The following is a 56,751-nucleotide window of genomic DNA, read 5'->3' as shown; positions in this document are numbered from 1 at the left end:
ACTCGCCTTCCAGCTCGGCCTGACCATCAAGCAGGTCGGCGCCGCCGTGAAGACGATCATGAGCGCCTACCGGGCGTTCCGCGATTGCGACGCGGTCATGCTGGAGATCAACCCGCTGGTCGTGACCCGCGACGACCGGGTGCTGGCGCTCGACGCCAAGATGTCGTTCGACGACAACGCGCTGTTCCGGCGCCGCAACATCGCCGACATGCACGACCCGTCGCAGAGCGACCCGCGCGAGGCCCAGGCCGCCGAGCACAACCTGAACTACATTGGTCTCGACGGCGAGATCGGCTGCATCGTCAACGGCGCCGGCCTCGCCATGGCGACCATGGACATGATCAAGCATGCCGGCGGCGAGCCGGCGAACTTCCTCGATGTCGGCGGCGGCGCCTCGCCGCAGCGTGTGGCCACCGCCTTCCGCCTCGTCCTGTCCGATCCGAACGTGCGGGCGATCCTGGTCAACATCTTCGCCGGCATCAACCGCTGCGACTGGATCGCCGAGGGCGTCGTCCAGGCCGCCCGCGAGGTGAAGATCGGCGTGCCCCTCGTGGTCCGGCTCGCCGGCACCAACGTCGAGGCCGGCAAGGCGATCCTGGAGAAGAGCGGCCTCGACCTCATCACCGCCGACACCCTGACGGAGGCCGCCGAGAAGGCGGTGGCCGCCATCCGCACCAAGAACTGAGCCGAGAGCCGAGGAGAAGCGTCCGATGAGCATCCTGATCGACGAGAAGACCCGGATCCTGGTCCAGGGCATCACCGGGGACAAGGGCAGCTTCCACGCCCGCGAGATGATCGAGTACGGCTCCAACGTCGTCGGCGGCGTCACCCCGGGTAAGGGCGGCCGCACCGAGCACGGCGTGCCGGTCTTCGATACCGTGCGCCAGGCGGTGCAGGAGACGGGCGCGGAGGCGAGCATCACCTTCGTGGCGCCGCCCTTCGCCGCCGACGCCATCATGGAGGCGGCGGATGCCGGCATCCGTCTGATCTGCTCGATCACCGACGGCATCCCGGCCCAGGACATGATGCGGGTGAAGCGCTACCTGCGCCGCTACCCGAAGGAGCGCCGGCCGATGGTGGTCGGGCCGAACTGCGCCGGCATCATCTCGCCCGGCAAGTCGATGCTCGGCATCATGCCCGGTCACATCTACCTCAAGGGCAATATCGGTGTGATCTCCCGCTCCGGGACCCTCGGCTACGAGGCCGCCGCGCAGATGAAGGCGGTGGGCCTTGGCATCTCGACCTCGGTCGGTATCGGCGGCGACCCGATCAACGGCTCGTCGTTCCTCGACCACCTCGCCCTGTTCGAGGAGGACCCGGACACCGATGCGGTGCTGATGATCGGCGAGATCGGCGGCCCGCAGGAGGCCGAGGCCGCGGCCTGGATCCAGCAGAACATGAAGAAGCCGGTGGTCGGCTTCGTCGCCGGGCTCACGGCGCCCAAGGGCCGCAAGATGGGGCATGCCGGCGCCATCATCTCGGCGGCCGGCGACAGCGCCGGGGAGAAGGCCGAGATCATGCGCTCCTACGGCCTCACCGTCGCCCCGAGCCCGGGCGCGTTCGGGACGACCATGGCGCAGGTGATGTCCGGGCACCGCAAGGCGGCGTGATGCTCCCTCCCTCCCCCTTGTGGGGAGGAGCCGGAGGTGGGGGTGGTGCCGGATAGACCGCGCGCTCTACGCGGCACCACCCCCACGCGGGATCTTCGATCCCCATGACCCCTCCCTACAAGGGGGAGGGGAAACTCCCTCGACCCCCACGGGGAGCCCCCCAGATGATCCACACTCCCGTTCCCGACACGCCGTTCGTCCCGCCGCTGATCACCGGCACCGAGGACCGCGTCGCCCTCGACGTGCTCTTTCGCTCGCTGGTGGATGTCTGCCGGCGCCACCAGCCGGAGCTGGAAGCGGTGCTCCGCGGGCAGGCGGACATTGCCGGGCTGTCGCCGGAGCTGACCGCGCGGGCGTTGCAGGTCCAGGGCATTTGGTTCCAGCTGATCGCGATCGCCGAGCAGAACACCGCGATGCGCCGGCGCCGCCATGTCGAGCGCAATGCCGGCCGCGACCGGCTCAAGAATTCGTTCAGCGCCGTGCTGGCCCGGGCCGCCGCCCAGGGCGTGCCGGCCGAGACCGTTCACGCCCTGCTGACCGGCTTGCGCGTGCGCCCGACCCTGACGGCGCACCCGACCGAGGCCAAGCGCGTCACGGTGCTGGAGAAGTTCCGCCGCATCTACCTGATCCTGAAGGAGCTGGAGATGCCGCGCTGGACCGAGCGCGAGCGCCAGGCCCTGATGGACGACCTGCGCGACGAGGTCGAGCTGGTCTGGATGACCGGCGAACTGCACCTCGAGAAGCCGACCGTCGACCGGGAGGTGGCCTGGGGCCTGCACTTCTTCGACGAGACCCTGTTCGAGATGCTGCCCGAGACCCTGGGCTCGCTCGAGGAGGCGCTGCAGGCGGCCTATCCGGGCACGCGGTTCGAGGTGCCGGCCTTCTTCCAGTTCGGCTCGTGGATCGGCGGCGACCGCGACGGCAACCCCTTCGTCACCGCCGAGGTGACCCGGCGTACGCTCAGGCGCAACGCGCTGGCGAGCCTGCGGCGCTACCGCGACGGCGTCGCCGGCCTCGCCCGTACCCTGTCGATCAGCGCCCGCGCCCTGCCGGTGCCGGAAAGCTTCGCGGCGGCGCTGGCCGACCAGCTGGCAGCCCAGCCCGACGGCGAGGAGATCGCGCGGCGCAATCCGGGCGAGCCCTACCGCCAGTTCCTCACCTGCCTGAGCCGGCGCATCGCGGCGACGGTGGCCGGGCTCGACGACGAGCCGAGCGACCAGGACGCCAAAGACCGGAACATCAAGGGCCCCGGCTATGGCGATGCCGACGTTCTGATCGCCGACCTGCGCGCCCTCGAGCAGGGGCTGTCCGAGGCCGGTTGCCCGTCGCTCGCCGCCAACCGGGTGCGGCCGGTGCGCCGGATGGTCGAGATCTTCCGCTTTTCGACCGTGCGGCTCGACATCCGCGAGAACACCACCCGCACCACCCGGGCGCTCCAGGCCCTGTGGCGCCAGGAGCATGACGGCGAGCCGCCGGACGTCGATGCCCCGGACTGGACCGCCTGGCTCGAGGCCGAGCTGGCGCGCCCGCTCGACGGCGCGCCCGACTTCGCCGGCCTGCCCGAGGAGGTGCAGGAGACGCTCGCCACCTTCCGGCTGGTGGCCGAGATGCGCGGCAGCCTCGACCGCGAGGCGTTCGGGTCCTTCGTCCTGTCGATGACCCATTCGGTCCCCGACATCCTGGGCGTCTACCTGCTGGCGAAGAAAGCCGGCGTCTTCCTCGACGCGGCCGGCATCGAGATCTGCCCGCTGCCGATCGTGCCGCTGTTCGAGACCATCGACGACCTGCGCGCCGCCCCCGCCATCATGCGGGCCCTGCTCAAGATCCCGGTCGTGCGCCGCTCCGCCCGCCAGCAGGGCGGGGTGCAGGAGGTGATGATCGGCTACTCGGATTCGAACAAGGACGGCGGCTTCGTCGCCTCGAACTGGGAACTGGCCAAGGCGCAGCGCCTGCTGACCCAGGTCGGCGAGCAGGCGGGGATCGGCATCGCCTTCTTCCACGGCCGCGGCGGCTCGGTCAGCCGCGGCGGCGCGCCGACGGCCCGGGCCATCGCGGCCCAGCCGCCGGGCTCTATCCGGGGCCGGTTCCGCACCACCGAGCAGGGCGAGGTCGTCTCGTTCAAGTATGCCAACCGCGGCACCGCCGCCTACCAGATGGAGCTGCTCGCCTCCGCGGTGCTGGCCCACGCCCTCGACGGGGCGGCTGACGGGATCCCGGCGGCGAACCCGGAATTCGACGACGTGATGGAGGCCCTGTCGGGGGCCTCGCGGGCGGCCTACGCGCAGCTCCTGACGCATCCGGACCTCGTGACCTATTTCGGCGCCGCGAGCCCGCTCGACGAGATCGCGCTCCTCAACATCGGCTCGCGCCCGGCCCGCCGCTTCGGTGCCCGGAGCCTCGCCGACCTGCGGGCGATCCCCTGGGTCTTCGCCTGGAGCCAGAACCGGCACGGCATCACCGGCTGGTACGGGGTCGGCAGCGGGTTGAAGAGCCTGCTCGACGTGCGCGGGGAGGGGGCCGGGCGCTGCTGCGGCGGATGTTCGAGCATTCCCCACTCTTCCGCCTGGTCATGGACGAGGTGGAAAAGACCCTGCTCACCGTCGACCTCGACATCGCCCGCGACTTCGCCGGCCTGTGCCCGGACGAGGGCGCGCGCGAGGCGGTCTTCGCGATGATCGGGGCCGAGTACCGGCTCACCTGCGCGATGGCGCTGGACGTGAGCGGGGCGCGCAGCCTCGCCGAGCGGTTCCCGCTCTATCGCGGGAGGCTGACCGAGCGGCTGCCGGTGCTCAACCAGGTCAGCCGCGAGCAGGTGGATCTTCTCCGCCGCTTCCGGGCCGAGACCGACGAGGGCAAGCGGGAGACGCTGAAATCGGCGCTGCTCTTGTCGATCAACTGCGTCGCCACCGGGTTCGGGGCGACGGGGTGAGGTCTTGCCGCCCGGTTGCCGGGTGAAGTGCGGGACATCCCCTCCCCCCTCTGCGGGGGAGGGTGGCCCCCGAAGGGGGCCGGGAGAGGGGAACCACGCTTCCGGACACGACTGAACCGTTCTGACGGGCGCTCGCTGGATCAGCGTCGCGCTGCCCCTCTCCCGCAGAGGGGGGAGGGATTTCCCGCGCCTCTTCTTTATCTCCGCGGGGCCCCCGCCCCCCACCTTCCGCCACGTTGCGTCCGTCCGCGACGGAACGCCAAATGATCCCCAGGAGGAAACACGAATGAGCTTCACCCTCGTCCAGCAAGCCACGCCCCGCCTGCACCGTTCCGAGTTGGCGGTGCCGGGCTCGAACCCGACCTTCATGGAGAAGTCGGCGAAATCCACCGCCGACGTGATCTTCCTCGACCTCGAGGATGCGGTCGCGCCCGACGACAAGGAGCAGGCGCGCAAGAACATCGTCCAGGCCCTCAACGAGATCGATTGGGGCACGAAGACGATGATGATCCGCATCAACGGCCTCGACACCCACTACATGTACCGGGACGTGGTAGACATCGTCGAGGCCTGCCCGCGCCTCGACATGATCCTGATCCCGAAGGTCGGCGTGCCGCAGGACGTCTACGCCATCGACGTGCTGGTGACGCAGATCGAGCAGGCCAAGCGCCGCGAGAAGAAGCTCGGCTTCGAGGTGCTGATCGAGACCGCGCTCGGCATGGCCAATGTCGAGGCGATCGCCCAGTCCTCGAAGCGACTCGAGGCGATGTCCTTCGGCGTCGCCGACTACGCCGCCTCGCTGCGGGCCCGCTCGACCGTGATCGGCGGCGTGAACCCGGATTACTCGGTGCTGACCGACAAGGACGAGGCGGGTGCGCGCCAGACCCACTGGCAGGATCCGTGGCTGTTCGCGCAGAACCGCATGCTGGTCGCCTGCCGGGCCTACGGCCTCCGCCCGATCGACGGGCCGTTCGGCGACTTCTCCGATCCGGACGGCTACACCTCGGCGGCGCGGCGCTGCGCGGCGCTCGGCTTCGAGGGCAAGTGGGCGATCCACCCGTCGCAGATCGACCTTGCCAACGACGTCTTCACCCCGAGCGAGGCCGAGGTGACCAAGGCCCGCCGCATCCTGGCGGCGATGGAGGAGGCGGCCAAGGCCGGCCGCGGCGCCGTCTCCCTCGATGGGCGGCTCATCGACATCGCGTCGATCCGCATGGCCGAGGCGCTGATCGGCAAGGCCGACGCCATGGCGCGGGCGTAAGAAGCGGCGCGGACGCAAGGACGCAACGGGGCCGGCCTTCGGGCCGGTCTTTTCATGGGAGGATGCCGCGTCGCCCTGCACCGGCCGGTGACCGGACATGTCCACCGCGCGGACGCGCCGCACGGATCTCGCACACGCTAGAAACAGTCCACCGGCATACGTTCGACAGATGTTGGCTCGCGCGGCCGCTCAAGGCGGCTGGTCACCCGTGTCTCGTCCAAGTCCCGCTACGCCGGAGTGAACGGCGCAGGGTCGTCGGGACTTGTGGGCGAGACGCGGGGACGCCTCGCGATCCGGCCCCGGACTGGAGATGCGCCGGTCGCCCGACCACCCTGCGCCGCTCCCGGTCTTCGACGTTGCCGCATGGCCCGACGACGCGGCTTCCGCACCGTCGGACGATGCCCCAGTGGAAGCGTGCGAGCGATGAGATCAGAACAGGGCGCCGACCCGACGAGACGCCGGCGCGGCGGATGGCTCCTGGCCCTCGCGATCATGGCCGGTGCCGGCGGCGCCTATGCCTGGCACCACCGCGAGCAGGCGACTGCCGCAAAGCCCGCCGCCCGCGCCCCGGCGCCCGTGCCGGTGACCCTGGCCCAGGTGGAGCAGGGCCCGCTCGCCAAGGTGCTCGGTGGGCTCGGCACGGTCCAGGCCTACAACACCGTGCAGGTGCGCACCCGGGTCGACGGTGAGATCCTGAAGATCGGCTTTCGCGAGGGCCAGGTGGTGAGGAAGGGCGAGCTCCTCGCCCAGATCGATCCGCGGCCCTTCCAGGCCGCCCTCGACCAGGCCAGGGCGAAGAAGGCCCAGGACGAGGCGAACGTGAAGAACGCCAGGGCGGATCTCGAGCGCTACACCAAGCTCGGCGACTACGCCTCGCGCCAGCAGACCGAGACGCAAGGCGCCACGGTCAACCAGCTCACCGCCCAGATCGCCGGGGACCAGGCGGCGATCGACAACGCGGCGACGCAGCTCTCCTACGCGACGATCCAGGCGCCGATCGACGGCGTCACCGGCTTCCGGCTGATCGATGTCGGCAACATCGTCAACGCCGCGCAACAGACCGCGATCGTCACCATCACCCAGGTCGAGCCGATCTTCGTGGTCTATACCGCGCCCGAGGAGCAGCTCGGCGAGGTGATGCGGGCGCTCGCCGCCGGCCCGGTCCCGGTCGAGGCCTGGAGCAGCGACGGGATGGCCAAGCTCTCCGAGGGGCGCCTCGACCTCGTCAACAACCAGGTCGACACCGCCACCGGCACGATCCGGCTCAAGGCCTCCTTCGCCAACAAGGACCATGCCCTGTGGCCGGGCGTCTCGGTCTCGACGAAGATGCGCACCGGCACGATTCCCGACGCCGTCACGGTGCCGGACGATGCCGTGCAGCACGGGCCGAAGGGCCTCTACGCCTTCGTGGTCGACGACCAGAGCCGCGCCCACATGCAGCCGATCACCGTCGGCCGCTCCACCGACGGCCGCACCCAGGTGACCGCGGGCCTGTCGCCGGGCCAGACGGTGGTCTGGCGCGGCCAGTCGCGGGTGCAGGAGGGGGCGTCGGTCGCCGAGGCGAAGCCCGCGGGCGCGGCCCATTCGGCGGACAACGCCGCCCTGGCGTCGAGCGAGGCGCGCTGACATGCAGCTCGGCACCGGGCAGGAGGAGACCGCGCGCGGCGGCATCTCCGGCTACTTCATCCGCTTTCCGATCGCGACCTCGCTGATCATGGCCGGGATCCTGTTCATCGGGATCGTGGCCTATCCGCTGCTGGGCGTCGCGCCCCTGCCGCAGGTCGACTTCCCGACGATCCAGGTCACCGCGCAGCTGCCCGGCGGCAGCCCGGAGACCATGGCCTCGACGGTGGCGCAGCCGCTGGAACGGCAATTCGCGCAGGTGCCCGGCGTCAGCCAGATGACCTCGACGAGCGCTTTAGGCATCTCGTCGATCACCGTGCAGTTCGACCTCTCGCGCAACATCGACGGGGCGGCGAACGACATCCAGGCGGCGATCAACGCCGCCGGCGGGCAGCTCCCGAAGAATTTGCCGAGCCCGCCGACCTACCGCAAGGTGAACCCGGCCGATTCCCCGATCCTGCTGCTCTCGGTCACCTCCGACACCCTGCCGCTGATCGAGGTCGACGACGCCGCCGACGTGCAGCTGGCGCAGCGCATCAGCCAGGTCTCCGGCGTCGGCCAGGTGCTGATCGGCGGCCAGCAGAAGCCGGCGGTGCGGGTGCAGATCGACCCGGCCAAGCTCGTCGCCAAGGACCTGTCGCTGGAGGACGTCCGCACCCAGCTCTCGATCACCACGGTCAACAGCCCGAAGGGCAGCTTCGACGGCCCGACCCGCAGCTACACGGTCTATGCCAACGACCAGCTCACCCGGGCCAAGGACTGGAACGACGTCATCGTCGCCTACCGCAACGGGGCGCCGTTGCGGGTGCGCGACATCGGCCAGGCGGTGGCGGGGCCGGAGGACGTCAAGCAGGCGGCCTGGGCCAACGGCCAGCGCGGCGTGTTCCTGGTCATCTTCAAGCAGCCCGGCGCCAACGTCATCGACACGGTGGACCGGATCAAGGCCGAATTGCCGCGCATCACCGCCTCGCTGCCGGCGGGCGTGAAGGTCCAGACGCTGAGCGACCGGACCCAGACCATCCGGGCCTCGGTCGAGGACGTGCAGTTCACGCTCCTCATCACCATCGCCCTGGTGGTGCTGGTGATCTTCGTCTTCCTGCGCTCGCTCTGGGCCACCATCATCCCGAGCGTGACGGTGCCGCTGGCGCTGCTCGGCGCCTGCGCGCTGATGTGGATGGCCGGCTACACCCTCGACAACCTGTCCTTGATGGCGCTCACCATCGCGGTCGGTTTCGTCGTCGACGACGCGATCGTGGTGCTGGAGAACATCGCCCGCTACGTCGAGGAGGGCATGAAGCCGATGCAGGCCGCGCTCAAGGGCGCCGGCGAGATCGGCTTCACCATCGTGTCGATCTCGGTCTCGCTGATCGCGGTGCTGATCCCGCTCCTGCTCATGGGCGGCATCATCGGACGGCTGTTTCGCGAATTCGCCGTCGTGCTGTCGATGACGATCGGCGTCTCCGCCTTCGTGTCGCTGTCGCTGACCCCGATGATGGCTTCGCGCTTCCTGAAGGAACACAGAGCCGAGCATCACGGACGCCTCTACCGCTGGAGCGAGCGCGTCTTCGACGGGATGTTGCACGCGTACGAATCCGCCCTCGACGTGGCGCTCCGCCACCACGTCGTGACCTTCCTCACCTTCCTCGGCACGCTGGCGCTCACCGGCTACCTGTTCGTGGTGATCCCGAAGGGCTTCTTCCCGCAGCAGGATACCGGCCTCATCGTCGGCATCACCGAGGGCGGGCAGGACATCTCGTTTGCCGCCATGGAGGACCGGCAGCGGGCGGTCGGCGCGGTGATCCAGGCCGATCCGGATGTCGCCAGCATCGCGATGTCGATCGGCGGCAGCGGCCAGGCGCTCAATTCCGGCCGGATGTTCATCACCCTCAAACCCCGGGACGATCGCGAGGCGAATGCCTTCCAGATCATCGACCGGCTGCGGCCGAAGCTCGCCCGGTTGGAGGGCGTGAAGGTCTTCCTCCAGGCCTCGCAGGACGTGCGCACCGGCGGGCGCGCCTCGCGCACCCAGTTCGAGTACACGTTGCAGGATCCGAACCTCGACGAGCTCAACACCTGGTCGCCGCGGCTGCTCGAGAAGCTGAAGACCCTGCCGGAGCTGCGCGACGTCGCCACCGACCAGCAGACCGACGGCACCACGCTGACGCTCACGATCAACCGCGACGCCGCCTCGCGATACGGCATCACCCCGCAGGTCATCGACGACACGCTCTACGACGCGATCGGCCAGCGCCAGGTGGCGCAGTACTTCACCCAGCTCAACAGCTATCACGTCGTCATGGAGATCCTGCCGGCGCTCCAGGGCAACCCGGATTCCCTGCACAACATCTACGTGAAGTCGCCGACCACCGGGGGCCAGGTACCGCTCGCCGCCTTCGCGACCTGGACCACCGTGCCGGTGCGCCCGCTCTCGATCAGCCACCAGGGCCAGTTCCCCGCGGTGACGATCAGCTTCAACCTCGCGCCGAACGTCGCGCTCGGCCAGGCGACGGCGGCGATCGACAAGGCGGCGAAGGATCTCGGCATCCCGGCGACGCTGGCGACCGGCTTCCAGGGCACCGCGCAGGCCTTCCAGCAATCGCTCTCGACGGTGCCGCTCCTCATCGTCGCCGCCCTGGTGGTGGTCTACCTGATCCTCGGCATCCTCTACGAGAGCTACATCCACCCGCTGACCATCCTCTCGACCCTGCCCTCGGCCGGCGTCGGGGCGCTGGCGATGCTCTTGTGGTTCGGCTACGATTTCAGCCTGATCGCGCTGATCGGCATCATCCTGCTGATCGGCATCGTGAAGAAGAACGGCATCATGCTGGTCGATTTCGCGATCGTCGCCGAGCGCCAGGAGGGGATCGGCCCTAAGGAGGCGATCCGCAAGGCGGCGCTGCTGCGCTTCCGACCGATCCTGATGACCACGATGGCGGCGTTGCTCGGCGGCATCCCGCTGATGTTCGGCACCGGCACCGGTTCCGAGATCCGCCAGCCGCTCGGCTACGCGATGGTCGGCGGCCTCGCCGTGAGCCAGGTGCTGACGCTGTTCACCACGCCGGTGATCTACATCTACCTCGACACGCTCGCGACCTGGCTGTCCGGCGGCTCGCACGGGCCGGAGGCGAAGGATGAGGCGTCGGAGGACGGGGAGGCGCCGTCGCGGTTGCGCGAGGCGGCGGAGTAGGGCTCACGGCACCATCTCGATGAACTCCCGCAGGACGGCGAGGGCCCGCTCCGGCTCGTCGCCGAACAGGTCGTGGCCGCTCTCCGCGAAACCCGCGAACCGGACCCGGTCGGGCGGCAGGGCGGCGACGAGCGCCTCGCTGACGGAGGGCGGCACCAGCGGGTCGTGCGCGCCGGCCATGACCAGGACGGGGCAGCGTACACGCTCGAGCACGGGGCGGAAATCCAGGCGGCCCTGCTCGTTGCCGGGCCCGTTGAAGTGGAGCGCGGTGCCGTCGCGCACCAGCACGCGCCGCAGCTTGCCGGGATCGACGGGCTTGCGGCGGTAGAAGGGGATGCAGGTGCGAAAATACGCCGCCCGCCTCTCGGCGGTCGGGGCCGTCCAGTAGGTTTCGGCGACCCGGGCGACCTCGGGGCCGCCCAGTTCTCCGAACCGCGCAAAGATCGCCGGAAAGTCGACCTTGGCGGCCGTGCTGGCGAGGACGAGCTTGCCCGGATGATCGGGATAGCGCGAGGCGTAAGCCTGGGCGACGTAGCCGCCGAAGGACATCCCGAGCACGACCGGCCGGACGAGGCCGAGGGCGTCGCACAGGCCCTTCACGTCGTCGCCCCATTGCGTCAGCGTCCAGCCGGCGCGGTCGCCGTCCTCGCTGCGGCCGTTGCCGCGATGGTCGTAGTAGACCACCTGGGCCACGTCGCTCAGCCCGGAAAAGAACGGCTTGAAGGCGCTGTGATCGAAGCCCGGACCGCCATGCAGGAGCAGCAGGGTCGGCTTCTCCCGCATCGTGTCGCCGGCTGGAACGAGCCCGGCATTCTCGACGTCGACGAAGAGGCGAATGCCGTTGACGGCGACGAACATGCTGCCTTCCTCGCTGCCGGTGAGCCCCGGCCGCGTCCGGCCCGGGCGGCGCCGGCTCAGGCCACCGCGGCGTGCTGCCTCTGCAGGCTCAGCAGGATGTTGGCGATCTGACGCACCTGCAGCTCGCTGTCCTGCAATTCCTTCTTGCGGGCGCCGCCATAGGCGAACTCGTCGTGGTCGATGCCCGGAACCGGCAGGCCGCTCTCCTCGAAGTGGCGCTCGAGGCGGACGAGAAGCTGCTCCCAGACGCCGAGGCGGGACCAGCGGATGAAGGTCTGGGCCGCCATCCACCACGGACCGTACTGGGCCGGGACGGCACGCCAGTTGGTATCGTGCCAGTGCCGCCAGAGGATCGCGTCGATGGTTCGCTTGAGATCATGGGGCTGCGTCTTGCCGCGAGGCCGGCAGCCTTCGAGCAACGGCACGAGTACAGCCCACTGCGCCTCCGTCAACATCAACATCCCCTCGCTCACGCATCCGCCTGGAATCATATTACCAAGGGTAATCTGCTTCTTCAATCGGGGTGCCCACCGCCGGTTGAAGTTTGTTGACTCGTTGCAACAGGGGAAGGGGGCGAGATCGTTTGTGTTCGAACATAATGCCAAACGGATTAATCCGTTTGATGCTTAAAAGATTAGGTGTTTCAGTTTGTAAATACTTGGAGATAGGTGCGTTCAAAGCGGCAGTCTACGCTATGATAATATTCCTATTTTTAATGTATGTAAAACTGCAACGTTCACCGCCACAGCGTTATGGTCCGTGGTAACAATAATATAAAGCGTATAAAAAATTTTCCAAACGACTTGAATACGTGAAATGCAGTCACGGACCGTGCCGTAGCTCTTCCGCGCCATTGTCGTTGCGTCGCACCCATGATGCAGCCAGCCCGCAACAAGAGCCGGTGTGGGAGTGGCTCGGCCGGTTCGGGGTTGGGCGCGTGTTTCGCGGGCGCCCGCCGCATCCCCTGCTTCGCCTCGCGCAACGTCACCTTTCGTCGAAGGCGGCCTGGGCTTGCCGGCGAGGGAGTGGCGACGACTCGATCGTCCGAGACGGCATTTCGAGGAAGGTCCGGCCGCGCTCGGGATCGTGGGCAGCAGCACCGCCGAGGCGATTGGCGCAACGAAAAAAGGCCGCCTATGCGACCACCCGAGACATCAAATCTGAGAAAGAGAGAGGATGGTGGTGGAGCTTAGCGGGATCGAACCGCTGACCTCCTGCATGCCATGCAGGCGCTCTCCCAGCTGAGCTAAAGCCCCATCCGTCAACCGCGGCACCGGGAATGCCAACGGGTCTCGTCGTCCTTCGATCGCTCGGTGCGATCGGATCCCCCCGGCCTGGGCCTCAGGAGGATTTGGTGGAGCTTAGCGGGATCGAACCGCTGACCTCCTGCATGCCATGCAGGCGCTCTCCCAGCTGAGCTAAAGCCCCATCAATCAACCGCGGCACCGGGAATGCCGACGGGTCTCGTCCTCCTTCGATCGCTCGGCGCGATCCGATCCTCCCCGGCCTGGACCTCAGGAGGATTTGGTGGAGCTTAGCGGGATCGAACCGCTGACCTCCTGCATGCCATGCAGGCGCTCTCCCAGCTGAGCTAAAGCCCCACGCTACGGGACGTATGGGGTCCGTCCCGGAACCGTCCGTGCCCTCGGGGAGGGCCGCGTCCGGTGAGCGGCGGTATATGAGGGTGTGGCGCCGGACACAAGCCCTCGGGGCGGGTCTTCGCGAAGTTTTCGTGACTGTCGCGAATTCCACAACGTGACCAGGGGCTTGCGACGGCAGCGGTACTGCGCCGCCGTCATCGTCCCCTTGAGAGGATCAGGATTCCTCGTCGTTCTCGATGTCGCCGTCGATCAGGTCGGAGACGTCGTCGCCGCCTTCCTCGTCCTCTTCTAGGAAGGTGTCGTCGTCGCCGCCGGCATCGGCCACGTCGGCATCGTCGTCGTCGACAGAGACGTCGGCGCTGTCCTCGGCGGCCTCGACCTCGTCGAGGGAGACCATCTCGGGGGCGCCGGACTCTTCCTCGGTCTCCTCCTCGCGCGGGGCGCGGTTGGCGATCGCCGGCGTGGGGACGCGGCTGCTGGACAGCGCGGCGACCTGGTAGACGGTGCCGCATTTCGGGCACACGGCGGGGTCCCTGCTGAGGTCGTAGAATTTCGCGCCGCAGCTCATGCACTGGCGCTTCAAGCCGAGTTCCGGTCTGGCCACGGTCGTTTCATTCCTGTCGATGTCGGTGAGAGTGGGTCCGGTTAGTCGCGCCCGCCAGCCCTGTCAAATACCTGGAGGGCCGGCGGATGACGGCGCGGCGCCCGCGTGGTAACGACCCGGCCGTTTTCCCGCGCATCCCACGCGATTCTCGAAGAACCAGGCCGTCTGCCCGTGTCGCACGATTCCACTCCGTCCCCGATCACCGCCCAGGCCGGGACGGCCCTGCGGGGCCGGCTGCGGCCGCCCGGCGACAAGTCGATCTCGCACCGGGCGATCATCCTCGGCCTGCTCAGCCTCGGCGAGACCCGGATCGAGGGCCTGCTGGAGGGCGACGACGTGCTGCGCACCGCCGCCGCCGCCAAGGCGCTCGGCGCCGGGATCGACCGCGACGGGGAGGGGCGCTGGCGGGTGCGCGGCGTCGGCGTCGGCGGCCTGTCCGATCCGGCCGGCGTGCTCGATTTCGGCAATGCCGGCACCGGCTCGCGGCTGATGATGGGCGTGGTCGGCGGCCATCCGGTCACCGCGACCTTCGACGGCGACGCCTCGCTGCGCAAGCGCCCGATGCGCCGGATCCTCGATCCGCTGGTGCAGATGGGCGTGACCGTCGTCGAGCAGGCCGAGGGCGGCCGGGTGCCGCTGACCCTGCGCGGTCCGCGCGAGGCGGTGCCGATCACCTATGACAGCCCGGTCGCCTCGGCGCAGGTGAAGTCGGCGGTGCTGCTCGCCGGCCTCAACGCGCCCGGAATCACCACGGTGGTGGAGGCCGCGGCGACCCGCGACCATACCGAGCGGATGCTGCGCCTGTTCGGCGCCACCGTCGAGGTCGAGGCGATCGGCCCCGGCGGCCATGGCCGGCGCATCGCGCTGACCGGCCAGCCGACCCTCACCGCCACCGACGTGGTGGTGCCGGCCGATCCGTCCTCGGCCGCCTTCGCGCTGGTGGCCGGCTTGATCGTCCCCGGTTCCGAGGTGGTGATCGAGGGGGTGATGATGAATCCCCTCCGCACCGGCCTCCTCGCCACGCTCCTGGAGATGGGCGGCGACATCGAGCGGCTGAACGAGCGCGAGGAGGGCGGCGAGACCGTCGCCGACCTGCGGGTGCGCCACAGCCGCCTCAAGGGCGTCACGGTGCCGCCCGAGCGGGCTCCGGCGATGATCGACGAGTACCCGGTGCTGGCTGTGGCGGCGGCCTGCGCCGAGGGCACCACCCGGATGCAGGGCCTGCACGAACTCCGGGTCAAGGAATCCGACCGCCTCGCCGCGGTGGCGGCGGGCCTCAAGGCCAACGGCGTCTCCCACGTGGTCGAGGGCGACGACCTGATCGTCCACGGCGACGGGTCGGCGCCCGCGGGCGGCGGCACGGTCGAGACCCATCTCGACCATCGCATCGCCATGGCGTTCCTGGTGCTCGGCATGGCCGCAGGCCGGCCGGTGACGGTCGATGACGGCGCGATGATCGCCACGAGCTACCCGGGCTTCCTCTCCGACATGCGGGCGCTCGGCGCCGCCTTACCGGCATGAGAGGCCCGATGGTCATCGCGATCGACGGGCCGGCGGCCTCCGGCAAGGGGACGCTCGCCAAGCGCCTGGCGGCGCATTATCGCCTGCCGCACCTCGATACCGGCCTGCTCTACCGGGCGGTGGCGCTGACGCTCCTCGATGCGGATCGCGACCTGGCGGACAGGGACGCGGCGGCGGCCGCGGCGCGGGGGCTCGAACCGGCCTTCCTCGCCGATCCGCGCCTGCGCGGGGCCGCGATGGGCGAGGCGGCCTCGATCGTCTCGGCGCAAGCGGCGGTGCGCGCCGCGCTCCTCGACTGGCAGCGCCGCTTCGCCGGTGCGCCGGAGGGCGCTGTGCTCGACGGCCGCGACATCGGCACCGTGGTCTGCCCGGACGCCGCCGTGAAGCTGTTCGTGACCGCCTCGGCGCAAGAGCGCGCCCGCCGCCGCCACCGCGAACTCGACGGACGGGGCGAGGCGGTTCCTTACGAGGCGGTGCTCGCCGACATCCAGCGCCGCGACGCCCGCGACGCCGACCGCGACGCGGCGCCCCTGCGGGTGGCCGAGGATGCGGTGGTGCTCGACACCACGGCCCTCGACGCCGACGCCGCCTTCCGCGCCGCCATCGACGTGGTCGACGGGCGGGGCGGCCGGGGGGACTGACGTCAGACCCTCGACGTTTGCCCTCGACATGTGCGCGCCACGAAGCCGTGGCACGATTCTGAAAGCTTCCCAGCGCGCGGTCCGGTCCCGGTCCGGCGCGCTCCTCATTTTCGGACTCTCGATTCCATGATCCGCCTCGACAAGATCGGCAAGCAGAACGGCAACCAGCTCCTCTTCATCGAGGCCTCGGCGGCGTTGCAGCGCGGCGAGAAGGTCGGGCTCGTCGGTCCGAACGGCGCCGGCAAGACCACCCTGTTCCGGATGATCACCGGCGAGGAGCAGCCCGACGAGGGCCAGGTCTCGTCCGATCGCGGCATCACCATCGGGTATTTCAGCCAGGATGTCGGCGAGATGGCCGGGCGCTCCGTCCTGTCCGAGGTGATGGACGGGGCAGGCCCGGTGAGCGAGATCGCCGCCGAGCTGCGCGAGATCGAGACCGCGCTCGCCGATCCCGACCGGGCCGACGAGATGGAGGCCTTGGTCGAGCGCTACGGCGAGGTGCAGGGCCGGTTCGAGGAGCTCGGCGGCTATGCGCTGGAGGGCCGGGCGCACGAGGTGCTGGCGGGCCTGAGCTTTTCCCCGGAGATGGTCGAGGGCGATGTCGGCGCCCTGTCGGGCGGCTGGAAGATGCGCGTCGCGCTCGCCCGCATCCTGCTGATGAATCCCGACGTGATGCTGCTCGACGAGCCGAGCAACCACCTCGACCTCGAGAGCCTGATCTGGCTCGAGGACTTCCTCAGGGGCTTCGACGGCGCCCTCCTGATGACCTCGCACGACCGGGCCTTCATGAACCGGATCGTCGGCAAGATCATCGAGATCGATGCCGGCTCGCTCACCACCTATTCGGGCGACTACGCCTTCTACGAGCAGCAGCGGGCGCAGAACGAGGCGCAGCAGCAGGCGCAGTTCGAGCGCCAGCAGGCGATGCTGGCCAAGGAGATCAAGTTCATCGAGCGCTTCAAGGCGCGCGCCTCGCACGCCGCCCAGGTGCAGAGCCGGGTCAAGAAGCTCGACAAGATCGAGCGCGTCGAGCCGCCCCGGCGGCGCCAGAGCGTGGCCTTCGACTTCCCGGCGGCACCCCGCTCGGGCGATGACGTGATCAGCCTGAAATCCGTGCACAAAAGCTACGGCAGCCGCACGATCTACGAAGGCCTCGATTTCGGCATCCGGCGCAAGGAGCGCTGGTGCGTGATGGGCGTCAACGGCGCCGGCAAGTCGACGCTGCTCAAGCTCGCCACCGGCACCACCGCGCCGGATTCGGGCATCGTGACGATCGGCGCCAGCGTCAAGCTCGGCTACTTCGCCCAGCACGCCATGGACACGCTCGACGGCGAGCGCACGGTGTTCGAGTTCCTGGAGGAATCCTTCCCGCAGGCGGGGCAGGGATCGCTGCGCACGCTGGCCGGCTGCTTCGGCTTCTCGGGCGACGACGTCGAGAAGCGCTGCCGGGTGCTGTCGGGCGGCGAGAAGGCGCGGCTCGCCATGGCCCGCATGCTCTACGATCCGCCGAACTTCCTCGTCCTCGACGAGCCGACCAACCACCTCGACGTCGGTACCAAGGACATGCTGATCGCAGCCCTGGCCCAGTACGAGGGCACGATGCTGTTCGTCTCGCACGACCGGCACTTCCTCGCCGCCCTGTCGAACCGGGTGCTGGAGCTGACGCCGGACGGCATCCAGAAATATGGCGGCGGGTATTCGGAATACGTCGAGAAGACCGGGCGCGAGGCCCCGGGACTGCGGCATTGAGGATCCCGACCAGCCGCCCGCGACGGCCCTGAAACCCACGGGACATTCCGGAGTCGCGCAGCGGGGCTCGGAATCCCGCTCCAACCGAGGTTCCGGATCAAGGCTCCGCTTACGCGGCCCCGAAACGACGCCGGTGGGTCGAGGCCTGAAGAGATCGATCAAGCAAGCTTGAGGACGTCTGGAGCCCTGTTCGAGACGTCAGTGGATGTTCGATCGACTGACTTCTCATATCAATGGCCCACGATGCTGACGCATCGGGCCATTGAGCCATCTCGAATTGTCTATGCCAAGCCAGAGGCTTGACGAAAATTCGAGAACGGAACCAAAGGTCGTTTCCAACGACCGTTGGTATCAGGATGAGGTTGCGAGGGGGAGGAGTGACCTCAGACACCCTCGCCCATGGCCGATTGCATCATCCGGTCCCCGGTCAAATCGTCGTCGCCATACCCCAAAAGTTCGGCCAGGCGGTTGCGGGCGCGGTTGACGCGGCTCTTGATCGTGCCGATCGCCACGCCGCAGATGCCCGCCACCTCCTCGTAGGACAGGCCCTCGGCGCCGACGAGGATCAAGGCCTCGCGCTGGTCCGGCGGCAGCTTGGCGAGGCCGGCGCGCAGGTCCTGCACGTCGAGGCGGTGGCCCTGGTCGGGGGCGGTGAACAGGCGCGCGGCGTAGGAGCCGTCCTCGTCCTGCACCTCGCGCATCCGCTTGCGCTGCTCGGAATAGAAGGCGTTGCGCAGGATCGTGAACAGCCAGGCGTTCAGGTTGGTGCCGGGCTGGAAGCGGTGCTGGTTCTGCCAGGCGCGCAGGATCGTGTCCTGCACGAGGTCGTCGGCCCGGGCGGCGTTGTTGGTGAGCGAGAGCGCGAAGGCGCGCAGCGACGACAGGGCGGCCAGCATCCCTTCGCGGAATTCCGGCTCGGTGGCGCGGCCTTGCGCGGCGAGCGCCGCCTCGAGCTTCTCGATCAGCGCGAGGAAGATGTCGGGGGTCGCCGCGGTCTCGATCGGGGCATAGGCCGCGCGCAGCTGGCGGCCGAGATGGACCTGGACGGTCGGAGGCAGGCCGGGCTTGGATTCGGTGTTGAGGATCGGGTTCTCGGTGGACGCCATGCGACTCTCACGTTCTGAAGCGGGGAGGCGGGGCGGCGGCGCTCTGACGGGCCGCTCGCGTGAATACCCCGCCGGAGCTTCCTGAGGGGGAAAGTGGGGCGCGCCGCGCGCCTGTCGACACGCGCGCATCGCCGCGGGTGACGGCAGGGCTCAGCAGCGCCGCATCCGTCCCCGCATCGCAGCGTCTCTCCGCGCCTCGTCGCACCGCATCGCCGTCGCTCCCGTCGCCTCGCCGGCCGCCACGGCCATGCGGCGCCCGCGCCGACGGCACGGGTCGCGAGGGGCAACGGCTTCGTACTGCCCAGGTTCCCAAGATCGACTTCTCGAGATCGACGTGTCCCGCGATCGGGGTCCCGTGATCGTCGCGCGCCTACCAGCTGCGGGCGCCGGGCTGGCTCCGGTATTCCGCCGCGCGGATCCGTGTCATCAGGCGGTCGAGCTCGGCCAGAAGTGCGGCCTCCGCGTCCGCCGCTGCGGCGACGGCGGCGGGATCGGCGAGGTAGAGCCGCTCCTGCTCCGCCCGGGCGAGGCGCTGTTCCATCTCGGCCCGCTCGGCGTGGAGGGCCATCAGTTCCCGGCGCCGGGGATCGTCGGGAGAACCCTCCTCGCGATCGTCCTCGATCCGGCTCCCGTCGGTCCGGTCGCGTCCTGTCGTCGTGTCGAGGTTGTGCATAACGGCTCGCCGTGTCGGTGTGGGTCGCGGCGCAAGTGCCTGCGGTGGTTCACCGTCTCAACGCGCAAGGGGGCCGGAACGTCGCATCCGGCCGGCCCTTGTCATCGAGATGTCATGGGATCGTCATAGGGCGGCGTCGCACCGACCTTATCCCTCGCGGCGCGGTGGACGCCCCGGCTTCGGCCGGGGCGACATCCGACGCAGTCCGGGGAGACCGGTCGCGTCCTCACCGGCCGTCGACGCGCAGGATAGGGGGCGGACAAGCCGCTCCCGCATCGTGCCGGACCGATCCGAATACGGAGAGAACACAGTGAAGCCCTTCTCCTACGCGCTCGCCATCGGTCTCGCGACCGCCCAGATCGCCACCTCGGCGATGGCCCTCGACATCACCGGCGCCGGCGCCACCTTCCCGTTCCCGGTCTATTCCAAGTGGGCCGAGGCCTACCGCAAGGAGACCGGCAACGGCCTGAACTACCAGTCGATCGGCTCGGGCGGCGGCATCAAGCAGATCCAGGCCAAGACCGTCGATTTCGGCGCCACCGACGCCCCGCTGAAGGGCGAGGCCCTGACCAAGGGCGATCTGGTCCAGTTCCCGACCGTGATGGGCGGCGTGGTCCCGGTGGTCAACATCGCCGACATCAAGCCCGGCGAGATCAAGCTGACCGGCGAGGTCCTGGCCGAGATCTACCAGGGCAAGATCCGCAAGTGGTCGGACCCGAAGATCGCCAAGCTCAACGAGGGCGTGAAGCTCCCCGACGCCCCGATCACCCCGGTCTACCGCTCGGACGCCTCCGGCACGACCAACATCTTCACCACCTACCTGTCGGACGTGTCGCCGGCCTGGAAGTCGGAACTCGGCGCCTCGACCACGGTGAGCTGGCCGGCCGGCCAGGGCGGCAAGGGCAACGAGGGCGTCACCGCCGTCGTCAAGCAGGTTCCGAACGCCATCGGCTACGTCGAGTACGCCTACGCCAAGCAGAACAACCTGCCGGTCGCCCTGATTCAGAACAAGGACGGCCAGTATCCGCTGCCGGGCGACGAGTCGTTCCAGGCCGCCGCCGCCGGCGCCGACTGGAAGTCCGCCCCGGGCTTCGGCATCTCGCTGACCAACCAGCCCGGCGCGAAGGCCTGGCCGATCACCGCCGCGACCTTCATCCTGGTCCACAAGAACCCGGCCGACGCGGCCCGCACCGCCGAGGTGCTGAAGTTCTTCCGCTGGGCCTACAAGAGCGGCGGCCAGATGGCGACCGCCCTCGACTACGTGCCGCTGCCCGCCAAGGTCGTCACCCAGGTCGAGGACGAGTGGAAGACGATCACCAAGGACGGCAAGCCCGTCCTGAGCAACTGATCGCCTGAACCCGAGGAGGGCGGGGTGGTCCCGTCCTCCTCGCCTCCGCCGGTCCGCCTGCGGGCCTGCGCGGCGCTTGAGGAAAGCCGAGATCCCGCCGCCCGAGGGCCGCAGGATCGCGTCCGACTCGCCTCGATCCGCCGAGCGCGCTAGAGGCCGCTCACTCCAAGGGAAACCCGGATGGTCGCGTTGTCTGAGAACGTTGCAATGGCGGCAAGGCCCCCAGTCGCCCGCCGCGCCCCGAGCCCCGTGGGCGACCGCATCTTCCGCAGCGCCGCCTTCGTCTCGGCGCTGCTGGTCCTGGCGGTGCTCGCCGGCATCCTCGGCTCGATCGCCTACGGCGCCGGGCCGGCCTTCCAGGAATTCGGCTTCGGCTTCCTGACCTCGAGCGCCTGGAACGTCGGGCGCGAGCAGTACGGTGCGCTGGTCGCCGTCATCGGGACCCTGGTCTCGGCCCTTCTCGCCCTCCTCATCGGCGTGCCGATCTCGCTCGGCATCGCGATCTACCTGACGCAGCTCTGCCCCGGCTGGGCCCGCCGCCCGGTCTCGATGACGATCGAGCTGCTCGCCGCCGTGCCGAGCATCATCTACGGCATGTGGGGCCTGTTCGTGTTCGCGCCGCTCTTCGCGCGCTTCGTGCAGATCCCGGTCTCGAACGTGGTCGAGGGCATGCCGATCGTCGGCACCCTGTTCTACGCCCAGGTGCCGTCCGGCGTCGGCGTGCTCACCGCCGGCATCATCCTGGCGATCATGATCGTGCCCTTTGTCGCCTCGATCACCCGCGACATGCTCGACCAGATCCCGACCGTGCTGCGCGAGAGCGCCTACGGCATCGGCTGCACCACCTGGGAGGTCGTGCGCCACGTGCTGATCCCGCAGGCCTCGGTCTCGATCATCGGCGCGATCATGCTGGGCCTGGGCCGGGCGCTCGGCGAGACGATGGCGGTCACCTTCGTGATCGGCAACGCCAACCGCCTGTCGGCCTCGATCTTCGATCCGGGCTCGACCATCGCCTCGCGCATCGCCAACGAGTTCAACGAGGCCGACGGCCTGCAGCTCAGCTCGCTGATGGCGCTCGGCTGCATCCTGTTCGTCGTCACCTTCATCGTGCTCATCATCGCCCGGCTGCTGGTGCGCCGCGCGAAGGTGGCCTGACCCCGTACCCGCAGGACGCTCCCCGATGAACGCCTCTCCCGCCGCGGTGCCGGCCCCGACCGCCCCGCAATGGGGCCGGGTCCGCGCCGGCCGCCGCTCCGCCGACAAGCTCCTGATCGTCGCCTGCACCGCGGCGACGGCGCTCGGCGCGATCGTGCTCGGCTCGATCCTCCTGATGCTCATCATCCAGGGCGTGCAGGGCTTCTCGCCGGCCCTGTTCACCCAGGTCACCCCCGGCCCCGGCTCCGCGGGCGGCGGCATCGCCAACGCGATCCTCGGCAGCCTAGTGATGACGGCGCTGGGCATCGTCGTGGCGACCCCCATCGGCGTGCTCGCCGGCACCTACCTCGCCGAGTACGGCCGCGGCTCGCCGCTCGCCAACCTGATCCGCTTCCTCAACGACATCCTGCTCTCGGCGCCCTCGATCCTGATCGGCCTGTTCGTCTACACCCTGATGGTGCGGCCGATGGGCGGCTATTCGGGCTGGGCCGGCGGCGTGGCGCTCGCCATCATCGCCACCCCGGTGATCGTGCGCACCACCGAGGACATGCTGCGGCTGGTGCCCGGCACCCTGCGCGAGGCCGGCGCGGCACTCGGCGCGCCGCTCTCCATCGTGATCCGCTCCGTCACCTGGCGGGCGGCGCAATCGGGCATCGTCACCGGCGTGCTGCTGGCGCTCGCCCGCATCGCCGGCGAGACCGCGCCGCTGCTCTTCACCGCGCTCAACAACAATTCCTGGTTCAGCCCCAACCTGATGGGCGGCGTCGCGAACCTGCCGGTGATGATCTACCAGTTCGCCCTGTCTCCTTACGAGAACTGGCGCCAGCTGGCCTGGGCCGGCGCGCTCCTCATCACCGTCACCATCCTGGGCCTGTCGATCGTGGCCCGCCTCGTCCTGAGCGGCCCGAAGGGGCGCTGACCCGGACGTCGGCAGCACCCGATCGCTCCGCGACCGGGTGCTGCTCCCCACATCTGATTGTGACGTATTTTCTTCGAAAATACTCCTGCCCGGAGATACACCGATGAGCGCCACCGCCACCGCCGCGCCGGTCGTGGGCCAGAGCCAGGCCGACGAATCCGCCGCGATCCGCCTCGCCGTGAAGGACCTGAACTTCTACTACGGCGACTTCCGCGGCCTGAAGAACATCAACCTCAACTTCCTCGATCGCCAGGTCACGGCGCTGATCGGGCCGTCGGGCTGCGGCAAGTCGACGTTGCTGCGCACCTTCAACCGGATCTACAGCCTGTACCCGGAGCAGCGCGCGGAAGGCGAGATCCTGCTCGACGGCCGCAACATCCTCGACCCGTCGATCGACCTCAACGAGCTGCGCGCCCGGGTCGGCATGGTGTTCCAGAAGCCGACCCCGTTCCCGATGTCGATCTACGACAACATCGCGTTCGGCATCCGGCTCTACGAGCGCCTCGGCAAGGCCGATCTCGACATCCGCGTCGAGGAGGCCCTGCGCCGGGCCGCCCTGTGGGACGAGGTGAAGGACAAGCTCAAGCAGTCCGGCATGGGCCTGTCGGGCGGCCAGCAGCAGCGCCTGTGCATCGCCCGCACGGTGGCGCAGCGCCCGGAGGTGATCCTGTTCGACGAGCCGACCTCGGCCCTCGACCCGATCTCGACCGGCCGCATCGAGGAACTGATCGAGCAGCTGCGCTCCGAGTTCACCATCGCCATCGTCACCCACAACATGCAGCAGGCGGCGCGCATCTCGCAGTTCACCGCCTTCATGTATCTCGGCGAGCTGGTCGAGTTCGGGCCAACCAACCGGCTGTTCATGAACCCGTCGAAGCGCCAGACCCAGGACTACATCACCGGCCGGTTCGGCTGAGGTCCAAAGTCGTCATTGCGTCGGTCCGGCTGCCGGACCGGCGCACGTCGTAGGCCCCACCTCTTCCGCGGGGAGTCTCCCATGTCGAGCCACATCGTCACCTCCTACGATCAGGAGCTGCAGAACCTGCGGCGCAGCATCGCCGAGATGGGCGGCATCGCCGAGAAGATGGTGGCCGATTCCGGCCAGGCGCTCCTGCGCCGCGATTCCGCCCTCGCCCAGGCGGTGATCGCCACCGACCAGCGCCTCGACGGGCTGCAGCGCGAGATCGAGGAGAAGGCCATCCTCCTCATCGCCCGCCGCCAGCCGATGGCGATCGACCTGCGCGAGACGATCTCGGCGATCCGCGTCTCCGGCGACCTCGAGCGCATCGGCGATCTGGCCAAGAACGTCGCCAAGCGCGTCGTCGCCATCGCCGACCAGGTCCAGCTCCAGAAGATCGTCGTCGGCGTGGAGCACATGAACGAGCTGGTCCAGGGCCAGCTCAAGGACGTGCTCGACGCCTACGCCACCCAGGACACCGTCGCGGCCCTCGACGTCTGGGCCCGGGACGGCGGCATCGACGCGCTCTACACCTCGCTGTTCCGCGAGCTCCTGACCTACATGATGGAGGATCCGCGCAACATCACGTTCTGCACGCATCTCCTGTTCTGCGCCAAGAACGTCGAGCGCATCGGCGACCACACCACCAACATCGCCGAGACCATCCACTACCTCGCCACCGGCGAAACCCTGTCGACCGAGCGTCCGAAGAACGACCATTCGAGCTTCGCCACCCTCGACACCCCGCCCGCGGCCTGAGGATCGACGCCCGTCCGGGCCCTCAAGGCCCGGCGGGCGCCTTCGGCCCCGCCTGAAGTGCCCCCCGAAGTGCCCCGATGAGTACCCGCATCCTGATCGTCGAGGACGAGGAGGCCCTCACCCTCCTCCTGCGCTACAACCTCGAGGCCGAGGGCTTCGAGGTCGACGCCGTCGCCCGGGGCGACGAGGCGGATATCCGCCTGCGCGAGCAGATCCCCGACCTCGTCATCCTGGACTGGATGATGCCGGGCCTGTCCGGCATCGAATTGTGCCGGCGCATCCGCGCCCGCCGCGAGACCGAGCGGCTGCCGGTCATCATGCTGACGGCGCGGGGCGAGGAGGGCGACAGGGTGCGGGGGCTCGCCACCGGCGCCGACGACTACATCGTCAAGCCGTTCTCGGTGCCGGAACTGCTGGCCCGGGTGCGGGCGCTGCTGCGGCGGGCCAAGCCCGCCCACGTCGCCGACCTGCTCGTCGCCGGCGACATCGAGCTCGACCGGGTCAGCCACCGCGTCCGCCGCGACGGCCGCGAGCTGCATCTCGGCCCGACCGAGTTCAAGCTGCTCGAATTCCTGATGCAGAGCCCCGGCCGGGTCTTCTCCCGCGAGCAGCTGCTCGACGGCGTCTGGGGCCACGACGTCTACATCGACGAGCGCACCGTCGACGTGCATATCGGCCGCCTGCGCAAGGCGATCAACCGCGGCCGCGACAGCGACCCGATCCGCACCGTGCGGGGTTCCGGATATTCGTTCGACGAGATGTTCGCGCTGGAGCCGTGACGGGCCTTCAGGTGACTGACTGGTCTCCACGGATTTCAAACCCTCCGCGTCATTCCGGGGCCGCGATAGCGGAGCCCGGAATCCAGAACCGCGGATGGTTCAGAGCCTGTTTGATTGACTCAAGCATTTACTCCCACACACAACCTCATCCTGAGGTGTCAGTCGATTGAAATCGACTGACCTCGAAGGAGGGCTCCAGGGATCGCGAGGACATCTGGAGCCCTCCTTCGAGGCTCCTTTCAGTCGCACCTCAGGATGAGGTCGCGAGAGGGATGGAAAAGGTCGTTACAGCCGAATTTCGCAAGTCAAACAGGCTCTCAGACAATGGCGGGTCGCGTTCCGCCTTATCCTTCACCATCCGAGTTTCTGGATTACGGGCTCCGCTGTCGCGGCCCCGGAATGACCCTGTGGGTTTGAGGCCTGCGGAAAAGCCAACCGATCAAGCGCTCACAACGCCTTCGCCATCTCCCGCAGGACGAATTTCTGCACCTTGCCGGTGGAGGTCTTCGGCAGTTCGGTGAAGACCACGTGCCTGGGCACCTTGAAGCCGGCGAGCGACTGGCGGCACCAGCCGATCAGCTCCTCGGCCGAGACCATCTCGGAACCCTTCAATTCGACGAAGGCGCACGGCGTCTCGCCCCATTTCTCGTCGGGCTTGGCGACCACGGCGGCGGCGGCCACCGCCGGGTGCTTGAACAGGGCCTCCTCGACCTCGATCGACGAGATGTTCTCGCCCCCTGAGATGATGATGTCCTTCGAGCGATCCTTGAGCTGGATGTAGCCGTCCGGGTGCTTCACCCCGAGATCGCCCGAATGGAACCAGCCGCCCTTGAACGCGGCCTCGGTGGCCGCCGGGTTCTTGAGGTAGCCGCGCATCACCACGTTGCCGCGGAACATCACCTCGCCGAGCGTCTCGCCGTCGGCGGGCACCGGCTGCATCGTCTCCGGATCGAGCACGTCGAGGGCCTCGAGCGGCGGGTAGCGTACGCCCTGGCGCGCCTTGCGCGCGGCCTGCTCGTCCTTGCCCAGGGCGTTCCAGTCGGCATGCCACTCGTTCACCACCGCCGGGCCGTAGGTCTCGGTCAGCCCGTAGACGTGGGTCACGTCGAACCCCGCCTCCGCCATGCCGGCGAGCACCGCTTCCGGCGGCGGCGCCGCCGCGGTGAGGAACGAGACGCGGTTGGGCAAGTCCCGCCGCTCGGCCTCCGGGGCGTTGATCAGGAGCGACATCACGATCGGCGCGCCGCACAGATGCGTCACGCCGTGATCCGCGATGGCGTCGTACATCGCTTTCGCCCGCACCTGGCGCAGGCAGACATGGGTGCCGGCCACCACCGACAGGGTCCAGGGGAAGCACCAGCCGTTGCAGTGGAACATCGGCAGGGTCCACAGATAGACCGGGTGCCGGCCGAGATGGCCCGCCACCACGTTGCCGACGGCGAGCAGCGAGGCGCCGCGATGGTGGTAGACCACGCCCTTCGGGTCGCCGGTGGTGCCCGACGTGTAGTTGAGGGTGATCGCGTCCCACTCGTCGCCCGGCATCGCCCAGGCATGAGCGGGGTCGCCTTCGCCGAGAAGATCCTCGTACTCGATCGCGCCGAGGCGTTCGCCCGGGCCGTCGTATTCCGGGTCGTCGTAGTCGATCACCAGGGGCTTGACCCCGGCCTGCGCCAGCGCCGGGCCCATGATGCGGGCGAATTCCCGGTCGGTGATCACCACCTTGGCCTCGCCGTGGTCGAGGCAGAAGGCGATGATCGCGGCATCCAGCCGGGTGTTGAGGGTGTTGAGCACCGCGCCGGCCATCGGCACCCCGTAATGGCACTCGATCATCGCCGGGGTGTTGGCGAGCATCACCGCCACCGTGTCGCCCCGCCCGATGCCGCGGGCGCTCAAGGCCGAGGCGAGGCGCCGGGAGCGGGCATAGAGGTCGCGGTAGCTGCGCCGCAGCGTCCCGTGGATCACCGCCGTATGGTCGGGAAACACCGTCGCCGCCCGCTCCAGGAAGGTGAGCGGCGTGAGCGGCTGGTGGTTGGCCGGGTTCCGGTCGAGGCCGGTATCGTAGATCGTCGCGCCGGTCATGGGTCGTCCTGCTCGCTGCGGCGCCAGAGTACCCGCCGCGGCCGGGCGATCAATCCGCCCGGCATCCTTACGAAAGTTCGACTTCCGGCGGGGACGGGGCCTATCCTATCTGGGTGGTGAGGCCGCCCCGTGAGACGAGCGGCAGGAGGAGACGCCATGGCGAGCCCGAGCCGCTACCCGGAAACCTACGCCGCCTGGCAGCGCGACCCGGAGGCCTTCTGGGCGCGAGCCGCCGAGGCGATCGACTGGGTGAGACCCGCCGCCCGCGTCTTCGACCCCGAGGCGGGGGTCTACGGCCGCTGGTTTCCCGGCGCGGAGGTCAATGCCTGCCACAACGCCGTCGACCGCCACGTCGCGGCAGGGCGGGGCGAGCAGGCGGCGATCCTGTACGAGTCCCCCGTCACCGGCACCAAGAGCCGGTTCACCTATGCCGAGCTTCTCGACGAGGTCGCGGCGCTCGCCGCCGTGCTCCAGGATCTCGGCGTCGGGCGCGGCGACCGGGTGGTGCTCTACATGCCGATGGTGCCCGAGGCACTGTTCGGCATGCTGGCCTGCGCCCGCATCGGTGCGGTGCATTCGGTGGTGTTCGGGGGCTTCGCCGCCCGGGAACTCGCCGCCCGGATCGAGGATGCCGCGCCCAAGGTGGTGCTCGCCGCCTCCTGCGGCATCGAGCCGAGTCGGGTCGTCGCCTACAAGCCGCTCCTCGACGAGGCCTGCCGGCTCTCGTCGCACAAGCCCGACGCCTGCCTGATCCTCCAGCGGCCGCAAGGCGTTGCCGCGATGGAGGCGGGGCGCGACCGCGACTGGGCGCAAGTCCTGGCGGAGGCGAAGGCGGCCGGCCGCCGCGCGCCCTGCATCCCCGTCGCCGCCACCGATCCGCTCTACGTGCTCTACACGTCCGGCACCACCGGCAAGCCGAAGGGCGTGGTGCGCGACACCGGCGGCTATCTCGTCGCCCTCGCCTGGTCGATGCCGAACCTCTACGGCGTCGCCCCCGGCGAGACCTATTGGTGCGCCTCCGATGTCGGCTGGGTGGTCGGCCATTCCTACATCGTCTACGGGCCGCTGCTGCATGGCTGCACCACGGTGCTCTACGAGGGCAAGCCGGTCGGCACGCCGGATGCCGGCGCGTTCTGGCGCGTCATCGCCGAGACCGGCGCGGTCGCCCTGTTCACGGCGCCGACGGCGCTCCGGGCGGTGAAGAAGGAGGACCCGGAGGCCCGGCTGATGCAGGGCCACGACCTCTCGCATTTCCGCACCCTGTTCCTCGCCGGCGAGCGGGCCGACCCCGACACCGTCGCGTGGGCCGAGCGGATTCTCGGAGTGCCGGTGATCGACCATTGGTGGCAGACCGAGACCGGCTGGCCGATCGCCGCCAACCCGGTGGGCCTGGGCGCGCTCCCGGTCAAGCACGGCAGCCCGACCGTGCCGATGCCGGGCTGGGACGTGCAGGTGCTCGACGAATCCGGCACGCCCGTGCCCCCCGACACGATGGGGACGATCGCCGTCAGGTTGCCGCTGCCCCCCGGCGCCCTGCCGACCCTGTGGCAGCAGGACGAGCGGTTCCGCGAAAGTTACCTCACGACCTATCCGGGCTACTACAACACCTCGGATGCCGGCTTCCTCGACCGCGACGGCTACGTCTCGGTGATGGGCCGCACCGACGACATCATCAACGTCGCCGGCCACCGCCTCTCGACCGGCGGCATGGAGGAGGTGCTGGCCTCCCATCCGGCGGTCGCCGAATGCGCGGTGATCGGCATCCGCGACAGCCTCAAGGGCGAGGCGCCCTGCGGCTTCGTGGTGCTGAAGGCCGGGGTGGCGAAAGGTCCGGACGCGATCGAGCGCGAGTTGGTGGCCCTGGTGCGCGAGCGCATCGGCCCGGTCGCGGCCTTCCGCCTGGCGCTCACGGTCGGGCGCCTGCCCAAGACCCGCTCGGGCAAGATCCTGCGCGGCACGATGAAGAAGATCGCCGACGGCGAGGCATGGGCGATGCCGCCGACCATCGAGGACCCAGGCGTCCTCGAGGAGATCGGCGGAGCGCTGCGGGAGCGCGGGCTCGGATAGGGGTTACCCCGCCCGCCGTACCCACGCCCCGGCGCCGGCGCCGGCGAGCGGCAGGGCGGCGGCGGCGGCGAGCGGCATCGGCCGGCCGGTGAGGAAGCCCTGGACCCGGGTCACGCCGATGCCCCGCAGCACGGCGTATTCGTCCTGCGTCTCCACCCCCTCGGCGACGATCTCGCAGCCGATGCGCCGTCCGTAGCCCGTCAGCGCCTCGGTCAGGGCCCGGCGGGCGGAATGGGTGTCGATGGCCCGGATCAGGCTCATGTCGAGCTTGATGAATTCCGGCGCCAGGTCGAGCACATGCCGCAACGTCGCGTGGCCGGCCCCGACATCGTCGATGGCAAGGCCGAGCCCCTGGCGCCGGAACGGTGCCAGCGCCTCGCGCAGGGCCTCGTAGGAGGCGACCGCCGCGTGCTCGGTCAACTCGATGACCAGCCGGTCGAGCGGCGCTCCCTCGATCGTCCCGGCGAGGCGGGGCGAGACGAGGCTCGTCGGCGACAGGTTGACCGACAGCCTGACCCCGGCGGGCAGGGATGCGAAGGCGAGCAGGGCCTTGCGCAGGGCGAGGAATTCGAGCTCCTCGCCCATTCCCACCTCGGCCGCGTCCGCGAACCACGCATCGGGGCCCTTGCTCGCGGGGCCCTTGCTCGCAGGGCCCTTACTCGCGGGGACTTGGCCCGTCGGGGCTGCGAAGCGCGCCAGGGCCTCGAAGGCGGCGAGGCTGTCGTCGGCGGTGCGGTAGATCGGCTGGAACACCATCTCGACGGAGTCGGCCGCGAGGGTCTCGGCGATGCGCCGGCGCTTCGCATCCCGCTCGCGTGCCGCGTCGCGGTCTTTCCCCAGGATCGAATCCACGAGATCCGCGCAGAGACGCAAGGTCGCGAGATCGCGGGTCGTGAGGCTGCGGTCCGGCGTGAAGCTGAAGCAGCACAACGTCCCGTAGGGCTCGCCGTCCGCGTGGCGCAGAGGCACGCTCAGATGGGCCCCGACCGGCAGGTCGCGGGTCACGGGCAGTTGCGAGGCGACCGGGTCCTCGGCGGCATCCTGCATCAGGCCGGGCATCAGGCCCTTGGCGACGTAGTAGCAGAAGCTCTGTTCGAGCGGCGCATGGCCGCCCACGGCGACCGGGCCGTGCAGCGTCTCGGAATCGGAGAAGCGGAAGACACGGTTGCCCGCCACGAATTCCGAGACGAATCCGACATCCATGCCCAGATGGCGGCGGACGGCTCGGAGAACGGACAGGATCTGGTCGCTGGCACTGCCGGAACGGTCACCGAAGACGGAGGACAGCGGCATCGTTCGATCCGGTCGAGAGGTGAAGATCGCACCGCTTCGTCATCCCGACGTTCCGACGATCGTCGAACGCAGGGCAATCTCGATCTTCGTCAATATACGGTGTGAATTTATTCAAGAATCTCGCGCGGTGATGTATTAGGGAAGATACTTGCAGCCTGTGCCGAGCATGTCCGGACAAGATCGAGCCATGCGGCAGGGCCGCGATGCTGCGAGAACGGAGCCGATGTCGCCGTCCGGTGCAGCCACATGTCTTGTCGGGTTCGATCGCATGCGGCATATCCGGGATCAGAATACGCATCTTTTTCTGTTCGTGGTTCGAAGTCACAACAAGCAGTTGCGAATTTTTCACAGGATCGGCATTCTGACAAGGCGACGCCTGCGCAGTCGTTCTGACCAGAGAAGTCGCCATGCCCGGTTCGGACCCCCCGGAGAGACAGCGCCGTCCCGGTATCGGCGCGGCCGCGATCCTGGACCGGGTGCCGCTGCCCCTCAGAGCCGTGCTCGGCCGGATCGAGAGCGGCATCGTCGATCTGGCGAAGACCGATATGCCCAGGCTCGACGTCGCGGAGGGTGCTGGAATCCGCGAGGCGATGCATGGCCTGCGCAGTGCGCTGTCCGATATCTGCGCCTTGATCGAGGCCGAGGCCCACCCGACGGTGCTGCGCGCCGCGGAGCGCCTCGCGGGTGCGGGCGAGCGGCTGGCGGAGATGGCCGGTCGTCCGAGCCGGGCGCGGGCGGCGGCGCGCGGTGCGGCGACGCGGGCCCTCAAGAACCTGGCGGCGGCCCTGGTCGGCGTCCGTCCGAGCCGGATCGCCGTGAGCCTCGGCCGCGGTTGGTAGCCGGGTTCGCCGACACCTCCCACGACCCGGTCCGGTGCGCCAGCGCACGCCGCGGTGGCGCCCAGGCGCGCAGGCGCCCTGCGCCGCCGGCGCTGGCCCGATCCGCCCTCCCGCGCCACAGTGCGGCCATCCTGCACCGGAGTTCCCGCATGAGCAGCCCCCTCCTGTTCCAGCCCCTGCGCCTCGACGGCCTGGAGCTGGAGAACCGCATCGTCATCGCACCGATGTGCCAGTATTCGGCCCGCGACGGTGCGGCGACCGACTGGCACATGATGCATCTCGGCCAGCTCGCGATGTCGGGTGCCGGGCTCCTGACGCTGGAGGCCACGGCGGTGTCGCCGGAGGCGCGGATCACGTACGGCGATCTCGGCCTGTGGGACGACGGGACCGAGCGGGCGCTGGCCCGTGTCCTCGACGCGGTCCGGGACTATGCGCCGGTGCCGGTCTGCATCCAGATCGCCCATGCCGGCCGCAAGGCGTCGAGCGAGCCGCCGTGGCACGGCGGCCATCAGGTGGCGCCGGATTCGCCCCGCGGCTGGCTCACCGAGGCGCCCTCGGCACTCGCCCATGCCGACGGCGAGGTCGCGCCCCGGGCGCTGGACCGCGAGGACATGAAGCGCATCCGCGACGGGTTCGCGGCCACCGCCCGCCGGGCCGTGCGCCTCGGCATCGAGGCGGCGGAGATCCACGCGGCGCATGGCTACCTGCTGCACCAGTTCCTCTCGCCGCTCGCCAACCAGCGCAGCGACGCCTATGGCGGCAGCCTCGAGAACCGGATGCGCTTCCCCCTGGAAGTGTTCGAGGCGGTGCGCGAGGTCTTTCCCGCCGGCAGCCCGGTCTGGGCCCGGGTCTCGGCGACGGACTGGGTCGAGGACGGCTGGGAGGTCGAGCAGACCATCGCTTTCGCGGAGGCCCTGAAGGCGCGGGGCGCGGCCGCCATCCACGTCTCCACCGGCGGCGTCTCGCCCCGGCAGACAATTGCGATCGGGCCGGGCTACCAGGTGCCCTTCGCCGAGCGGGTGCGGGCGGCGACCGATCTCGTCACCATCGCGGTCGGCCTCATCACCGAACCCCGTCAGGCCGAGGCGATCCTGGCCGAGGGCAGGGCCGACGCGGTCTCCCTCGCCCGCGCCATGCTGTACGATCCGCGCTGGCCCTGGCACGCCGCCGCCGAACTCGGTGCCCGGGTCCGCGCCCCGAAGCAGTACTGGCGCTCGCAGCCGCACCACTTGAAGGACCTGTTCAAGGAAGCGAGCTTCGGCCAGCGCTGACCACGGCCGGACCGATACAATCTTAGTTTGATCGGTTCGGCTTCGGTTCCGGCTCGGCGGTTTCGCGGTGGCGGCTCGGCCGGGCGCCGGAGGGTGTCTGGCGCCAGGAGGCTGGCCGCCGCCCAGGGACTCGGGTCCCTCGGCGTTGCAGCGCTCGCAGAGGCGACGGACCCAGCGCTCGCTGCAGGCCGTGGCCGCCGCAGCGACAGCCAAGCTGTGGCCTTTGGCCAGAAGTCAGATCGCCTGGATTTGACGCGGCAGGCCGTGAAGCGATTCTCCAATTCCGACACGCTTGAATGTGCGGCCAAGCCAGGCATTGGCAGCTTTGCGTGACAGACGGCGCGCGTTCTGGACTCGGAAAACCGCCGTCTATTCAATGCTGAGAGACTGTTTGAGCAGAACTTCTACCCAAGAATTGAGGCGGGCGGGATCATCCTACCCGCTAACCTCATCCTGAGGTGCGAACGAAGTGAGCCTCGAAGGAGGGCTCCAGGGATCGCAGAGGCTTCTGGAGCCCTCCTTCGAGGTCAGTCGATCTGCGATCGCGTGCGATCTCTGATCGCCAACACCTCAGGATGAGGTGGAAGGGTAGGATATCTCCTAATTCTTCTCGGTTCTTGTCAAATCACTCTGCTCGAACAGGCTCTGAGGCTAACCGCTAAGCTGGCTCGATCAGCCGGAGACCGTATTGCGGCCGGGGAATCGCAGAAAGGAGTGGAGGCGGATCGCGCGCGGCGTGTCCGGCCCCATCACCGTGGAGGCGCGGTCGGATGACATCGAGCCTCCAGGCCGGACTTCAAGGCAGGCGCCGCCACGATGGGATTCTGGGACAAGAGATTGGGACGCAGCGGCGTTTCCCGGGTGCAGCATCCATGTTTGAACTAACGCCGTCGCCCACTTGCACCGGCACACGGACCATGTCGACGAGACGCTTCTCCCCGATCCCCGCCTGGCTGCGCCGCCGCGGCTTCTCCCCGCGCGTGAAGCTGGCGATCGCCTCCGCCGTCGAACGCACGACCCTCCGGCGCGGCGCCCCGGAACCGGAGAGCCGCTGCCAGATCATTCCGTTCCCCCTCCGCCCGGTGCCCGTCCGCGCCGAGGCCACCGGCGACGCCCGGATCCTCCAAGTCGGCGCCTGAGACACCGGCGCCCGAGACATCGGCGCCTGAGACGCCGCACGGATCAGCCCGCATCCTGCACCGCGTCCGGGCGCTCGATCGGGGCGACGAAGCGGCCGAGCGACAGGCCGAGCCGCTTCGTGACGACCGGGCGCACGGCCTGCCAGGCGCGCGGACCCATCGCCAGCTTGGCGCGCTGGAGCCACCACAGGCGCGTGCGGCGGACCGCCGGGCTGATGCCGGCGGCCTGCGCCATCATGGCCCGCGCGCCGACCACATCGCCCTGGTCGAAGGGCTGGCTGGCATGGCGCACCGCCGCCATGGCGAGCCCCAGCCGCATCGGCGCCTCCATGTCGGCGAAAGCCGCCGCCTCGGGGTAACCGAACACGGTGTCGAACATCAGCCTGCGCTGGTCGATGTCGCGCAGCATCTGCTCGTAGTAATACGACGACATGTTGCTGCCGTGCTGGCGCCAGACGCCCTGCGGCCGGTCGATCCGGGCGACGGAGCCGTGCAGGGCCAGCCGCAGCCACATCTCCTGGTCGCCCGAATGGGTCAGCTCCGCCCGGTAGCCGCCGACGCGTTGCTGGATCGCGGTGCGGACCACCGCGGTCGAGGTGTGGACCGGGTTGATGAAGCGGTTGAGCGCGAAGAACCGGCGGGCGTCGTAGATCGTGTGCGCGGCGTCGAGGTCGGCGGACGGCATCTCCGGCCGGGGCTTTCCCTCCTCGACGCTGAGATAGGGGCCGTAGACCAGGCTCACCTCCGGGTGCGCTTGCATCAGCTGCGCGGCCCGGGCGAGGGCGCCGGGCGTGACGAAGTCGTCGGCGGAGAGCAGCAGCAGGCACTCGGCCCGCGCCCAGGCCAGGCCCTCGTTGTAGGTGGCGATGTGGCCGCGATTGGTCGCGTGCCGGACGTACTCGACACGGGAATCGGCCTTTCGCAGGGCCTCGGCCACCGCGGGCGTGTGGTCGGGCGACGCGTCGTCGAGGATGAGGACGCGGACGTCGCATCCCTCGGTCGCCAGGACGCTGCCGACGCTCTCGGCGAGGAAATCCGCGTAGCGATAGCAGGGAATGATGACGTCGACGCTCGGCATGTCCGCCCCTTCGGCCTGTCCGACCCGGCTGGCGGGCCCCGGTTGCACGTCCCGGCGGCTCCCTGTCCCGGAAGGCCGGTGCGATGCCGGGACCACGCCTCGCGGTCCTGCACGCAGGACGCGATCAGACCATGGCTGGGGGGCGGGGCAACCTTGTCAGGTCGAAGGTCGCGGACCGACTTTCGGGGAGGCAGGCCTACGCCGATCGGTCGCCCGCTCCGACACGACGGGGCGCGACGGGTGGGGTGACGCGGCCCCGCCCGCTCAGCGGCCCGGATGCACGAACAGGTCGTCGAACTCGCCCGGCTCGTAATGCCGGCCGGTGATGTCGGTGATCACGATCCACTCGTGGCCATCCGCCGCGAGTTCGTCGGCCTTCTCAAGGGCCGCCTCCGGCGAGGTACGCTGATACGAGAGGTGCCCGTCCGGGGTATGGGCCGTCACGACGAGATGCATGGCTCTCCTTGTCTGCTCGAAGAGTCATTCTACAGGAACATGACTGGCGGGGCGAGTCGGGTGAAGATGCACCCTCGCGCGGCACGCCGCTCGATGGCCGCGGCGGCGCTCGGCAGGCTTGCGTTGGCAGGCCAACGCTTCCCCCGCTCAGGATCCTGTTCCGGCACAGATTTTTCGCGCCGACCCGGTAACCACCTCGGCGACATCCGCGCAGGGCCGAGCTTCCTGCCCCGTCGTCACGGAGCGGCCTCGTTCCGGCGCTAGCACGGCTTGCGTCGCCGCTGTTCTGGAGGCCAAAAGATGCCCGTCCTCTTCGCCGCAGCCTCGTGCCTCGCCCTCGGGATCGCCCTGGTGGTGTTCCTCGGCATGAGCGTCTAGCGCAGGTCACGATCGCCGGGCGATCGTGACCTGCGCCAGGCCCTTGATTTCGCGGCATTTTCTTCGGTGAGCCGGAATGCGCTCCGTCGGACGATGCTCCGGTCTCAAAGCAGCGCGCGTGCCGCCTGCGCGACCTGGCGGATCGCGGTGTCGACCTCGCCGGCGGAGCCGGTGATCCGCTCCATGTTCCGGCGCACCGAGGCGACGCTCCGGGCAGCCTCCTGCATGTTGGCCGACATGTCGCGGGTCACCGCGGCCTGCTGGACGATGGCGCTCGACACCCCGACCGAGATCTCGCTGACATGGCCGATCGCCGCGACGATGCCCTGAAGCGCCGCGACCGCCTCGGCGGTCGCGGCCTGCACGGCGTCGATCTGCGTGCCGATCTCCTGGGTCGCCCGGGTCGACTGGCCAGCCAGCGCCTTGACCTCGGCGGCCACCACCGCGAAGCCGCGGCCCGCCGCTCCCGCCCGGGCCGCCTCGATGGTGGCATTGAGCGCCAGAAGGTTGGTCTGGTCGGCGATCGAGGAGATGAGCGAGGCCGCCTCGCCGATCCGGTCGGCCGCCCGGGTCAGACTCGCCACGATGCCGCCGGCCTCCTGGGCCTTGCGCACAGCCGCGTCGGAGGCGGTGCGGGCATCCTCGGCATGGCGGCCGAGCTCGGCGATGGAGGTGGCGAATTCCTCGGCCCCGGCCGCCACCGCCTCGACGTTGCCGGAGGTCCCGGCCGTCTGGCCGGTGGTGGCCCGGGCTTGGTCCGTGACCTGCGAGACCGCCACCGTGATCGCCGCGATATCGGCCTCGATCGCCCGCTGGCCCGCGCTCCGGCGCTGGCGGTCGAGCACCGTCCCGGTGATGTCGGTGGCGAACTTCACCACGGCGCAGGGTTTGCCGTCGGGGTCGAGCACCGGGTTGTAGGCGCCGAAGATCCACACCTCCCGACCGCCCTTGGCCACGCGGCGGAACTCGCCGGCCTGGTGGCGCCCGGCGGCCAGGTCCCGCCAGAACGCCGCGTATGCGGCGCTCGACCGCTCGGCCTCGGCGACGAAGAGGCTGTGGTGACGGCCCACCACCTCGTCGCGGGTGCGGCCCATCAGATCGAGGAAGATGTCGTTGGCCGCCGTGGCGGTCCCGTCGAGGGTGAAGTGGATCACCGCCTGCGACCGGTCGAGCGCCGCGATCTGGCCGGCCAGGTAGGCGTCGTGCTCCTTGCGGGCGCTGATGTCGGAGGCGAGCTTCACGATCCGGACGACGCGGCCGCGCCGGTCGAGCACCGGGTTGTAGGAGGCCTGGATCCAGATCGACCGGCCGTCCTTCGCGATGCGGCGAAACTCCCGGGTCTCGCACCGGCCCTCGCGCAGCCCGTGCCAGAAGGCCGCGTAGTCCGGCCCGTCCCGTTCGGCCGGCGACACCAGCAGGCCGTGATGCCGGCCCTCGAGCTCGGCCAGGGTGTAGCCGGTCAGGCCGAGGAAGCGGGCATTGGCGTCGAGGATCGTTCCGGTGGGATCGAACTCGATCCGGCCCTGCGACCGGTCGACGGCCGCGAGCAGCGCAGCGTGGCGCGAGGGGAGGAAGGACACGGCGGAGGCCTCTGCATCACCTGCCGAGGAGACTGCGCCGCGGATGTTATTGAACGATGAATGAAAAATAACCCGATCGATGAATCCCATGGAATAACAATCGGAAACCTGCCGCGTTACAAAACGTCGTCATGGCAGGTTCGTGCGTGTCGAGCCCGAATAAATATGATCTACTCCATCAGATCCACGCAGACTGCAGGGACTGACTGAAGTCGGGAACGACGTCGTGGGCGACGAGCCGCAGCGGAATCGACCGGCAAACGGGCGATCCATGCCCGGATGCGACCTGACGCCATGTCTTGCCTGATGCCATGTCTTGCCCGATGCCATATCTTGAGTGCCCGTCCGGGCGGATGCAGCCGCGATGGCCGAGTGGGCGAAACGGCCGCGCAAGACAGTTCTGCCGCCGGATCGAAAAGGCGAGGCCGCCATCGGGACGCGGCGGCTCGATGCCGGGCATCCGTTCTTGGGCCGATGTCGCGAATGCGGTGACCGGTCTTGCGACGAGCAATCTGCGGCAAAAAAACCTCATGGGAGGAAGCACCGGCTTGCCGGTGCAAGCCTGCCCGGGCCGGGTGCCGGTCCCGGCCGGTTCCCGGTGCAGGACGGGCCGGCTTCAGCCGGCTCCCGGCCTCACCCCTTGCGCTGTCCCTTCATGTAGCTGGTGATCGCCGCCTGGCAGTCCGGGGAGAGCTTGGCCTTGTTCTGGCGGAAGCAGGCCTGCACCTCGGGCCCGTCCGGCGCGAAGTTGCCGCAATAGGTCAGGTAATCGCCGGTGCAGTGCTGCTTGAGCACCGCGCGGTCGGCCATGACGGGCTGGGCCAGGGCGGCGCCGGTGGTCAGAACGAAGATCAGGGTGGAGCGCAGGAGCACGACGTCTCTCCGAAGGAACGGATGGGAGGGCGGGGCCTGACCGGGTCGGCGAGATCCTGCCCGTCACGGCCCACCGCAGGGAATGTCCAGGCCGTGCGCGGTTCTAGCAGCCTGAGGGCCACGGGCAAGCTTCCGCTGCGGAAAGGCCGAGATGACCGGCCGAGCGGAAGCCGCAACCGGCGCGGGAGCACCGGTCCTCGACTGCCGCTCGAACGGATCGATCCATCCGGCCCCGGCGCACCTCCAAGACGAGGCGGCGCCGGGACTGGACGGATCGAGCGTCTTTCTGGGCGAAGACTATGTCCGCAAGATTGCGTCCGGAGGCGGCACCCGCCTCGTCGCGAGGCGCGAGGCCGGACGGGGCCGCGAGAGGTGACCGTCCGGTTTCCGCCCGATCGCGTCGCGATGCAAAAGCCGTATCAGAGGCGGCTGAGGCGAACGCGGGCGACGCCCGACATGCCGATCGCCCGGGCGGAGGCCTGCGACAGGTCGATCACCCGGCCGCCGACGAAGGGGCCGCGGTCGTTGATGCGCACGACGACCGAGCGGCCGTTGGTCGTGTTGGTGACCCGGACCCGGCTGCCGAAGGGGAGGCGGCGATGCGCCGCCGTGAAGGCGTGCGTGTTGAAGCGCTCGCCATTTGCAGTGCGCCGGCCCTGAAATCCGGGGCCGTACCAGGAGGCACGGCCGGACTGGGCTTCGGCGGGCGTGCTGGCTTGTATCGTCACTCCGACGGCGCCCGCTGCTGCGAGGCCGATGATCGCCAGCTTTGCCTTCGAAACCATTTCGCATTCCCGTTCTTGTTGCTTGACGGGGCGCAACATAAAGCAGAACGGGGCGACATTATGGAACAGTGAAAATCAAGATATTCTATCGTATACTCAGGTCCGATGATGGCATGGATTGTTGCGGTTTACATCGGTTAACTGTTTTCGCAAGGAAGACCCGCGGCGGCTGGAGCGGCGCCCCGTGCCACGGTGCGGCCAAGGTTGGCTCGGCCGGCCGTCACGGGGTGCGCCCCGCCTCCCGCAGGGCGATGCGGATCAGGTCCGCGAGGGTGCGGGCGCCGAGCTTGCGGCGCAGCTGCGTGCAGGCATTGGCGATGGTCTTGTAGCTGAGGCTCAGCTCCTCGGCGATCGCGCCGTGCGAGCGGCCGGCGCCGAGACGGGCCAGGATCTGCCGCTCGCGCGGGGTGAGGGGCGGCATCGTGGGCGTGTCGCGCCGCAGGCGGTCGACTTCCGCGGCGAGCGACGGCGCGACGTAGGTGCCGCCATCCCGCACCCGCTCGAAGGCGAGGTGCAGCTCCGACGAGGCGGTGTCCTTGAGCACGTAGCCGGCCGCCCCGCTCTCGAGGGCGCGGGCGGCGATCTCGGGATCGTCGTGCATGCTGAAGACCAGGATGCGGGTGCCCGGCGCCACCGCGCGGATCCGGCGGATCAGCGCGAGACCGCTCAAGGACGCGCCCTGGAAGGTGAGGTCCGCCACGACGAGGTCGGGGCGGTGGCGGCGGAAGCGCCGGTAGCCGGCGGCGATGCCGGTGGCCTCGTGCACGGTGCCGACGCCGGCATCCTCCAGCACCCGGCGGCAGCCCTGCAGCACGATCGGATGGTCGTCGACGACGAGCACGTCCATGGCGTCCTCACTCCAGATAGGCCCGCGGCGCCGCCGCGGGCCCTGTCAGATCAGTTGGTCGGCTCGCCGGCCGCCACCTTGGCGGTCCAGTCGTCGAAGGCGACGATCGTCTGGCGCTGCTCGCCCAGGGATTCGATCCCCAAGGTGACGACGTCGCCGGCCTTGAGGAAGCGGGCCGGCTTCATGCCCATGCCGACGCCGGGCGGCGTGCCGGTGGTGATGACGTCGCCGGGCTCGAGCAGCATGAAGTGCGACAGGTAGGAGACGATCTGCCGGCAATCGAAGATCATCGTGCGGGTCGAGCCGGTCTGCATCCGCTCGCCGTTCACGTCGAGCCACATGCCGAGGTTCTGCACGTCGGCGATCTCGTCCGGGGTGACGAGCCAGGGGCCGAGGGGGCCGAAGGTCGGGCAGCCCTTGCCCTTGGTCCAGGTGCCGCCGCGCTCGAGCTGGAACTCGCGCTCCGACACGTCGTGGCAGACGCAGTAGCCCGCGACGTAATCCAGCGCCTCGTTGGCGTGGACATAAGAGGCGCGCTTGCCGATCACGATGGCGAGCTCGACCTCCCAGTCGGTCTTGGCCGAGCCCTTGGGCAGGATCACGTCGTCGGTCGGGCCGACGATGCAGGACGGCGCCTTGTTGAACAGGATCGGCTCGGCGGGAATCGGCGAGCCGGTCTCGGCGGCGTGGTCGGCATAGTTGAGGCCGATGGCGATGAAGTTGCGCACGTGGCCGACGCAAGGCCCGAGCCGCGTGCCGGCCGGCACCTCCGGCAGGGTCGCCGGATCGATCGCCCGGAGGTTCGCCAGGGTGTCGGCGGCGAGGGTGGGGCCGGCAATGTCGCGGATCACGCCCGACAGGTCGCGGATCGTGCCGTTCCCGTCGACGAGGCCCGGCTTCTCCGCCCCGCTCTCGCCCCAGCGCACAAGCTTCATTGGTCGTCTCCGAGAAAGGTCCTTGCGGGCCGGGACATTGGCGCCGGCGCCGGCCGGCCGCAACCCGGGTGGAGCGTCCGAGAGGGCGTTGCGCCCGTTGCAGTTTCGTCACATCTGTGGCGAAACCGTGCCGACGGGGTGAGCGAGGCGGGCCGAAGATCGTCTTCCGTCTGCATCGTGGAGTGCGATCTATATTTTCATGACATGAAGAAATGCTTGATGACTGCATGAATCATCGATTCTCATCGATAATTCGGCACACCGACTTGACCATGCGGAAGCCCGCGACCGGGATTGCCTGCCTGCTGCCCGCCGTCGCATCATTCCGCCCAAGCTGTGGGCGTCCAGGGAAGCCACGCGGCACGGAAATCTTGGGGTTCGGGGTAACGTCATGACGGGTTCGAGGAGGGCGGCGCTGCTCGCCGGCGCATCGATGCTGCTACTGGCCGGCGCGACCGGCGCGGCGCAGGCGGGGGCGTTCGGCCTGCGCGAGCAGAGCGCCCAGGCGATGGGGCTGGCCTTCGCGGGTGCCGCCGCCGGCTCCGGCGGCCTGTCGTCGATGTTCTGGAACCCGGCCGTGGTCACGATGAAGCCGGGCTGGAACTCGGACTTCAACGCCACCCTGGTGATGCCCCAGGCCACCATCACGCCCACCACCGGCACCTTCCCGCCGCTGATCGGCCTCGGCGATTCGGGCGATATCGGCCAGGCGGCGGTGCTGCCGGCGACCTACTCGAACTACCAGCTCAGCGACCGGCTGTTCATCGGCCTGTCCGGCGCGGCGCCGTTCGGCCTCATCACCAAGCCGAACTCGGTCTGGGCCGGCCAGACCTACAGCCGCTCGTCGAAGGTCTTCTCGCTCAACTTCAACCCGGTGATCGGCTACAAGGTGAACGACTGGCTGTCGATCGCCGCCGGCCCGGTGCTCGAATACTTCAAGCTGACCCTGCGCCAGGCCACCGGCATCACCCCCGGCGCGAACACGGCCTTCGTCAAGGGCGACGACTGGGGCTGGGGCTTCACCGCCGGTGTCGTGGCGCGGCTCTCCGAGCGCACCACTCTCGGCGTCGGCTACCGCTCCTCGATCCACCACCAGCTCGAAGGCTCGGCCTTCGGCATCGGCCAGATCCGCGCGAGCCTGAACACCCCCGAGAAGGTCTCGGTCGGCCTGACCCAGGCGATCACCCAGGACTTCCGCCTGAATTTCGGCTTCGAGTGGGACAACTGGACCCGGCTCGGCTCGCCGGCGATCGTCTCGCTGGCGCTCGGCCGGCCGGTGACGGCCCTGCCGCTGAACTACAAGAACGGGTTCTACTACTCGGTCGGCGCCGAGTACGACTTCACCCCGCAATGGACCGGCCGCCTCGGCTTCGCCTACGAGCAGTCGCCGATCGACCTCTCGAACCGCTCGACCCGCCTGCCCGACGGCGACCGCTACTTCGCCTCGGTCGGCGCGAGCTACCGCTACAGCGAGAAGATCCAGTTCGACGTCTCCTACCAGCACCTGTTCTCGGTCGGCGGCCGCAACCGGATCGCGATCGTGCCGGGCGAGCCGCTCTACACCCCGCCGCTCGCCCTGCTGGGCAACGTGGAGGCCAGCGCCGACATCGTCTCGGTCGGCCTGAAGTACCGCTGGGACAACCCGCCGGCTCCGGCGCCGATCCCGGTTCCGCTGGTGCGCAAGTACTGAGAGCCTGTTCGAGCAGAATGAATTGAAAAAAACTGAGAGGAATCAGGAGATATCCTACCCTTTTACCTCATCCTGAGGTGGAAGGATGGGATATTCCATGATCCCTTTCAGCTTTGATCAGACCGATCCGCTCAAACAGACTCTGAGGAGCTCCCTTCGAGGGGCAACGGACTGTTCCTTTAGAGCGCTCCACGATTGCCTCGCCAATCGTGGAGCGCTCTCAGTCTTTGTGCGCGCTGCATTATCTGCGCCGAACCGGGATGCGCTTCGTCGGAAGACGCTCTGGATGGCGTTTCCTCGCTGCACGTTATTCCGGGGCACGCGACGCACTCGGAATGACGTTGCGCACGGATTTCCCAATGCCGAGCGGTCCGGCAGCGTCGTCGGCACCCGACGGGCGACCATGACGACCCTCCCGCCGACCCCCATCCCCGACAATCGCAAGCTCGTCACCAACGAAACCGCCAAGCTGTTCGCGAACAATCTCCACCGGGCATCGACCGCGTGTTTCACGGTCGGTGCAGCCACGCCTATGATCGGCTGGCTCTTCGGAGCGAGTGGACTGAACCAGGTGCCGTAACGGCTTCCGGGATTTCCCCGTTTCCGTGGTCCTTGCTCACTTTGCGGGGATGGCGGTGGACTGACCCAGGCCGATGATGGGTTGACCCACCTTCCCCATCGCCGGTGGCCTGGACACGCCCCCGAGCTCGTGGATGGTCTTGGCGATGTGGTCGGCGCGCTTGGCGAGCGCCTTTGTCGGCCCGGTCCCGATGCAGGTACCGGGAGGGAGGGTGGCTCGGGTTCCACCCTGAAAAAGAACCGTCGCGATGCGCAACGCGACGGTTGGCGGATCATTCTGCGCCCGAGCCACCCTCGCGCGATCTTCGATTCCCCCTACCCCTTGCCCATACGGGAGAGGGGATTCTGCGTCCGATTCGACGGTGGCCCCGGATAGCCCTGCCGCAGAGAGGGGGAGGGTGGCGTGTCGGATCCCCGAGACCAACGGCAAGGGGCCCGCAGGGGGGCCCTCGCTCATCTCGGGGATCCCGTTCAGTGCGACAGGATCCGCGACAGGAAGGTCTGGGCGCGCTCGCTCCGGGGTGAGCCGAAGAACTCCTCCTTCTGCGCGTCCTCGACGATCTCGCCCTTGTCCATGAAGATTACCCGGTGGGCGACCTTGCGGGCAAAGCCCATCTCGTGGGTCACCACCATCATGGTCATGCCCTCGCGGGCCAATTCGACCATCACGTCCAGCACCTCGCCGACCATCTCGGGATCGAGCGCCGAGGTCGGCTCGTCGAACAGCATCACGATCGGGTTCATGGCGAGCGCCCGGGCGATCGCCACGCGCTGCTGCTGGCCGCCGGAGAGCTGGCCCGGGAACTTGTGGGCATGGGCCTTGAGGCCGACCCGCTCCAGCAGCGCCAGGCCCTTGGCCTGCGCCTCGTCCTTGCTCCGCCCGAGCACCTTGCGCTGGGCGAGGCTCAGGTTGTCGGTGATCGACAGGTGCGGAAACAGCTCGAAATGCTGGAACACCATGCCGACCCGCGAGCGGAGCTTGGGCAGGTTGGTCTTCTTGTCGGCGATCCGGGTGCCGTCGACGGTGATCTGGCCCTTCTGGAACGGCTCGAGGGCGTTGACGCACTTGATGAGCGTCGACTTGCCGGAGCCCGAGGGACCGCAGACCACCACCACCTCGCCCTTGGTGACGGAGGTGGTGCAGTTCGTCAGCACCTGGAAGTCGCCGTACCACTTCGAGACGTTGTCGATGGCGATCATCGGCCCGGTGGTGGCCGCCACCGGGGGCTGCCCGGTGAGCAGGGAGCCGACGGGGCCGGTGCCCGGCGCCGCGTCGGACGCGGCCTGCGGCTCCGAGACGGGGCTGACGGGCGGCATCGCGGAGGAGGTCATGGCGCGGATCCTATCGGATGATGGCGACCCGGCGCTGCAGTCGGCGCACCAGGAGCGAGGCGATGAAGCAGACGGCAAAGTAGACGACGGCCGCGAACAGGTACATCTCGACCAGGCGCCCGTCGCGCTGGGCGATCTTGGAGGCGGCGCCGAGGAAGTCGGTGATCGACAGGACGTAGACCAGCGAGGTGTCCTGGAACAGCACGATGGTCTGGGTCAGCAGCACCGGCAGCATGTTGCGGAAGGCCTGGGGCAGGATGACGTTGCCCATCGACTGCCAGTAGGTGAGGCCGAGCGCCGAGGCCGCCGCACCCTGTCCCTTCGGGATCGACTGGATGCCCGCCCGCATGATCTCGGAGAAATAGGCCGCCTCGAACAGCGTGAAGGTGATGAGCGAGGACGAGAAGGCGCCGACCTGGATCGGCCGCTCGGATCCGGTGACCCACTGCCCGATATACGGCACCAGGAAGTAGAACCAGAAGATCACCAGCACCAGCGGCAGCGAGCGCATGAAGTTGACGTAGACCTTGGCGATCTGCGGCAGCACCGGCAGGCCCGAGAGCCGCATCATGGCGATCAGCGTGCCGAGGATCACGCCGCCGACCGCGGCGAGCGCGGTCAGGGTCAGCGTGAAGACCATCCCGTCGAGGAACAGGTAGCGCCACGAATTCAGGATGACGCCGAAATCGAAATTCGAGAACATCGCGAGGACCCTGCCCGAAGCGTTGAAGGATCAGCGGCCCGGCACCGCGACGCGGCGCTCGATCACGCCGGCCACGGTCACCACCAGCAGGTTGATGACGATGTAGATCAGGGTCGCCGCCGTGAAGGCCTCGAACACCTGGAACGAGAATTCCTGCATCGCGCGGGCTCGCGCAGTCAGCTCCAGGAGGCCGATGGTCAGCGCCACCGACGTGTTCTTCAGGTTGTTGAGGAACTCGGAGGTGAGCGGCGGCAGGATGATGCGGTAGGCGTTGGGCAGCAGCACGTAGCGGTAGGTCTGGGCGGTGGTGAGCCCGAGCGCCGTGCCGGCCATGCGCTGGCCCCGCGGCAGGGCCTGGATGCCGGCCCGCACCTGCTCGGCGACGCGCGAGGCGGTGAAGAAGCCGAGGCACACCACGGCGGTGTAGAACGGCGCGTTCGGCAACTGCTTGAGCCAGGTGCCCCAGGATTCCGGCAGCACCTCCGGCAGCACGAAGTACCAGAGGAACATCTGCACGAGGAGCGGGATGTTGCGGAACAGTTCGACATAGGCGTTGCCGACCGCTTGCGCCCCGCGGCTCGGCAGGGTGCGCAGCACGCCGACGACCGAGCCGATGGCGAAGGCGATGACCCAGGCGCAGAGCGCCGTGAGGATCGTCCACATCAGGCCCGACAGCAGCATGTCGGCATAGGTGCCGTTCCCCTCGGGCGACGCCTCGAAGAAGATGCCCCAGTTCCAGTTGTAGTTCATGCCCTGTCTTCCGGGTCCGCTCGGTTCTCGGGGAGGCTTTGTGTCGGCGTCCGATGGTATACGGTTTTCCGGCCCGGGCGAGGCCGGACGCGGACGAGGCACAGGGAAAAGTGCCGAGGGGCGGACCGTCGATGGGCGCCACCCTGCCGCAGCAAGGGCGGCGCCCGGTCTCTAGATCAGTAGGCGGCCGGGTCCGGGCTGTCGCTCGGCTTGGCGAAGGCGTGCTGCAGCGCCTCGCTCATCGGCAGGTTCAGGTTGATGTCCCGCGGCGGGATCGGCTTCATGAACCACTTGTCGTAGGTGACCTTGCTCTCCGGGCTCTTGTAGAAGGCGGCGGTGGCGGCGTCCGCGACCTTCTTGAACGGCGCATCGTCCTTGCGCAGCATGATGCCGTAGGGCTCGGGCTTCGACAGGGCGTCGGTCGAGATCGCGTAGGCGGTCGGCTCCTTGGACGAGGCGGCGAGCGAGGCGAGCAGCACGTCGTCCATCACGAAGGCGGCGGCGCGGCCGGTCTCGACCATCAGGAACGCCTCGGCGTGGTCCTTGGCCGGCAGGATCGTGATGCCGAGCTTCTTGTCGGCGTTGTACTCGTTGATCTGCTTGATGTTCGTGGTGCCGGAGGTCGAGACGACGGTCTTGCCCTTCAGGTCCTCGAACTTCGTCAGGCCGCTCGACTTCTTGGCGATGAAGCGGTTGGCGGTGAGGAAGTGGGTGTTGGTGAAGGCGACCTGCTTCTGCCGCTCGACGTTGTTGGTGGTCGAGCCGCATTCGAGGTCGACGGTGCCGTTGGCGATCAGCGGGATGCGCGTCGCCGAGGTCACCGGGTTCAGCTTGACCTCGAGCTTGTCGAGCTTCAGCTCGGACTTCACCGCGTCGACGATCTTGTAGCAGATGTCCATCGCGAAGCCGACCGGCTTCTGGTTGTTGTCGAGGTAGGAGAACGGCACCGAGGAATCGCGGTAGGCCAGCGTGATCTGCCCGGTCTCCTTGATCTTCTTCAGCGTCCCGGTCAGATCCTGGGCCGAAGCGGTCCCGGCGGAGGCCGCCAGACCGGCGAGCAGGACGGGAAGCAGGCTTCTCAAACGCATTCGTGCTCTCCTATTGGGCATCGACCTAGTCCGCCACGGCGATCATCACGTCAAGGGTTAGGCTCGGGGCCGGCGCAGCCGCCGGGTGGGGCATTCTGCGCAAGACCTGACAAACCGAGGGCCGTGCCCGGCCCGCCCCTGGCAAGGCGCGGGCCAGTCGGCGCCGTTGCAGGCTGCCCCTGGCGGGACACCCGCCTCGCGGCGGAGCTGTTGCGCCCTGGCCGTGCCCGCGCGAAGGTGTTCTCGCCGGTGGCCGCCAAGCGTGCCCGGCACCCGTGACGCCCTCGCGACGACGGACCGACGAGACCGATGCAGATCGCCACGCCCTACCTGATGTTCCTCGGCGACGTGCCCGACAAGCTCGCCGCCAAGACCGCCTACGGCATCGTCGACTGGCGGCCCGAATGGTGCGTCGGGCAGTTGCGCCTGCCCGGTTGCGCCGCCGATCTCGGCATCCCGGACCTGACGATCGCGGAGGGCGTCGCCAAGGGCGCCCGCACGCTGATCGTCGGCGTGGTCAATGCCGGCGGCGTTCTGCCCGAGCACTGGATCGCCACTATCGTCCAGGCGATCGAGGCCGGGCTCGACGTGGCGAGCGGGCTCCACACCCGCCTCGGCTCGGTGCCGGCGATCGCCGAGGCCGCGTCGCGTCACGGCCGCCAGCTCCACGACGTGCGCCATTCCGACGAGCGCTTCGACACCGGCAAGGGAATCCGGCGGCCGGGCCGGCGGCTCTTGACCGTCGGCACCGACTGTTCGGTGGGCAAGAAGTACACCGTGCTGGCGCTGGAGAAGGGCATGCGGGCCCGCGGCCTCGATGCCGATTTCCGCGCCACCGGCCAGACCGGGGTGTTCATCTCCGGCCGCGGCGTCGCCATCGACGCGGTGGTGGCCGACTTCATCTCCGGCGCCGTCGAGTGGATCGCGCCCGCCGCCGATCCGCACCACTGGGACCTGATCGAGGGCCAGGGCTCGCTGTTCCATCCGAGCTTCGCCGGCGTCAGCCTCGGCCTGCTGCACGGCGCGCAAGCCGACGCCTTCGTGGTCTGCCACGAGCCGACCCGCACGACGATGCGCGGGGTCAAGCACGCCCTGCCGAGCATTCGCGAGGTGATCGATCTCACCGTGCAGCTCGGCCGCCTGACCAACCCGGAGATCCGGGCGACCGGCATCGCCATCAACACCCAGGCCCTGGAGGAAGGGGAGGCGAGGGCGCTCCTGGATAAACTTGCCGCCGAGCACGGCCTGCCGGCGACCGATCCGGTGCGGTTCGGCGTCGAGGGGCTGGTCGACCGGCTGATGGCGGAGTTCCCGGCGTGATCCGGCTCGCGACCACCATTGAGCGCTGGCCGATCGCCGGCCGCTTCACCATCTCCCGCGGCAGCCGGACCGAGGCCGTGGTGGTGACCGCCGAGGTCAGCGACGGCACCGTCACCGGCCGCGGCGAATGCGTACCCTATGCCCGCTACGGCGAGACCGTGGAGGGCGTACGCGACTTGATCGCCCGGCAGGAAGAGGCGCTGGCCGCCGGCCTGACCCGGCAGGACCTCGCCGGCCGGATGCCGGCGGGGGCGGCCCGCAACGCCCTCGACTGCGCCCTGTGGGACCTCGAGGCCAAGCGCTCGGGCACGCCCGCCCACGTGCTGGCCGGCATCCCGGCGCCGGTCCCGGTGACGACCTGCTACACGCTGAGCCTCGGCACCCCGGAGGAGATGGCGGCGGCGGCCCACATGGCGGCGTCCCGGCCGCTCCTGAAGGTGAAGCTCGGCGGGGCGGGCGATCCGGAGCGGATCGCCGCGGTGCGCCGGGGTGCGCCGAATTCACGGCTCGTTGTCGATGCCAACGAGGCGTGGTCGGCCGAGACGATGGCCGCCAACCTCGCGGCCTGCGCGGCGGCCGGCGTCGAGCTGATCGAGCAGCCCCTGCCGGCGGGCGACGACGGGCTGCTCGCGCGGATCGCGCGCCCGATCCCGATCTGCGCCGACGAGAGCCTGCACGGCGACGTCGACCTCGATGCCCTCAAGGATCGCTACGACGCGATCAACATCAAGCTCGACAAGGCCGGCGGGCTGACCGAGGCCCTGCGCCTCGCGCAGGACGCGAAGGCGCACGGCCTGTCGATCATGGTCGGCTGCATGCTCGGCACCTCGCTCGCCATGGCGCCGGCGATGCTGCTCTCGGGCTACGCCGACTTCGTCGATCTCGACGGCCCGCTGCTGCTCGCCCGCGACCGCGACCCCGGATTGAGGTTCGAGGGCAGCCTGGTCCATCCGCCGGAGCCGGCGCTCTGGGGATGACGGATTGGGGGATGAGTCGTTTTTCGGCCTGATCGGGGCGCCCGACCGAGCCCGGCGCGCTTGCGCCGGGCCGGCAAAGGATGCTCTCTGGCCGTCAGGGACCGGGCACGTGTCCCGCATCCGGGAGAGACGACAACGCCATGATCCTGGTCAGCGTGATGTATCCGGGCGGCGCCGACGCGCTGCCCTTCGACCTCGACTACTACCTCAAGCACCACATGCCCCTGGTGCGCGAGCGCTGGACCTCGATGGGCCTGGAGAAGGTCGAGGTCGTCAAGGCGAGTGGCACGCCGGACGGCAGCCCGGCCCCGTTCCAGGTGATGGCGCTCCTCACCTTCCGCTCGCTCGACGACTTCCAGAAGGCGGGCGCGGCCCACGGCAAGGAGATCTTCGGGGACATCCCGAACTTCTTCAAGGGCCAGCCGGTGGTGCAGATCAACGAGCCGCAGAGCTTCTGAGGTTCGAGGGGACCATCCGGTCGCGACACGACCGGATGGTCCCCCGCCCTTCGGCCCTGCCGCATCGTCTTCGCCGAACCGGCCTCCACGTCGTCGGAAAATCCTTCAGTCATGATCGACATCGTCAAGGTCCTGCGCGAGCAGCACCCGGATCTCGGCCCCTACGTGCTGGCGCTCCGCGAGCGGTCCGGGCTCATCGCGCCGGACGATCCCGACGCCCTCGCGCAGGAGGTGCAGGACTGGGCCGCCACCGAGGCGCCGAGCACCGCCTATAGCCGCCGCAGCGTGACCTACGTGCTGTTCCCGGGCCTGCCGGAGGAGACCCGCACCCTCGGCGTCGTCGCCTTCGGCACGGCGACGGATCTCGCCCGCTTCGCCACCCGCTGGACCTGATCCGTTCACCGGATGGGCTTTACCTGCCTCGCGCGGCGACGTCGCGCGAGGGCGGAGGATCGGCGCCCAGGCGGGCGCTCAGGGTCAATCCGAGATCGATGCAGAGCACCAGCAGGATGCCGGCGAGCAGCGCGATGACCGCCACCTGGCCGCGCGGGCTGAACCCGCCGACCACGATCGCTCGCGCCGCCGCCGGGGGCGGGGGAAGCGGGATGTCGTCGGGCTCCGGGACGGCCTCAGCCTCCGGCGCCGCCGCGATCGGGGCGAACCGGGGCCGGTAGCTGCCCACCGGGACGGTGACGCGGATCTCGAGGCCTGCCGGGTGCTGGGCATAGGTGTCGTCCAGCACCCGCCGCAGGCGGCCCGCCTCGACCCGCACGCTCGGGTCCAGGCTCGCGTCGAAATCGGGGCCGCGGCCCAGCGCCTGGGTGGCGATGGTATAGGCCTTGACGGTCGCGCCGCGCCCGGCCAACTCCTCCTCGACCACGAAGCGCAGGAAGCGCGCGAGCTTCGGCGAGCGCTGGAACGGCGGCGTGCGCAGCAGGGCCTCCAGGGTCTCGACCACGCGGTCGGCCGGTATCGCCTCCTCGGTCTCGGCCATCCCACCGCCTTCCCGACCCGGCCGAAGATCCGCTCCGGCCCCTCGTATCCCGCTGCGCAAGGCAGCCGGACCCCCAACACTCCGGCTGAGTATAGAGGCGGAAGGGTAAGATGTTAGTCCTTGTGGAGCGTCTAAGAGTCCGACGCTGGGGATAGGTGGCCTTGGCGATCGCCCGTCCGGACGGATGCCGAGGGCGCTCACGCGCCGCCGGGCGGGTGCGGCACGATGAAGAGCGGGTCGCGGGCCTCGTCGCGCATCAGCCGCGGTTGGCGATCGTCGCCATTCGGAGCGCCGAGCGGATCGGCGTGCGCAGACCGTGCGCCCGCGATGGCGCCGAGGCGCTGGTCGTCGCCACTCGGGTTGGATTCAGCCCCGGTCGGATTGCCGCGACAGCGGGCCGTCCCCCTCGAATGCCCCCCGATGGCATTCTCAGCCCGCAACGATCCAAGCCCGAACAAGCGATTCGACCCGCCTTCGGCTTGTGCCGGCGTCAGCCCCGCGGCTCGGTTGCGGCGCGGGCGGACTGGGCCATGCGAATCAGGTCCCGCGCGGTGAGTTCGTGGTGCTCGGGCGGCTCGGATTCGCCCGGCCGAAGCGTGGCATCGCGGGCCAGGACCGTGCGTTGCGTGCGCCGGGTGAACCCGGCCCGCCATGCTTGCGCCAACGCTATCATGGGTGCCCCCTCCCGTGATCGTCCAATAAAGGCTAACAAACCTTCACCGTGCGATAAAGTCTTGACAGGAGGATTGTTGCTTCTGCGGTCTTCGCCAGGGGCGCCCCGCAGCCCGCCAAGCGCTTGCTGCTGCCGCGTTATTGGCAGGATGGCGGTACGGCGCGAGTCGCAAGAATTCTGTCCTCGCCTATGCTGGCCCTGGCGCAGCGGGCGAATCGGCGGCCGAATCAGCGTGTGTCCTCGCGCAGGAGCTCGGTGTTGATGGCGAAGGCCGCCATCGCTCCCTCGGCGGCGGCCACGATCGCGAGCTGGACCCGGCGCGACGCGTCACCCGCGACGTAGAGTCCCGGTACGTTCGTTTCCTCGTAGTCGCCGGTCGGCACCGTGCCCTTGCGCGACACATCGCAGCCGAGCCGCTCGACGAGCGGGGAGGGGATGCAGGGCCCGGTGGTGAAGAACAGGGCGGCACATTCGAGCGCCGTGCCGTCCCGCAGGCGGACCCGCGCGAAGCGCCCGTCCTCGCCTTCGAGCCGGGCGACCGGGCGCTCCTCGATCCGGATGCCGTTCCGGGCGAGCCGGTCCCGCTCGGGATCGTCGAGGCCGCAGGGACCGTCGGTGAACAGGGTCAGATCGCGGCTCCAGGCGGTGAGTTCGAGAGCCAGGCCCTTGGCCGCCTCGCCCGGGCCATAGACCGCGAGCGGCCGGTCGCCGTTCTCGTAGCCGTCGCAATAGGGGCAATGATGGACGCCGTGGCCCCAGAATTCCGAGAACCCCTCGATGGCCGGCAGGTCGGTGCGCAGGCCGGTGGCGAGGATCAGCCGTCGGGCATCGGCCCGGCGCTGGTCCTCCATCACCACCCGGAAGCCGTCGGGCCTGCGCACCGCATCGACGGCCCGGCCGTCCCAGATCTCGACCGTGTCGTAGGCGGCGAGCTCCCGGCGTCCCTCGTCGCGGAGGTCGCCCGGCGGGCGGCCGTCGCGGCCGAGGAAGCCGTGCATCCGCGGCGTCACCGCGTTGCGCGGGTGGCCTGAATCGATCAGCAGCACCCGGCGCCGGCAGCGCCCGAGGATGAGCGCCGCCGACAGGCCCGCCGGTCCGCCGCCCACGATGATCACGTCCCGCATGTCGCCGTCCCGCGCTGTCACTCGCGAGTAGACGCATCGGCGGCTCGCCGGGTTCGCGGCACCGCCCACGAAAAAGGGCGCTCGCGCGCCCTTCCTCGCCATCCAGTCGATGGTGTCGCGGATCAGGCCGCGGCGGTGTTGGTGGCAATGCCCTTCTCGGTCAGCATCTGCTGCAGCTCGCCGGACTGGAACATCTCGCGGGTGATGTCGCAGCCGCCGACGAACTCGCCCTTCACGTAGACCTGCGGGATGGTCGGCCACTGCGAGAACGCCTTGATGCCCTCGCGGATCTCCATGTCCTCGAGCACGTTCACGCCCTTGAACGGCACGCCGAGGTAGTTGAGGATCTGGGCCACCTGGCCCGAGAAGCCGCACATCGGGAATTGCGGCGTGCCCTTCATGAACACGACCACGTCCTGGGACTTGATCTCGGTCTCGATGCGGCTGGTGACGTCGGTCATGGTTCTACCCCTGTGTAGGCTCTAGCTAGTGATGGTCGTTCGGGTTTTGCAAGATGGAGGCGAGGCGCAGGAGCGCCCAGTCGAGGGTGAAATCCTCGCCCACCAGCTCCTCCGGGGTGAACGGGTTCTCGTCGGGCAGCCCGACGGCCAGACGCTCACCCCAGACGGCCAGTTCCGCCGCCGCGATCTTCGTCGCGTCGCGCCAGAGGCCGTTCCAACGGATCCGCTGCCGCATCGACGGCGTGTATCGCCGGCTGGCCGTCGCGTGGAACGCGACGATCTCGGCCGGCCAGGAGCGCGTCGACTGCGCAGACGGGGTCGACAGGTACTTCAGGAGATTGACCAGCATGGCCCGGAGAGCGCCTTCCAAGGCCCTGATCTCCGACAGCCCCACGCTCTCGATCTCCTCGATGACGTTCTCCCAGTCGAGGGCGTTCGAGAGGTCCGGGCGCGCCCCGAGGGCGCGAAGGGCCGCCGCCTGCTGCTCCGCCCAGGCGACGACATCCTCGTCGTAGAGGCTCGGCTGATCCGTGCGGATCTCGTCCATGCGGCGGCCCTCGGTGTGGCTCAATCCTGCGGCACGCCGGTGGTCAGGGCAAGGGCGTGCAGCACGCCGCCCATGCGCCCCTGGAGGGCGCCGTAGACCATCTGGTGCTGCTGCACCCGCGACTTGCCCTTGAACGCCGCCGACATGACGGTAGCGGCGTAGTGGTCGCCGTCGCCGGCGAGGTCGCGGATTTCGATCGTGGCGTCGGGCAGGGCCTCCTTGATCATCGCCTCGATCTCGCGGGCATCCATCGGCATCGGGGTCGTCTCCTACTCGGGATTGGATTGCGGCGAAGGCATCCAGGACAAGTGAGCCTGCTCGCTCCCACCCGCAACCTCATCCTGAGGTGCCGGCGATCGAAGATCGCTGAGCCTCGAAGGAGGGCTCCAGGAATCGCCGAGGCTTCTGGAGCCCTCCTTCGAGGTCAGTCCATCGCCGATGGACTGACACCTCAGGATGAGGTCGCGGGTGGGACGGCTCGTACGAGGCGCTCGGACGGACGTCAGGCCGCGTCGGCGGAAGGACCGGCCATGTAGCCCGGCAGCCAGCCCTCGTGCGCCTTGCGCAAGGCGTCGAGGCTGACGATTTCGTCACCGGGCAGGGTCAGCGAATCGGCGCCGGTGACGCCGATCACCGCCGCGTCGATCCCTTGCGCGCTGGCGCTGTAGAGCAGGTCGGCGACCGCGTCGGGCTCCACCGCCAGGAGGTAGCGGCCCTGGTCCTCGCCGAACAGGTAGGCGTGGCAGGCCACCGGCAGCGGGCATTCGGGCAGCACCGCGCCGATATTGCCGGCGAGCGCCATCTCGGCCACCGCGACAGCCAGGCCGCCATCGGAGAGGTCGTGGACGGTGTCGACGATGCCTGCGGTGATGAGCCCGCGCACGAAGTCGCCGTTGCGCTTCTCGGCGGCGAGGTCGACCGGGGGCGGCGCCCCCTCCTCGCGGCCGCAGACCGTGGCGAGATAGGCCGACTGCCCGAGCCAGCCCTTGGTGGCGCCGATCAGCACCAGGGCGTCGCCGTCGCGCTTGAACGCCACCGTGGCGATCCGGTTCACGTCGTCGACCACCCCGACGCCGCCGATCGACGGGGTCGGCAGGATGCCGACGCCCTCGGTCTCGTTGTAGAGCGAGACGTTGCCGGACACGACCGGGAAGTCGAGGGCGCGGCAGGCCTCGCCGATGCCCTGGATGCAGCCGACGAACTGGCCCATCACCTCCGGCTTCTCCGGGTTGCCGAAGTTGAGGTTGTCGGTGATGGCCAGCGGCCGGCCGCCCACCGCCGTGATGTTGCGCCAGGCCTCGGCCACCGCCTGCTTGCCGCCCTCGACCGGATCGGCCTCGCAGTAGCGGGGGTCACGTCGGTGGTGAGCGCCAGGCCCTTCGGCCCGTCCTCGACCCGCACCACCGCGGCGTCGCCGCCAGGCTTCTCGACGGTGTTGCCGAGGATGTAGTGGTCGTACTGCTCGTAGACCCAGCGCTTCGAGCACAGGTCCGGCGAGCCGACAAGCTTGGTGAGCGCGTCGACGTTGCGCATCGGCGCGGCCACGTCCTCCGCCTTGATCTCCGGCTGGTAGGCGTTCTGGCGGTGCGGCCGGTCGTAGAGTGGCGCCTCGTCGCCGAGTTCCTTGATCGGCAGGTCGGCGACCGTCTCGCCGCCATGCTTGATGACGAAGCGGAGCGTGTCGGTGGTGTGGCCGATGATCGCGAAGTCGAGGCCCCACTTCACGAAGATGGCTTGCGCCTCCGCCTCCATGCCGGGCTTGAGCACCATGAGCATGCGCTCCTGGCTCTCCGACAGCATCATCTCGTAGGCGGTCATGCCGGGCTCGCGGGTCGGCACCGCGTCGAGGTTGAGTTCCACCCCGAGATTGCCCTTGGCGCCCATCTCGACCGCCGAGCAGGTCAGGCCCGCCGCGCCCATGTCCTGGATCGCGATCACCGCGCCCGACTGCATCAGCTCCAGGCAGGCCTCGAGCAGGAGCTTCTCGGCGAAGGGGTCGCCGACCTGCACGGTCGGGCGCTTCTCCTCCGAGGAGGCGTCGAAGGCGGCCGACGCCATGGTGGCGCCGTGGATGCCGTCGCGGCCGGTCTTCGAGCCGAGATAGACGATCGGGTTACCCACACCCGTGGCCGCCGCGTAGAAGATCGCGTCGGTCTTCGCCAGGCCCACCGCCATGGCGTTGACCAGGATGTTGCCGTCGTAGCGGGTGTGGAAGCCGACCGCGCCGCCGACCGTCGGCACGCCGAAGGAATTGCCGTAGCCGCCGATGCCCGCGACCACGCCCGAGACGAGGTGCGGCGTGCGCGGATGGTCCGGCGAGCCGAAGCGGAGCGCGTTCAGCGCCGCGATCGGCCGCGCGCCCATGGTGAAGACGTCGCGCAGGATGCCGCCGACCCCGGTACCCGCGCCCTGGTAGGGCTCGATGAAGCTCGGGTGGTTGTGGCTCTCCATCTTGAACACGCAGGCGAGGCCGTCGCCGATGTCGATGACGCCGGCATTCTCGCCCGGGCCCTGGATCACCCACGGCGCCTTGGTCGGCAGCGTCTTCAGGTGGAGGCGCGAGGACTTGTACGAGCAGTGCTCGTTCCACATCGCCGAGACGATGCCGAGCTCGGTGATGGTCGGCTCGCGCCCGATCAGCCCGACGAAGCGCTGGTACTCGTCCTCGGTCAGGCCGTGCTGGCGCACGAGCTCGGGCGTGATGGAGACGTCGTTGCGGATCATGCGGCATCCTCTCGCCGGTCGGGCGGCCCTGCTGCCCGTGCGCTTACTGCCTGAGGGGCCCGAAAGGCAACTCGCCAGAAGAGCGTCAGGCAGGAGAGCATCGGGCAGGAGGACGTCAGGCCGCTTGTACCGCCGCGGCTGCATGGCGCCGCCGGCTGCGGCGCCGGCCGAGATAGAGAAGGAGCCCCGTCACCCCGAAGAGCGGCATGGCGAGTGCCGCCAGCATGAAGGCGATCCAGCCGACCGGCCCGAAGAATTTTCCCTCGTGCAGGGCCAGCATGCTGCCGGCGAGCCGCGCGCCCCAGGCCCGCTCGGCATAGAGGTCGCGGGAGGCCAGCGTGCCGTCGGGCCGGAAGCGCCACTCGTCCCGGGCCTGGAAATGGGCGGCGTCGGCTGCGACCGCGCGGATGCGGACCGTCTCGCCCTCGCG

At 69.3% G+C, this 56,751-nt stretch carries 48 protein-coding genes, 3 tRNA genes and 3 pseudogenes (2 of these 54 running past the window's edge); 25 read left to right on the top strand and 29 right to left on the bottom strand.

Features of this window, described 5'->3' with window-relative positions; translation table 11 throughout:
- From F1D61_RS06790 to F1D61_RS06765, 6 genes and pseudogenes are all read left to right on the top strand, one after another.
- Positions 1-685: the 3' portion of a malate--CoA ligase subunit beta gene (locus F1D61_RS06790; RefSeq protein WP_203157057.1), read on the top strand. Its footprint begins 485 nt before the window's first position; the window shows 685 of its 1,170 coding nt (coding positions 486-1,170); the start codon falls outside the window, past its left edge; it ends in the stop codon at positions 683-685.
- Between the two features lie 25 nt (positions 686-710).
- Positions 711-1,610, top strand: a complete 900-nt coding sequence (gene sucD / locus F1D61_RS06785) for a succinate--CoA ligase subunit alpha (RefSeq protein WP_203157055.1) — start codon at positions 711-713, stop codon at positions 1,608-1,610.
- Positions 1,611-1,774: 164 nt separating this feature from the next.
- A pseudogene (locus tag F1D61_RS06780) lies at positions 1,775-4,539 on the top strand (phosphoenolpyruvate carboxylase).
- Between the two features lie 286 nt (positions 4,540-4,825).
- The gene (locus F1D61_RS06775; protein WP_203157053.1) at positions 4,826-5,800 is read left to right on the top strand and encodes an HpcH/HpaI aldolase/citrate lyase family protein; all 975 of its coding nucleotides are present in this window, start codon (positions 4,826-4,828) and stop codon (positions 5,798-5,800) included.
- Positions 5,801-6,223: 423 nt separating this feature from the next.
- Positions 6,224-7,426, top strand: coding sequence for an efflux RND transporter periplasmic adaptor subunit (locus F1D61_RS06770; RefSeq protein WP_203157052.1), 1,203 nt, complete (start codon positions 6,224-6,226; stop codon positions 7,424-7,426).
- A 1-nt stretch (position 7,427) separates the two neighbouring features.
- The gene (locus F1D61_RS06765; protein WP_203157050.1) at positions 7,428-10,610 is read left to right on the top strand and encodes a multidrug efflux RND transporter permease subunit; all 3,183 of its coding nucleotides are present in this window, start codon (positions 7,428-7,430) and stop codon (positions 10,608-10,610) included.
- Between the two features lie 3 nt (positions 10,611-10,613).
- Here F1D61_RS06765 and F1D61_RS06760 read toward each other — a convergent pair whose 3' ends face one another.
- The 6 genes and pseudogenes from F1D61_RS06760 to F1D61_RS06735 form a co-directional block, all read right to left on the bottom strand.
- A complete protein-coding gene (locus F1D61_RS06760; protein WP_203157048.1) occupies positions 10,614-11,468 on the bottom strand; it encodes an alpha/beta fold hydrolase in 855 nt (284 codons plus the stop codon).
- A gap of 218 nt (positions 11,469-11,686) precedes the next feature.
- Positions 11,687-11,923: pseudogene (locus F1D61_RS33980) on the bottom strand (transposase); the annotation flags it as partial.
- Between the two features lie 725 nt (positions 11,924-12,648).
- Positions 12,649-12,724: transfer RNA gene (locus tag F1D61_RS06750), tRNA-Ala, on the bottom strand.
- Between the two features lie 96 nt (positions 12,725-12,820).
- Positions 12,821-12,896, bottom strand: a tRNA-Ala gene (locus F1D61_RS06745).
- A gap of 97 nt (positions 12,897-12,993) precedes the next feature.
- Positions 12,994-13,069 (bottom strand) — tRNA-Ala (locus tag F1D61_RS06740).
- 214 nt (positions 13,070-13,283) lie between these two features.
- On the bottom strand, positions 13,284-13,673 hold the full coding sequence (locus F1D61_RS06735) for a TIGR02300 family protein (protein ID WP_203157044.1): 390 nt from the start codon (positions 13,671-13,673) through the stop codon (positions 13,284-13,286).
- Positions 13,674-13,844: 171 nt separating this feature from the next.
- On the opposite strand from F1D61_RS06735, the gene aroA reads away from it, so the two are divergent.
- From aroA to F1D61_RS06720, 3 genes are all read left to right on the top strand, one after another.
- A complete protein-coding gene (gene aroA, locus F1D61_RS06730) occupies positions 13,845-15,194 on the top strand; it encodes a 3-phosphoshikimate 1-carboxyvinyltransferase (RefSeq protein WP_203157042.1) in 1,350 nt (449 codons plus the stop codon).
- An 8-nt stretch (positions 15,195-15,202) separates the two neighbouring features.
- On the top strand, positions 15,203-15,835 hold the full coding sequence (gene cmk, locus F1D61_RS06725; RefSeq protein WP_203157041.1) for a (d)CMP kinase: 633 nt from the start codon (positions 15,203-15,205) through the stop codon (positions 15,833-15,835).
- Positions 15,836-15,961: 126 nt separating this feature from the next.
- The gene (locus F1D61_RS06720; RefSeq protein WP_203157039.1) at positions 15,962-17,584 is read left to right on the top strand and encodes an ABC-F family ATP-binding cassette domain-containing protein; all 1,623 of its coding nucleotides are present in this window, start codon (positions 15,962-15,964) and stop codon (positions 17,582-17,584) included.
- 383 nt (positions 17,585-17,967) lie between these two features.
- Here F1D61_RS06720 and F1D61_RS06715 read toward each other — a convergent pair whose 3' ends face one another.
- The gene (locus F1D61_RS06715; RefSeq protein ID WP_203157037.1) at positions 17,968-18,690 is read right to left on the bottom strand and encodes a sigma-70 family RNA polymerase sigma factor; all 723 of its coding nucleotides are present in this window, start codon (positions 18,688-18,690) and stop codon (positions 17,968-17,970) included.
- Between the two features lie 370 nt (positions 18,691-19,060).
- Positions 19,061-19,363 (bottom strand): hypothetical protein, encoded by a 303-nt coding sequence (locus F1D61_RS06710; RefSeq protein ID WP_246775758.1) that lies wholly within the window; start codon positions 19,361-19,363, stop codon positions 19,061-19,063.
- 310 nt (positions 19,364-19,673) lie between these two features.
- On the opposite strand from F1D61_RS06710, the gene pstS reads away from it, so the two are divergent.
- The 6 genes from pstS to phoB all read left to right on the top strand — a co-directional run bounded on the left by pstS (position 19,674) and on the right by phoB (position 25,281).
- Positions 19,674-20,711 carry a phosphate ABC transporter substrate-binding protein PstS gene (gene pstS, locus F1D61_RS06705; RefSeq protein WP_203157035.1) on the top strand — a complete coding sequence of 346 codons (1,038 nt, stop codon included), beginning with the start codon at positions 19,674-19,676 and terminating at the stop codon, positions 20,709-20,711.
- A 180-nt stretch (positions 20,712-20,891) separates the two neighbouring features.
- Positions 20,892-21,866 carry a phosphate ABC transporter permease subunit PstC gene (gene pstC / locus F1D61_RS06700; protein WP_203157033.1) on the top strand — a complete coding sequence of 325 codons (975 nt, stop codon included), beginning with the start codon at positions 20,892-20,894 and terminating at the stop codon, positions 21,864-21,866.
- Positions 21,867-21,891: 25 nt separating this feature from the next.
- Positions 21,892-22,785, top strand: coding sequence for a phosphate ABC transporter permease PstA (gene pstA, locus F1D61_RS06695; RefSeq protein ID WP_203157031.1), 894 nt, complete (start codon positions 21,892-21,894; stop codon positions 22,783-22,785).
- Between the two features lie 103 nt (positions 22,786-22,888).
- Positions 22,889-23,701, top strand: a complete 813-nt coding sequence (gene pstB / locus F1D61_RS06690) for a phosphate ABC transporter ATP-binding protein PstB (protein WP_203157029.1) — start codon at positions 22,889-22,891, stop codon at positions 23,699-23,701.
- Between the two features lie 81 nt (positions 23,702-23,782).
- Positions 23,783-24,502: a phosphate signaling complex protein PhoU gene (gene phoU / locus F1D61_RS06685; RefSeq protein WP_203157027.1), complete on the top strand. Its 720-nt coding sequence runs from the start codon at positions 23,783-23,785 to the stop codon at positions 24,500-24,502.
- Positions 24,503-24,579: 77 nt separating this feature from the next.
- Positions 24,580-25,281 carry a phosphate regulon transcriptional regulator PhoB gene (gene phoB / locus F1D61_RS06680; protein ID WP_203157025.1) on the top strand — a complete coding sequence of 234 codons (702 nt, stop codon included), beginning with the start codon at positions 24,580-24,582 and terminating at the stop codon, positions 25,279-25,281.
- A 447-nt stretch (positions 25,282-25,728) separates the two neighbouring features.
- Here the strand turns inward: phoB and F1D61_RS06675 are convergent, their stop codons facing one another.
- On the bottom strand, positions 25,729-27,360 hold the full coding sequence (locus F1D61_RS06675) for an acyl-CoA synthetase (RefSeq protein WP_203157022.1): 1,632 nt from the start codon (positions 27,358-27,360) through the stop codon (positions 25,729-25,731).
- A 156-nt stretch (positions 27,361-27,516) separates the two neighbouring features.
- Between F1D61_RS06675 and F1D61_RS06670 the strand changes: the two genes are divergently transcribed.
- Positions 27,517-29,427, top strand: coding sequence for a propionyl-CoA synthetase (locus F1D61_RS06670; protein ID WP_203157020.1), 1,911 nt, complete (start codon positions 27,517-27,519; stop codon positions 29,425-29,427).
- 3 nt (positions 29,428-29,430) lie between these two features.
- Here the strand turns inward: F1D61_RS06670 and F1D61_RS06665 are convergent, their stop codons facing one another.
- Positions 29,431-30,720, bottom strand: coding sequence for a sensor domain-containing phosphodiesterase (locus F1D61_RS06665; protein ID WP_203157019.1), 1,290 nt, complete (start codon positions 30,718-30,720; stop codon positions 29,431-29,433).
- Between the two features lie 407 nt (positions 30,721-31,127).
- Between F1D61_RS06665 and F1D61_RS06660 the strand changes: the two genes are divergently transcribed.
- From F1D61_RS06660 to F1D61_RS06650, 3 genes are all read left to right on the top strand, one after another.
- Positions 31,128-31,559 carry a hypothetical protein gene (locus F1D61_RS06660; protein WP_203157018.1) on the top strand — a complete coding sequence of 144 codons (432 nt, stop codon included), beginning with the start codon at positions 31,128-31,130 and terminating at the stop codon, positions 31,557-31,559.
- A gap of 149 nt (positions 31,560-31,708) precedes the next feature.
- Positions 31,709-32,830 carry an NADH:flavin oxidoreductase/NADH oxidase gene (locus F1D61_RS06655; protein ID WP_203157017.1) on the top strand — a complete coding sequence of 374 codons (1,122 nt, stop codon included), beginning with the start codon at positions 31,709-31,711 and terminating at the stop codon, positions 32,828-32,830.
- Between the two features lie 917 nt (positions 32,831-33,747).
- A complete protein-coding gene (locus F1D61_RS06650) occupies positions 33,748-33,969 on the top strand; it encodes a hypothetical protein (protein WP_203157016.1) in 222 nt (73 codons plus the stop codon).
- A gap of 43 nt (positions 33,970-34,012) precedes the next feature.
- Here F1D61_RS06650 and F1D61_RS06645 read toward each other — a convergent pair whose 3' ends face one another.
- From F1D61_RS06645 to F1D61_RS06610, 8 genes are all read right to left on the bottom strand, one after another.
- Positions 34,013-35,047 carry a glycosyltransferase family 2 protein gene (locus F1D61_RS06645; protein WP_203157015.1) on the bottom strand — a complete coding sequence of 345 codons (1,035 nt, stop codon included), beginning with the start codon at positions 35,045-35,047 and terminating at the stop codon, positions 34,013-34,015.
- A 264-nt stretch (positions 35,048-35,311) separates the two neighbouring features.
- Positions 35,312-35,503, bottom strand: a complete 192-nt coding sequence (locus F1D61_RS06640; protein ID WP_203157014.1) for a hypothetical protein — start codon at positions 35,501-35,503, stop codon at positions 35,312-35,314.
- Between the two features lie 482 nt (positions 35,504-35,985).
- Positions 35,986-37,461: a methyl-accepting chemotaxis protein gene (locus tag F1D61_RS06635; RefSeq protein WP_246775757.1), complete on the bottom strand. Its 1,476-nt coding sequence runs from the start codon at positions 37,459-37,461 to the stop codon at positions 35,986-35,988.
- Positions 37,462-37,639: 178 nt separating this feature from the next.
- On the bottom strand, positions 37,640-37,921 hold the full coding sequence (locus F1D61_RS06630) for a hypothetical protein (RefSeq protein WP_203157012.1): 282 nt from the start codon (positions 37,919-37,921) through the stop codon (positions 37,640-37,642).
- Between the two features lie 173 nt (positions 37,922-38,094).
- Positions 38,095-38,334, bottom strand: a complete 240-nt coding sequence (locus tag F1D61_RS06625; RefSeq protein ID WP_203157011.1) for a hypothetical protein — start codon at positions 38,332-38,334, stop codon at positions 38,095-38,097.
- Positions 38,335-38,753: 419 nt separating this feature from the next.
- The gene (locus F1D61_RS06620) at positions 38,754-39,119 is read right to left on the bottom strand and encodes a septal ring lytic transglycosylase RlpA family protein (RefSeq protein ID WP_203157010.1); all 366 of its coding nucleotides are present in this window, start codon (positions 39,117-39,119) and stop codon (positions 38,754-38,756) included.
- A gap of 220 nt (positions 39,120-39,339) precedes the next feature.
- Positions 39,340-39,966 (bottom strand): response regulator, encoded by a 627-nt coding sequence (locus tag F1D61_RS06615; RefSeq protein WP_203157009.1) that lies wholly within the window; start codon positions 39,964-39,966, stop codon positions 39,340-39,342.
- Between the two features lie 50 nt (positions 39,967-40,016).
- Positions 40,017-40,901 (bottom strand): fumarylacetoacetate hydrolase family protein, encoded by an 885-nt coding sequence (locus F1D61_RS06610; RefSeq protein WP_203157008.1) that lies wholly within the window; start codon positions 40,899-40,901, stop codon positions 40,017-40,019.
- Between the two features lie 391 nt (positions 40,902-41,292).
- On the opposite strand from F1D61_RS06610, the gene F1D61_RS06605 reads away from it, so the two are divergent.
- The gene (locus tag F1D61_RS06605; RefSeq protein ID WP_203157007.1) at positions 41,293-42,591 is read left to right on the top strand and encodes an OmpP1/FadL family transporter; all 1,299 of its coding nucleotides are present in this window, start codon (positions 41,293-41,295) and stop codon (positions 42,589-42,591) included.
- A gap of 403 nt (positions 42,592-42,994) precedes the next feature.
- The gene (locus F1D61_RS06600; protein ID WP_203157006.1) at positions 42,995-43,171 is read left to right on the top strand and encodes a hypothetical protein; all 177 of its coding nucleotides are present in this window, start codon (positions 42,995-42,997) and stop codon (positions 43,169-43,171) included.
- A gap of 470 nt (positions 43,172-43,641) precedes the next feature.
- Here F1D61_RS06600 and F1D61_RS06595 read toward each other — a convergent pair whose 3' ends face one another.
- The 4 genes from F1D61_RS06595 to F1D61_RS06580 form a co-directional block, all read right to left on the bottom strand.
- Positions 43,642-44,370 (bottom strand): amino acid ABC transporter ATP-binding protein, encoded by a 729-nt coding sequence (locus tag F1D61_RS06595; protein WP_203158952.1) that lies wholly within the window; start codon positions 44,368-44,370, stop codon positions 43,642-43,644.
- Positions 44,371-44,512: 142 nt separating this feature from the next.
- On the bottom strand, positions 44,513-45,205 hold the full coding sequence (locus F1D61_RS06590; RefSeq protein WP_203157005.1) for an amino acid ABC transporter permease: 693 nt from the start codon (positions 45,203-45,205) through the stop codon (positions 44,513-44,515).
- A gap of 30 nt (positions 45,206-45,235) precedes the next feature.
- Positions 45,236-45,955 (bottom strand): amino acid ABC transporter permease, encoded by a 720-nt coding sequence (locus F1D61_RS06585; RefSeq protein WP_203157004.1) that lies wholly within the window; start codon positions 45,953-45,955, stop codon positions 45,236-45,238.
- Between the two features lie 176 nt (positions 45,956-46,131).
- Entirely contained in the window at positions 46,132-47,043 is a 912-nt protein-coding gene (locus tag F1D61_RS06580; RefSeq protein WP_203157003.1) for an amino acid ABC transporter substrate-binding protein, read from the bottom strand.
- A gap of 309 nt (positions 47,044-47,352) precedes the next feature.
- On the opposite strand from F1D61_RS06580, the gene dgcN reads away from it, so the two are divergent.
- The 4 genes from dgcN (at position 47,353) to F1D61_RS06560 (ending at position 50,191) form a co-directional block, all read left to right on the top strand.
- Positions 47,353-48,363 carry an N-acetyltransferase DgcN gene (dgcN, locus tag F1D61_RS06575; RefSeq protein ID WP_203157002.1) on the top strand — a complete coding sequence of 337 codons (1,011 nt, stop codon included), beginning with the start codon at positions 47,353-47,355 and terminating at the stop codon, positions 48,361-48,363.
- Positions 48,360-49,340, top strand: a complete 981-nt coding sequence (gene dgcA / locus F1D61_RS06570) for an N-acetyl-D-Glu racemase DgcA (protein WP_203157001.1) — start codon at positions 48,360-48,362, stop codon at positions 49,338-49,340. The genes dgcN and dgcA overlap by 4 nt, the downstream gene beginning before the upstream one ends.
- A gap of 140 nt (positions 49,341-49,480) precedes the next feature.
- The gene (locus F1D61_RS06565; protein ID WP_203157000.1) at positions 49,481-49,798 is read left to right on the top strand and encodes an EthD family reductase; all 318 of its coding nucleotides are present in this window, start codon (positions 49,481-49,483) and stop codon (positions 49,796-49,798) included.
- 111 nt (positions 49,799-49,909) lie between these two features.
- Complete coding sequence (locus tag F1D61_RS06560; RefSeq protein ID WP_203156999.1) at positions 49,910-50,191, top strand: hypothetical protein; 282 nt, start codon at positions 49,910-49,912, stop codon at positions 50,189-50,191.
- A gap of 19 nt (positions 50,192-50,210) precedes the next feature.
- On the opposite strand, the gene F1D61_RS06555 is transcribed toward F1D61_RS06560, so the two are convergent.
- From F1D61_RS06555 to F1D61_RS06525, 7 genes and pseudogenes are all read right to left on the bottom strand, one after another.
- The gene (locus F1D61_RS06555; RefSeq protein ID WP_203156998.1) at positions 50,211-50,792 is read right to left on the bottom strand and encodes a hypothetical protein; all 582 of its coding nucleotides are present in this window, start codon (positions 50,790-50,792) and stop codon (positions 50,211-50,213) included.
- Positions 50,793-51,692: 900 nt separating this feature from the next.
- Positions 51,693-52,589, bottom strand: coding sequence for an NAD(P)/FAD-dependent oxidoreductase (locus tag F1D61_RS06550; protein ID WP_203156997.1), 897 nt, complete (start codon positions 52,587-52,589; stop codon positions 51,693-51,695).
- A 122-nt stretch (positions 52,590-52,711) separates the two neighbouring features.
- Positions 52,712-53,050, bottom strand: coding sequence for a Grx4 family monothiol glutaredoxin (gene grxD / locus F1D61_RS06545; protein ID WP_203156996.1), 339 nt, complete (start codon positions 53,048-53,050; stop codon positions 52,712-52,714).
- A gap of 25 nt (positions 53,051-53,075) precedes the next feature.
- Complete coding sequence (locus F1D61_RS06540; RefSeq protein ID WP_203156995.1) at positions 53,076-53,597, bottom strand: DUF29 domain-containing protein; 522 nt, start codon at positions 53,595-53,597, stop codon at positions 53,076-53,078.
- Between the two features lie 20 nt (positions 53,598-53,617).
- Entirely contained in the window at positions 53,618-53,854 is a 237-nt protein-coding gene (locus F1D61_RS06535; RefSeq protein WP_203156994.1) for a BolA family protein, read from the bottom strand.
- Positions 53,855-54,099: 245 nt separating this feature from the next.
- Positions 54,100-56,321 (bottom strand): annotated as a pseudogene (purL, locus tag F1D61_RS06530) (phosphoribosylformylglycinamidine synthase subunit PurL).
- 115 nt (positions 56,322-56,436) lie between these two features.
- Positions 56,437-56,751: the 3' portion of a PepSY-associated TM helix domain-containing protein gene (locus F1D61_RS06525; protein ID WP_246775756.1), read on the bottom strand. Its footprint extends 807 nt past the window's final position; the window shows 315 of its 1,122 coding nt (coding positions 808-1,122); the start codon falls outside the window, past its right edge; the stop codon is at positions 56,437-56,439.

Origin of the sequence: Methylobacterium aquaticum (genome assembly GCF_016804325.1) — a bacterium.
Taxonomy (GTDB): domain Bacteria; phylum Pseudomonadota; class Alphaproteobacteria; order Rhizobiales; family Beijerinckiaceae; genus Methylobacterium; species Methylobacterium aquaticum_C.
The sequence above is the reverse complement of the archived record's forward strand: the minus strand, read 5'-3'. Positions and strand labels throughout refer to the sequence as shown.

Excerpts from the sequence above, each read along its gene's own strand:
- F1D61_RS06765 (WP_203157050.1), top strand. The coding sequence starts at position 7,428 with ATGCAGCTCGGCACCGGGCAGGAGGAGACCGCGCGCGGCGGCATCTCC.
- pstA (WP_203157031.1), top strand. The coding sequence starts at position 21,892 with ATGAACGCCTCTCCCGCCGCGGTGCCGGCCCCGACCGCCCCGCAATGG.
- F1D61_RS06590 (WP_203157005.1), bottom strand. The coding sequence starts at position 45,205 with ATGTTCTCGAATTTCGATTTCGGCGTCATCCTGAATTCGTGGCGCTAC.
- F1D61_RS06605 (WP_203157007.1), top strand. The coding sequence starts at position 41,293 with ATGACGGGTTCGAGGAGGGCGGCGCTGCTCGCCGGCGCATCGATGCTG.
- F1D61_RS06710 (WP_246775758.1), bottom strand. The coding sequence starts at position 19,363 with ATGCACAACCTCGACACGACGACAGGACGCGACCGGACCGACGGGAGC.
- F1D61_RS06560 (WP_203156999.1), top strand. The coding sequence starts at position 49,910 with ATGATCGACATCGTCAAGGTCCTGCGCGAGCAGCACCCGGATCTCGGC.
- F1D61_RS06665 (WP_203157019.1), bottom strand. The coding sequence starts at position 30,720 with ATGCCGCTGTCCTCCGTCTTCGGTGACCGTTCCGGCAGTGCCAGCGAC.
- phoU (WP_203157027.1), top strand. The coding sequence starts at position 23,783 with ATGTCGAGCCACATCGTCACCTCCTACGATCAGGAGCTGCAGAACCTG.
- F1D61_RS06620 (WP_203157010.1), bottom strand. The coding sequence starts at position 39,119 with ATGGTTTCGAAGGCAAAGCTGGCGATCATCGGCCTCGCAGCAGCGGGC.
- F1D61_RS06595 (WP_203158952.1), bottom strand. The coding sequence starts at position 44,370 with ATGATCGCCATCGACAACGTCTCGAAGTGGTACGGCGACTTCCAGGTG.
- F1D61_RS06645 (WP_203157015.1), bottom strand. The coding sequence starts at position 35,047 with ATGCCGAGCGTCGACGTCATCATTCCCTGCTATCGCTACGCGGATTTC.
- F1D61_RS06540 (WP_203156995.1), bottom strand. The coding sequence starts at position 53,597 with ATGGACGAGATCCGCACGGATCAGCCGAGCCTCTACGACGAGGATGTC.
- F1D61_RS06585 (WP_203157004.1), bottom strand. The coding sequence starts at position 45,955 with ATGAACTACAACTGGAACTGGGGCATCTTCTTCGAGGCGTCGCCCGAG.
- phoB (WP_203157025.1), top strand. The coding sequence starts at position 24,580 with ATGAGTACCCGCATCCTGATCGTCGAGGACGAGGAGGCCCTCACCCTC.
- F1D61_RS06655 (WP_203157017.1), top strand. The coding sequence starts at position 31,709 with ATGAGCAGCCCCCTCCTGTTCCAGCCCCTGCGCCTCGACGGCCTGGAG.
- dgcN (WP_203157002.1), top strand. The coding sequence starts at position 47,353 with ATGCAGATCGCCACGCCCTACCTGATGTTCCTCGGCGACGTGCCCGAC.
- F1D61_RS06565 (WP_203157000.1), top strand. The coding sequence starts at position 49,481 with ATGATCCTGGTCAGCGTGATGTATCCGGGCGGCGCCGACGCGCTGCCC.
- sucD (WP_203157055.1), top strand. The coding sequence starts at position 711 with ATGAGCATCCTGATCGACGAGAAGACCCGGATCCTGGTCCAGGGCATC.
- F1D61_RS06550 (WP_203156997.1), bottom strand. The coding sequence starts at position 52,589 with ATGCGGGACGTGATCATCGTGGGCGGCGGACCGGCGGGCCTGTCGGCG.
- F1D61_RS06660 (WP_203157018.1), top strand. The coding sequence starts at position 31,128 with ATGCCCGGTTCGGACCCCCCGGAGAGACAGCGCCGTCCCGGTATCGGC.
- F1D61_RS06610 (WP_203157008.1), bottom strand. The coding sequence starts at position 40,901 with ATGAAGCTTGTGCGCTGGGGCGAGAGCGGGGCGGAGAAGCCGGGCCTC.
- F1D61_RS06630 (WP_203157012.1), bottom strand. The coding sequence starts at position 37,921 with ATGCCCGGCATCGAGCCGCCGCGTCCCGATGGCGGCCTCGCCTTTTCG.
- F1D61_RS06640 (WP_203157014.1), bottom strand. The coding sequence starts at position 35,503 with ATGCATCTCGTCGTGACGGCCCATACCCCGGACGGGCACCTCTCGTAT.
- pstC (WP_203157033.1), top strand. The coding sequence starts at position 20,892 with ATGGTCGCGTTGTCTGAGAACGTTGCAATGGCGGCAAGGCCCCCAGTC.
- F1D61_RS06580 (WP_203157003.1), bottom strand. The coding sequence starts at position 47,043 with ATGCGTTTGAGAAGCCTGCTTCCCGTCCTGCTCGCCGGTCTGGCGGCC.
- F1D61_RS06775 (WP_203157053.1), top strand. The coding sequence starts at position 4,826 with ATGAGCTTCACCCTCGTCCAGCAAGCCACGCCCCGCCTGCACCGTTCC.
- F1D61_RS06675 (WP_203157022.1), bottom strand. The coding sequence starts at position 27,360 with ATGACCGGCGCGACGATCTACGATACCGGCCTCGACCGGAACCCGGCC.
- cmk (WP_203157041.1), top strand. The coding sequence starts at position 15,203 with ATGGTCATCGCGATCGACGGGCCGGCGGCCTCCGGCAAGGGGACGCTC.
- F1D61_RS06715 (WP_203157037.1), bottom strand. The coding sequence starts at position 18,690 with ATGGCGTCCACCGAGAACCCGATCCTCAACACCGAATCCAAGCCCGGC.
- F1D61_RS06770 (WP_203157052.1), top strand. The coding sequence starts at position 6,224 with ATGAGATCAGAACAGGGCGCCGACCCGACGAGACGCCGGCGCGGCGGA.
- F1D61_RS06760 (WP_203157048.1), bottom strand. The coding sequence starts at position 11,468 with ATGTTCGTCGCCGTCAACGGCATTCGCCTCTTCGTCGACGTCGAGAAT.
- grxD (WP_203156996.1), bottom strand. The coding sequence starts at position 53,050 with ATGACCGACGTCACCAGCCGCATCGAGACCGAGATCAAGTCCCAGGAC.
- pstB (WP_203157029.1), top strand. The coding sequence starts at position 22,889 with ATGAGCGCCACCGCCACCGCCGCGCCGGTCGTGGGCCAGAGCCAGGCC.
- F1D61_RS06600 (WP_203157006.1), top strand. The coding sequence starts at position 42,995 with ATGACGACCCTCCCGCCGACCCCCATCCCCGACAATCGCAAGCTCGTC.
- F1D61_RS06670 (WP_203157020.1), top strand. The coding sequence starts at position 27,517 with ATGGCGAGCCCGAGCCGCTACCCGGAAACCTACGCCGCCTGGCAGCGC.
- F1D61_RS06720 (WP_203157039.1), top strand. The coding sequence starts at position 15,962 with ATGATCCGCCTCGACAAGATCGGCAAGCAGAACGGCAACCAGCTCCTC.
- F1D61_RS06555 (WP_203156998.1), bottom strand. The coding sequence starts at position 50,792 with ATGGCCGAGACCGAGGAGGCGATACCGGCCGACCGCGTGGTCGAGACC.
- F1D61_RS06535 (WP_203156994.1), bottom strand. The coding sequence starts at position 53,854 with ATGCCGATGGATGCCCGCGAGATCGAGGCGATGATCAAGGAGGCCCTG.
- F1D61_RS06615 (WP_203157009.1), bottom strand. The coding sequence starts at position 39,966 with ATGGACGTGCTCGTCGTCGACGACCATCCGATCGTGCTGCAGGGCTGC.
- F1D61_RS06650 (WP_203157016.1), top strand. The coding sequence starts at position 33,748 with ATGTCGACGAGACGCTTCTCCCCGATCCCCGCCTGGCTGCGCCGCCGC.